Annotated in this window: 51 protein-coding genes, 2 pseudogenes, 1 CRISPR repeat array and 1 riboswitch; of the genes and pseudogenes, 24 read left to right on the top strand and 29 right to left on the bottom strand. The window is 70.6% G+C overall.

The genetic code is table 11. The features are described 5' to 3' along the window. Positions 1–85 precede the first annotated feature (85 nt). Positions 86–1,129: a LacI family DNA-binding transcriptional regulator gene (locus tag ACGF2Y_RS17560; protein ID WP_392947887.1), complete on the top strand. Its 1,044-nt coding sequence runs from the start codon at positions 86–88 to the stop codon at positions 1,127–1,129. A gap of 169 nt (positions 1,130–1,298) precedes the next feature. Here ACGF2Y_RS17560 and ACGF2Y_RS17555 read toward each other — a convergent pair whose 3' ends face one another. Further along, a complete protein-coding gene (locus tag ACGF2Y_RS17555) occupies positions 1,299–4,106 on the bottom strand; it encodes a glycosyl hydrolase (protein WP_392947885.1) in 2,808 nt (935 codons plus the stop codon). 235 nt (positions 4,107–4,341) lie between these two features. On the opposite strand from ACGF2Y_RS17555, the gene ACGF2Y_RS17550 reads away from it, so the two are divergent. The 4 genes from ACGF2Y_RS17550 to ACGF2Y_RS17535 all read left to right on the top strand — a co-directional run bounded on the left by ACGF2Y_RS17550 (position 4,342) and on the right by ACGF2Y_RS17535 (position 9,291). Next, on the top strand, positions 4,342–5,646 hold the full coding sequence (locus ACGF2Y_RS17550; RefSeq protein WP_392947882.1) for an ABC transporter substrate-binding protein: 1,305 nt from the start codon (positions 4,342–4,344) through the stop codon (positions 5,644–5,646). A gap of 235 nt (positions 5,647–5,881) precedes the next feature. Further along, positions 5,882–6,862, top strand: coding sequence for a carbohydrate ABC transporter permease (locus ACGF2Y_RS17545; protein WP_392947880.1), 981 nt, complete (start codon positions 5,882–5,884; stop codon positions 6,860–6,862). Further along, entirely contained in the window at positions 6,859–7,776 is a 918-nt protein-coding gene (locus ACGF2Y_RS17540; protein WP_392947877.1) for a carbohydrate ABC transporter permease, read from the top strand. Before ACGF2Y_RS17545 ends, ACGF2Y_RS17540 begins: the two co-directional genes overlap by 4 nt. 90 nt (positions 7,777–7,866) lie before the next feature. Next, positions 7,867–9,291, top strand: coding sequence for a GH1 family beta-glucosidase (locus ACGF2Y_RS17535; protein WP_392947874.1), 1,425 nt, complete (start codon positions 7,867–7,869; stop codon positions 9,289–9,291). 286 nt (positions 9,292–9,577) lie between these two features. Beyond that, positions 9,578–10,827: direct repeats of the CRISPR family, unit length 29 nt; unit sequence GTCTTCCCCGCGCGTGCGGGGGTGGTCCC. A 48-nt stretch (positions 10,828–10,875) separates the two neighbouring features. Here the strand turns inward: ACGF2Y_RS17535 and ACGF2Y_RS17530 are convergent. The 5 genes from ACGF2Y_RS17530 to ACGF2Y_RS17510 are packed head-to-tail and all read right to left on the bottom strand — an operon-like array spanning position 10,876 to position 12,718. Further along, on the bottom strand, positions 10,876–11,286 hold the full coding sequence (locus ACGF2Y_RS17530) for a hypothetical protein (RefSeq protein WP_392947873.1): 411 nt from the start codon (positions 11,284–11,286) through the stop codon (positions 10,876–10,878). A gap of 14 nt (positions 11,287–11,300) precedes the next feature. Continuing rightward, positions 11,301–11,699 carry a hypothetical protein gene (locus ACGF2Y_RS17525; protein ID WP_392947870.1) on the bottom strand — a complete coding sequence of 133 codons (399 nt, stop codon included), beginning with the start codon at positions 11,697–11,699 and terminating at the stop codon, positions 11,301–11,303. A gap of 43 nt (positions 11,700–11,742) precedes the next feature. Then, a complete protein-coding gene (locus ACGF2Y_RS17520; protein ID WP_392947868.1) occupies positions 11,743–12,120 on the bottom strand; it encodes a hypothetical protein in 378 nt (125 codons plus the stop codon). After that, a complete protein-coding gene (locus tag ACGF2Y_RS17515) occupies positions 12,117–12,452 on the bottom strand; it encodes a hypothetical protein (protein ID WP_392947865.1) in 336 nt (111 codons plus the stop codon). Before ACGF2Y_RS17515 ends, ACGF2Y_RS17520 begins: the two co-directional genes overlap by 4 nt. Next, positions 12,449–12,718 carry a hypothetical protein gene (locus ACGF2Y_RS17510; RefSeq protein ID WP_392947862.1) on the bottom strand — a complete coding sequence of 90 codons (270 nt, stop codon included), beginning with the start codon at positions 12,716–12,718 and terminating at the stop codon, positions 12,449–12,451. Before ACGF2Y_RS17510 ends, ACGF2Y_RS17515 begins: the two co-directional genes overlap by 4 nt. A 105-nt stretch (positions 12,719–12,823) precedes the next feature. Between ACGF2Y_RS17510 and ACGF2Y_RS17505 the strand changes: the two genes are divergently transcribed. The 7 genes from ACGF2Y_RS17505 to ACGF2Y_RS17475 all read left to right on the top strand — a co-directional run bounded on the left by ACGF2Y_RS17505 (position 12,824) and on the right by ACGF2Y_RS17475 (position 17,696). Beyond that, complete coding sequence (locus ACGF2Y_RS17505; protein ID WP_392947860.1) at positions 12,824–13,663, top strand: Scr1 family TA system antitoxin-like transcriptional regulator; 840 nt, start codon at positions 12,824–12,826, stop codon at positions 13,661–13,663. After that, the gene (locus ACGF2Y_RS17500) at positions 13,660–13,869 is read left to right on the top strand and encodes a DUF397 domain-containing protein (RefSeq protein ID WP_392947857.1); all 210 of its coding nucleotides are present in this window, start codon (positions 13,660–13,662) and stop codon (positions 13,867–13,869) included. The genes ACGF2Y_RS17505 and ACGF2Y_RS17500 overlap by 4 nt, the downstream gene beginning before the upstream one ends. Positions 13,870–14,148: 279 nt before the next feature. Next, entirely contained in the window at positions 14,149–14,538 is a 390-nt protein-coding gene (locus ACGF2Y_RS17495; protein ID WP_392947854.1) for a hypothetical protein, read from the top strand. Positions 14,539–14,727: 189 nt separating this feature from the next. After that, the gene (locus ACGF2Y_RS17490) at positions 14,728–15,849 is read left to right on the top strand and encodes an adenosylhomocysteinase (RefSeq protein ID WP_392947851.1); all 1,122 of its coding nucleotides are present in this window, start codon (positions 14,728–14,730) and stop codon (positions 15,847–15,849) included. 4 nt (positions 15,850–15,853) lie between these two features. After that, complete coding sequence (locus ACGF2Y_RS17485) at positions 15,854–16,396, top strand: NUDIX hydrolase (protein ID WP_392947848.1); 543 nt, start codon at positions 15,854–15,856, stop codon at positions 16,394–16,396. Between the two features lie 355 nt (positions 16,397–16,751). Beyond that, complete coding sequence (locus ACGF2Y_RS17480) at positions 16,752–17,099, top strand: VOC family protein (RefSeq protein ID WP_392947846.1); 348 nt, start codon at positions 16,752–16,754, stop codon at positions 17,097–17,099. Positions 17,100–17,258: 159 nt separating this feature from the next. Beyond that, positions 17,259–17,696: a hypothetical protein gene (locus tag ACGF2Y_RS17475; protein ID WP_392947844.1), complete on the top strand. Its 438-nt coding sequence runs from the start codon at positions 17,259–17,261 to the stop codon at positions 17,694–17,696. A gap of 208 nt (positions 17,697–17,904) precedes the next feature. Here the strand turns inward: ACGF2Y_RS17475 and ACGF2Y_RS17470 are convergent, their stop codons facing one another. Beyond that, the gene (locus tag ACGF2Y_RS17470) at positions 17,905–19,164 is read right to left on the bottom strand and encodes a mannosyltransferase family protein (protein ID WP_392947841.1); all 1,260 of its coding nucleotides are present in this window, start codon (positions 19,162–19,164) and stop codon (positions 17,905–17,907) included. A 148-nt stretch (positions 19,165–19,312) separates the two neighbouring features. Here ACGF2Y_RS17470 and ACGF2Y_RS17465 point away from each other — a divergent pair, with 148 nt between their 5' ends. After that, entirely contained in the window at positions 19,313–19,603 is a 291-nt protein-coding gene (locus ACGF2Y_RS17465; RefSeq protein ID WP_392947839.1) for a hypothetical protein, read from the top strand. Between the two features lie 324 nt (positions 19,604–19,927). Here ACGF2Y_RS17465 and ACGF2Y_RS17460 read toward each other — a convergent pair whose 3' ends face one another. Together ACGF2Y_RS17460 and ACGF2Y_RS17455 are read right to left on the bottom strand one after the other, a co-directional pair. Continuing rightward, positions 19,928–20,428 (bottom strand): SigE family RNA polymerase sigma factor, encoded by a 501-nt coding sequence (locus ACGF2Y_RS17460; RefSeq protein ID WP_392947836.1) that lies wholly within the window; start codon positions 20,426–20,428, stop codon positions 19,928–19,930. Between the two features lie 100 nt (positions 20,429–20,528). Beyond that, positions 20,529–21,338, bottom strand: coding sequence for a hypothetical protein (locus ACGF2Y_RS17455; protein WP_392947833.1), 810 nt, complete (start codon positions 21,336–21,338; stop codon positions 20,529–20,531). A 335-nt stretch (positions 21,339–21,673) separates the two neighbouring features. Between ACGF2Y_RS17455 and ACGF2Y_RS17450 the strand changes: the two genes are divergently transcribed. Together ACGF2Y_RS17450 and ACGF2Y_RS17445 are read left to right on the top strand one after the other, a co-directional pair. Continuing rightward, positions 21,674–22,492, top strand: coding sequence for a hypothetical protein (locus ACGF2Y_RS17450; RefSeq protein WP_392948204.1), 819 nt, complete (start codon positions 21,674–21,676; stop codon positions 22,490–22,492). Further along, on the top strand, positions 22,489–23,022 hold the full coding sequence (locus ACGF2Y_RS17445) for a Uma2 family endonuclease (RefSeq protein WP_392947830.1): 534 nt from the start codon (positions 22,489–22,491) through the stop codon (positions 23,020–23,022). The genes ACGF2Y_RS17450 and ACGF2Y_RS17445 overlap by 4 nt, the downstream gene beginning before the upstream one ends. A gap of 4 nt (positions 23,023–23,026) precedes the next feature. Here ACGF2Y_RS17445 and ACGF2Y_RS17440 read toward each other — a convergent pair whose 3' ends face one another. From ACGF2Y_RS17440 to thrC, 9 genes and pseudogenes are all read right to left on the bottom strand, one after another. After that, positions 23,027–24,955 carry an ABC transporter ATP-binding protein gene (locus ACGF2Y_RS17440; protein ID WP_392947827.1) on the bottom strand — a complete coding sequence of 643 codons (1,929 nt, stop codon included), beginning with the start codon at positions 24,953–24,955 and terminating at the stop codon, positions 23,027–23,029. Positions 24,956–24,998: 43 nt separating this feature from the next. Further along, positions 24,999–25,493, bottom strand: a complete 495-nt coding sequence (locus tag ACGF2Y_RS17435; RefSeq protein ID WP_392947825.1) for a lasso peptide biosynthesis B2 protein — start codon at positions 25,491–25,493, stop codon at positions 24,999–25,001. Continuing rightward, positions 25,490–25,741: a lasso peptide biosynthesis PqqD family chaperone gene (locus ACGF2Y_RS17430; protein WP_392947823.1), complete on the bottom strand. Its 252-nt coding sequence runs from the start codon at positions 25,739–25,741 to the stop codon at positions 25,490–25,492. The genes ACGF2Y_RS17435 and ACGF2Y_RS17430 overlap by 4 nt, the downstream gene beginning before the upstream one ends. Beyond that, positions 25,738–27,676 (bottom strand): annotated as a pseudogene (locus ACGF2Y_RS17425) (asparagine synthase-related protein). Before ACGF2Y_RS17425 ends, ACGF2Y_RS17430 begins: the two are co-directional and overlap by 4 nt. 98 nt (positions 27,677–27,774) lie before the next feature. Continuing rightward, positions 27,775–27,897, bottom strand: a complete 123-nt coding sequence (locus ACGF2Y_RS17420; protein WP_392947820.1) for a keywimysin-related RiPP — start codon at positions 27,895–27,897, stop codon at positions 27,775–27,777. A gap of 516 nt (positions 27,898–28,413) precedes the next feature. Further along, a complete protein-coding gene (gene groL, locus ACGF2Y_RS17415) occupies positions 28,414–30,036 on the bottom strand; it encodes a chaperonin GroEL (RefSeq protein WP_392947817.1) in 1,623 nt (540 codons plus the stop codon). A 368-nt stretch (positions 30,037–30,404) separates the two neighbouring features. Continuing rightward, positions 30,405–30,611, bottom strand: a complete 207-nt coding sequence (locus ACGF2Y_RS17410; RefSeq protein WP_003967346.1) for a cold-shock protein — start codon at positions 30,609–30,611, stop codon at positions 30,405–30,407. A 445-nt stretch (positions 30,612–31,056) separates the two neighbouring features. Continuing rightward, the gene (locus ACGF2Y_RS17405; protein WP_392947814.1) at positions 31,057–31,335 is read right to left on the bottom strand and encodes a MoaD/ThiS family protein; all 279 of its coding nucleotides are present in this window, start codon (positions 31,333–31,335) and stop codon (positions 31,057–31,059) included. 33 nt (positions 31,336–31,368) lie between these two features. After that, positions 31,369–32,733, bottom strand: coding sequence for a threonine synthase (gene thrC / locus ACGF2Y_RS17400; protein WP_392947811.1), 1,365 nt, complete (start codon positions 32,731–32,733; stop codon positions 31,369–31,371). An 18-nt stretch (positions 32,734–32,751) separates the two neighbouring features. Next, a riboswitch (SAM riboswitch) is annotated at positions 32,752–32,879 on the bottom strand. Positions 32,880–33,032: 153 nt separating this feature from the next. Here thrC and ACGF2Y_RS17395 point away from each other — a divergent pair. Both ACGF2Y_RS17395 and ACGF2Y_RS17390 read left to right on the top strand, forming a co-directional pair. Continuing rightward, positions 33,033–33,983: a glucosyl-3-phosphoglycerate synthase gene (locus tag ACGF2Y_RS17395; protein WP_392948201.1), complete on the top strand. Its 951-nt coding sequence runs from the start codon at positions 33,033–33,035 to the stop codon at positions 33,981–33,983. Positions 33,984–34,048: 65 nt separating this feature from the next. Then, positions 34,049–35,452 (top strand): trehalose-6-phosphate synthase, encoded by a 1,404-nt coding sequence (locus tag ACGF2Y_RS17390; protein ID WP_392947808.1) that lies wholly within the window; start codon positions 34,049–34,051, stop codon positions 35,450–35,452. 124 nt (positions 35,453–35,576) lie between these two features. On the opposite strand, the gene otsB is transcribed toward ACGF2Y_RS17390, so the two are convergent. Further along, positions 35,577–36,428: a trehalose-phosphatase gene (gene otsB / locus ACGF2Y_RS17385; protein WP_392947806.1), complete on the bottom strand. Its 852-nt coding sequence runs from the start codon at positions 36,426–36,428 to the stop codon at positions 35,577–35,579. A 642-nt stretch (positions 36,429–37,070) separates the two neighbouring features. On the opposite strand from otsB, the gene ACGF2Y_RS17380 reads away from it, so the two are divergent. From ACGF2Y_RS17380 to ACGF2Y_RS17370, 3 genes are all read left to right on the top strand, one after another. Further along, complete coding sequence (locus ACGF2Y_RS17380; protein ID WP_392947803.1) at positions 37,071–38,015, top strand: ABC transporter ATP-binding protein; 945 nt, start codon at positions 37,071–37,073, stop codon at positions 38,013–38,015. Further along, positions 38,012–38,998, top strand: coding sequence for an ABC transporter permease (locus tag ACGF2Y_RS17375; protein ID WP_392947800.1), 987 nt, complete (start codon positions 38,012–38,014; stop codon positions 38,996–38,998). The genes ACGF2Y_RS17380 and ACGF2Y_RS17375 overlap by 4 nt, the downstream gene beginning before the upstream one ends. 62 nt (positions 38,999–39,060) lie before the next feature. Further along, the gene (locus ACGF2Y_RS17370; protein WP_392948198.1) at positions 39,061–39,465 is read left to right on the top strand and encodes a GntR family transcriptional regulator; all 405 of its coding nucleotides are present in this window, start codon (positions 39,061–39,063) and stop codon (positions 39,463–39,465) included. A gap of 138 nt (positions 39,466–39,603) precedes the next feature. On the opposite strand, the gene ACGF2Y_RS17365 is transcribed toward ACGF2Y_RS17370, so the two are convergent. Together ACGF2Y_RS17365 and ACGF2Y_RS17360 are read right to left on the bottom strand one after the other, a co-directional pair. Beyond that, complete coding sequence (locus tag ACGF2Y_RS17365; protein WP_392947797.1) at positions 39,604–41,778, bottom strand: serine/threonine-protein kinase; 2,175 nt, start codon at positions 41,776–41,778, stop codon at positions 39,604–39,606. A gap of 124 nt (positions 41,779–41,902) precedes the next feature. Then, positions 41,903–42,703: a thioesterase II family protein gene (locus tag ACGF2Y_RS17360; protein WP_392947794.1), complete on the bottom strand. Its 801-nt coding sequence runs from the start codon at positions 42,701–42,703 to the stop codon at positions 41,903–41,905. Between the two features lie 454 nt (positions 42,704–43,157). Between ACGF2Y_RS17360 and ACGF2Y_RS17355 the strand changes: the two genes are divergently transcribed. Next, on the top strand, positions 43,158–43,808 hold the full coding sequence (locus ACGF2Y_RS17355; RefSeq protein WP_392947791.1) for a response regulator: 651 nt from the start codon (positions 43,158–43,160) through the stop codon (positions 43,806–43,808). 889 nt (positions 43,809–44,697) lie between these two features. Here the strand turns inward: ACGF2Y_RS17355 and ACGF2Y_RS17350 are convergent. After that, positions 44,698–45,747, bottom strand: coding sequence for a hypothetical protein (locus ACGF2Y_RS17350; protein WP_392947789.1), 1,050 nt, complete (start codon positions 45,745–45,747; stop codon positions 44,698–44,700). Between the two features lie 1,145 nt (positions 45,748–46,892). After that, positions 46,893–47,074, bottom strand: a pseudogene (locus ACGF2Y_RS17345) (PRC-barrel domain containing protein); the annotation flags it as partial. A 1,483-nt stretch (positions 47,075–48,557) separates the two neighbouring features. Here ACGF2Y_RS17345 and ACGF2Y_RS17340 point away from each other — a divergent pair. Continuing rightward, positions 48,558–48,917 carry a hypothetical protein gene (locus ACGF2Y_RS17340; RefSeq protein WP_392947787.1) on the top strand — a complete coding sequence of 120 codons (360 nt, stop codon included), beginning with the start codon at positions 48,558–48,560 and terminating at the stop codon, positions 48,915–48,917. Positions 48,918–49,024: 107 nt separating this feature from the next. Here the strand turns inward: ACGF2Y_RS17340 and ACGF2Y_RS17335 are convergent, their stop codons facing one another. The 6 genes from ACGF2Y_RS17335 to ACGF2Y_RS17310 all read right to left on the bottom strand — a co-directional run bounded on the left by ACGF2Y_RS17335 (position 49,025) and on the right by ACGF2Y_RS17310 (position 54,622). Then, positions 49,025–49,336, bottom strand: coding sequence for an SCO5918 family protein (locus ACGF2Y_RS17335; RefSeq protein WP_392947784.1), 312 nt, complete (start codon positions 49,334–49,336; stop codon positions 49,025–49,027). A 56-nt stretch (positions 49,337–49,392) separates the two neighbouring features. Beyond that, positions 49,393–49,797, bottom strand: coding sequence for a CBS domain-containing protein (locus ACGF2Y_RS17330; protein WP_392947781.1), 405 nt, complete (start codon positions 49,795–49,797; stop codon positions 49,393–49,395). 46 nt (positions 49,798–49,843) lie between these two features. Then, positions 49,844–51,361, bottom strand: a complete 1,518-nt coding sequence (locus tag ACGF2Y_RS17325) for a DEAD/DEAH box helicase (protein ID WP_392947778.1) — start codon at positions 51,359–51,361, stop codon at positions 49,844–49,846. A 322-nt stretch (positions 51,362–51,683) separates the two neighbouring features. Then, positions 51,684–51,887, bottom strand: coding sequence for a cold-shock protein (locus ACGF2Y_RS17320; protein ID WP_392947775.1), 204 nt, complete (start codon positions 51,885–51,887; stop codon positions 51,684–51,686). 654 nt (positions 51,888–52,541) lie between these two features. Then, the gene (locus ACGF2Y_RS17315; RefSeq protein ID WP_392947772.1) at positions 52,542–52,880 is read right to left on the bottom strand and encodes a MerR family transcriptional regulator; all 339 of its coding nucleotides are present in this window, start codon (positions 52,878–52,880) and stop codon (positions 52,542–52,544) included. 1,061 nt (positions 52,881–53,941) lie between these two features. Then, a complete protein-coding gene (locus ACGF2Y_RS17310) occupies positions 53,942–54,622 on the bottom strand; it encodes a hemolysin III family protein (RefSeq protein ID WP_392948195.1) in 681 nt (226 codons plus the stop codon). Here ACGF2Y_RS17310 and ACGF2Y_RS17305 point away from each other — a divergent pair. Further along, complete coding sequence (locus ACGF2Y_RS17305) at positions 54,584–54,733, top strand: hypothetical protein (protein WP_392948216.1); 150 nt, start codon at positions 54,584–54,586, stop codon at positions 54,731–54,733. The two genes, ACGF2Y_RS17310 and ACGF2Y_RS17305, sit on opposite strands and share 39 nt — an antisense overlap. A 294-nt stretch (positions 54,734–55,027) precedes the next feature. Next, entirely contained in the window at positions 55,028–55,582 is a 555-nt protein-coding gene (locus ACGF2Y_RS17300) for a hypothetical protein (RefSeq protein WP_392947770.1), read from the top strand. The last annotated feature ends 247 nt before the right edge of the window (positions 55,583–55,829 follow it).

Here is a 55,829-nt window from a genome sequence, read left to right as displayed (position 1 = left end):
ACGCACACAGCACCACACGCACTCCCTGCGCATCCCCACGCACCGGCCCGCGTATCGCCGCCCCCGTCGACGAGGAGCGACCGCCTTGCCCGAGCAGTCCCCCGGGTCCCGGCCCACCCTGGAAGCCGTCGCGGCACGCGCGGGGGTGTCCCGGGCCACCGCCTCGCGGGTCGTCAACGGGGGCGAAGGCGTCCGCAAGCCGCTGGTGGACAAGGTGCTCCGGGCGGTCGATGAGCTGGGCTACATCCCGAACCACGCGGCCAGGACGCTGGTGACCCGGCGGACGGGAGCGGTGGCCGTCGTCATCGCCGAGCCGGAGATACGGTTCTTCTCCGACCCCTTCTTCTCCCAGCAGATCCGGGGCATCAGCAAGGAACTGACCGCCCACGACACCCAGCTCGTCCTGCTCCTGGTGGAGGGGCCCGGCGACTTCGACCGGATCGCGCGGTATCTGTCCGGCGGACACGTCGACGGGGCGCTCGCCTTCTCTCTGCACACCGACGACCCGCTGCCCGCGATCACCCGGCGGGCGGGGATTCCCACGGTGTACGGGGGCCGGCCCGGCTGGACCGCCGACCCGGGCGACCAGGCCGTTCCCTATGTGGACGCGGACAACCGGGGCGGGGCGCGGCTGGCCGTGCGGTATCTGAAGGATCTCGGGCGGAAGCGGATCGCGCACATCGGCGGACCGCCCGACCAGACCTCGGCGGTGGACCGGCTGGACGGCTACCGGGACGTCCTGCTGGACGTGGACCCCGCCCTGGTCGCCGAGGGCGCGTTCACCGTGGAGAGCGGGGCGCGGGCGATGGCGGAGCTGCTGGAGCGGCGGCCCGACCTGGACGCGGTGTTCGTCGCGAACGACCTGATGGCGTCGGGTGCGTTGCGCGTCCTGCGGGAGCGCGGGGTGGCCGTGCCGGAGCAGGTGGCGATCGTCGGGTTCGACGACATGGACTCGGTGGCCGGGACGACCGATCCGCCGCTGACCACGGTGAAACAGGACATCGAGGGCCAGGGCCGGCTGATGGCCCGGCTGCTGCTGCGCCGCCTGGACCGGGACCGTACGGGCAGCGGCCCGGCACCCGACTCGGTGATCACCCCGACCACGCTGGTACGGCGGGCCTCCGCCTGAGGACCAGAGGACCAGAGAACCTGATGGCCTGATGGCCTGATGGCCTGATGGCCTGATGGCCTGATGGCCTGATGGCCTGATGGTCCCAGGAGCCGGAGACCCGCCGCGTCATCGTGCTGCCGAGCCGGGGAACGTACCGCGCCGGTTCAGACCCACCGGCGACGGGGTCCTACTCGTACGGGATCCTCAGCACCGCCGCATCCGTCCCCGTCTGCACCTGGGACGTGCCGTCGCCGAGCGCGTTCCAGATCTCCAGGCGGACCGTGCCGCCCCTGAGATCGCCCAGGCTGCCCGTGACCGCCTGTGCGCCGACCGCCTGCGTGTACTCCTCCCACCCGTTGACCGGGTCGGTCGCGAAGTAGCGGAAGGTCTCGCTGCGGTCGAACGTGCCGTCGCCGGTCAGGTCGTAGCTGACCCGGACCTGCGGGGCGAGCCCGACCTTGGCGCCCGCGTCCACCCGGAGGCGGAACGTCGTGGCGGCGCCGGCGGCGACCTTGCCGTTGACCTGCTTCGCCTCGTAGACGACCGGGCGGTACGGGGTGCCGTCCCGGTTGACGCCGTCGGCGGAGGCGAGGGTGTCCGCGCCCGCCGGGTCGGTGGTGGCGGTGGTGAGAACGCCGCCGGTCTTGAGGCGGAAGGTGTTACCGGTGGGCGGGTCCGGGTCGGGGTCCGGGTCTCCGCCGCCGGCTCCGGTGCCGGTGGCCGTCGAACGGGCCGGCACCGACAGGGTCCTGCCGTCGGAGAAGGTGACCGTACGGGCGGTCGAGCCGTGGTTGTGGGCGGTGTAGGTACGGGTGCCGTCCTTGACGAAGACGGCCGAGGTGGGCAGGTCGCCGCTGACGGTCATGTCGGGCGCGCCGAGCGTGTTCAGGGTGTTGATCCAGTGGTAGGTGTGGGCCTTGGACTCTCCCTGCTCGGGCACGTAGTTCCCGTTCGCACCGTCCCACTTGGCCTTCGCCGCCGCCGGGTCCGCCAGCGACTCGAACTCCCAGAGCAGGTCGCGCCACTCCTGGGCGGGCCCGCCGTTCTCACGCTCCATCTCGGCGATGTTCCGCTTGACGGCCGCCTTCTCGCGGGCCAGGTGGAGTGAACCACCGGTCACCGGGAGGACGTTGATGCCGTGGATCTCCTCCGGGTTGGCGGTCCACCAGGTGGCGTACGCGCCGCCGCTGCCCCAGACCATGCCGACCGTGTCGTGGCCGAAGGAGGCGGGGAAGACCTGCTGCGAGGCGTCGAACCAGTACTGCGTGATGGCTTCCGACTCCGTCGTCAGCAGGAAGCTGCCGAGGTCGCGGAGGGCGGTGTCGCCGGTGGCCGCGCCCCAGAGGACGAGTCCCGCGCTGAGGTTGACGGACTCCGAGGAGGACTCCTGGTTGTTGCCCGCCGCGAAGCCCTGGTGGCCGGAGGCCCAGCTGTGGCCCGCGTACACGTCGAAGCCGCGCAGGAAGGGGTAGGCGGAGTCGGTGCGGCTGGGGTTGGCGGTGTCGCGGATCAGGTGCTCGACCATCGTGCCCCAGGCGGAGTCGGCGGCCCAGGCCCGGTCGTACTGGGCGATGATGGCCGCCGCGTAGACGTAGTAGCTGTAGTGGAAGTGGTGGTCGTTCAGCTCGCTGTCGCTGCCGTACGAGGCCGGGTAGCCGGTGAGGGTCTTCCAGTCCTTGTCGTAGCTGAACTCACTGGCCCCGCCCGCCGTGAACCACTCCTGGAGCCGGCCCTTCATCAGGCCGAGGAGTCTGTCGCGGGTGGCGGTCTCGCCGATCTGGTCGGCGACGGGCACCAGCTGGGCGAGGCGGCCGAGCGCCTTGCCGGTCCAGTAGGTGTCCGAGGCCCCCGAGAACGGGTCGGAGGCGTTCACGACCTCGTTGAGATAGCCGATGAGCCGGGCCTTGTCGACGCCGCTGGAGGCGGGCAGCGCGGGCACGACGCCGTTGTTCCGCTGGCTGGTGGAGAAGGAGGCGGACTCGCGCACCTTCATCGTGCCGCGCGGCGACACGTAGGTGTACGGGGTCAGCGCGTCGGTGGTGTGCAGCCACTGGTGGCGGTAGAGGGCCTGGAGCGTGCCGCGTTCGGTGCCCTCCTTGGCCTCGGTTCTCAGGCTGTAGGTCGCCTTCACCGTGCCGCCGGTGGACTGCCAGGCCACCTCGGAGCCGGTGACGAAGCTGAAGGCGTACTTCCGGTAGGTCGCGAGCGCGTCCGTGGAGGGCAGCACGGCGAGCGAGAAGTAGTCCTTGGAGCCGAGGCCCGCGGTGATCGTCGAGCCGGAGACGTTCCAGTCGCTGCCGGTGGGCGCGAAGAGGGCGTAGTGGTGCCCGGCGACGGTGATGCCGAGGACGTTGCCGTCGTCCGAGAAGACCGTGGGCGCGGAGGCGGTCGTGACGCGGGCGTCGCCGCCGGAGCCCTTGGCGTACACGAAGGGCATGCCGTGGCCGATGGTGGCCCGGAAGGTGCGGGAGCCGTCCGCCCAGTAGGGCGTCACGGTCCAGTCGGACCAGGCGTCGGCCTTGGTGTCGGGTGAGTTCAGGCCGCTGAGTCCGACGGTCAGGTCGGCCTGGTGGGCGTACTCGTACTGCCGGCCGTCGCCGACGATCGCGGGCGTGGTCGGATAGCCGACCTCCAGCCCGGAGGCCTTGGCCCGGTACGTCAGCGGGTGGCCGTACATGGGGGTGCTGTACGGGTTGTCGCCGTACCGCTGGAAGGCGAGCGAGGACCACCAGTCGTTGGTCGGGACCGGCTTGTTCCGCGCGGCGGCGGTGACCTTCGGGGTGACGGGCGCGCCGGTGTTGGTGGTCGGGCCCGAGGTACCGGCGGGGCGGGCGTCGGTATAGCTGCCGGCGCCGGCGGGCACGGTGGCGGCGGCAGCGGGTGTGGCGGCGGGGCCCAGGCCCACGGCGGCCACGGCGATGGCGAGGAGCGTCGCCGCAGCGGGTCTGGAGGCGAATCTGGGGAGGGAGGTTCGCACGAGCAGCACCTCGATCATGGGGGGCGAGGAGCGCTTTCGAGAGCGCTCTCAGATGCCAAGGAACGTAAAACTCCTGAAACGTAAGTGTCAAGAGAACGCACACGTACGACAGTTGGGCGGGTGCTGCGGGTAACCCCAAGCTGTTATGCGTTCGAGTCTTGACGGGGCGGGGGAGGTGGGAGACGCTCCAGACGCAGGTTCTGAGAGCGCTCTCAGAGTGCTCGGTTCATCCCGAAGCCAAGGGAGGCTTCCCATGCCCATCGCCCGAGCCGCCAAGAGAGCCACCGCCCGCCTCGGCGCGGTCGTCCTCGCCGGGGCCCTCCTCGCCGCCTGTGGGGCCGGCGACTCGTCGGACTCCTCCGACAGCGCGGGCGGGAAGGTCACACTCACCGTCGACCTCTTCGGGTCCTTCGGCTTCAAGGAGGCCGGGCTGTACGAGGAGTACCAGAAGCTCAACCCGGACGTGACGATCAAGCAGAGCGACACCCAGGACGAGGCGGACTACTGGAAGTCGCTCCAGACCCGGCTCGCGGGTGGCGGCGGTCTCGCGGACGTGCAGGGGGTCGAGGTGGGACGCATCGCGTCGGTCACCCAGCAGCAGTCCGACAAGTTCCAGGACCTGAAGGAGTTCGGGGCCGACAAGCTCAAGGACGAGTTCGCCGAGGCCAAGTGGTCGGCGGCGACCACCGAGGACGGCAGGATCCTCGGCCTCGGCACGGACGTCGGCCCCGAGGCGATGTGCTACCGCACCGACCTCTTCGAGGAGGCCGGGCTGCCCACGGACCGCGAGGAGCTCGCGAAGAAGTGGGCCACCTGGGACGGCTACCTGGAGCTGGGCAAGCAGTACAAGAAGAAGGCCCCCGCCAAGAGCGCCTGGCTGGACAGCGTCGGCTCGCTCTACGGGATCATGATCGGCCAGGAGGAGGAGCGGTACTACGACGCCTCCGGCGAGCTGATCTACGAGAAGAACCCGGCGGTCAAGGAGGCCTGGGACGCCTCCGTGACGGCTGCTGAGGCGGGCCTGAGCGCCAAGCTCGACCAGTGGTCCCCGCAGTGGAACCAGGCGTTCGCGGCCGGTTCGTTCGCGACGATCCCGTGCCCGGCCTGGATGCTCGGCTACGTCAAGGGCCAGGCCGGCGAAGCGGGCAAGGGCAAGTGGGACATCGCCGAGCTGCCCGGCGGCGCGGGCAACTGGGGCGGCTCGTACCTTTCCATCCCGCGCGCGGCCAAGCACAAGAAGGAGGCGTACGCGCTCATCGAGTGGCTGACCGCCCCCGAGCAGCAGGCGAAGGTCTTCCAGAAGCAGGGCAACTTCCCGTCCTCGACCGGTGCCATCGAGACGATCGCGGACGCGAAGGACGAGTACTTCTCGGGCGCCCCCATCGGCCGGATCTTCGGTGACGCGGCCAAGGAGTCCCCGGTCCAGGTGCTGGGTGTGCACGACCAGAACGTGATGCAGCAGATCACGAACGCGCTGAGCGAGGTCGAGCGCAAGGGGACGTCGTCGGACGAGGCATGGCAGACGGCGAAGAAGGGCGTGGACAACGTGATCGGCTGACGCCGCTCACCGCCCGCACCCGCCCTTTCCTTCCTCGCTCCCAGGGGCCGGTCCGCCCGCGCACGGCGGATGGACCGGCCCCGGCCTCGTAACCCCTCCTGCCGGCCGGTCCGCGTAACCCTCCTGCCGGCCGGTCCGCGTAACCCTCCTACTGGCCGGTCCGCTCCCGCTCCCGCTCCCGCTCGCACTCGCACTCGCACTCGCGCTCCCGCTCCCGATCCCGAAGGGCCGCACCGTGTCCCTCACCGCCACCGCGAAGGCCGGGCCCCGCAGCCCCGCCGGACCCGGGCCCGGCCCCGACGACGGCCGGTCCGCCGCCCTCCGGCGCACCTGGCGCAAGGCCTCCCCGTACGCCTATATCGCCCCCTTCTTCACGCTCTTCCTGGCCTTCGGGCTCTTCCCGCTCCTCTACACGGCGTTCGTCTCCCTCTACCGGGTCGAGCTCCAGACGAGCGGCGAGATGGAGTGGCGGGGCATCGCCAACTACACGGCGCTGTTCACCGACGAGTACTTCTGGATCTCGCTGCGCAACACGTTCACCATCGGCGTGCTGTCGACGGTCCCGCAGCTGGCGATGGCGCTGGGGCTCGCCCACCTGCTCAACTACAAGCTCCGCGGCCGGACGTTCATCAGGACCGCGATCCTGCTCCCGTACGCCACGTCCGTCGCCGCGGCCACGCTCGTCTTCGCGCAGCTCTTCGGCCGGGACTTCGGGCTGATCAACTACGTGATCGGGCTGGCCGGCTTCGACCCGGTGGACTGGCAGACCGGCACGGTCGCCTCGCAGATCGCGGTCTCCAGCATCGTGGTCTGGCGGTGGACCGGGTACAACGCGCTGATCTACCTGGCGGGGATGCAGTCGATCCCGCACGAGCTGTACGAGGCAGCGGAGATGGACGGGGCGTCGCGCTGGAGCCAGTTCATCCATGTGACCCTGCCCGGTCTCCGCCCCACGATCGTCTTCACGGTGATCATCTCGACGATCGGCGCGACGCAGCTCTTCGGTGAGCCGCTGCTGTTCGAGGGGTCGATCTCCGGCGGCATCTCGCACCAGTACCAGACCCTCGGCCTGTACATGTACGAACAGGGCTGGGGCTTCTTCCACCTGGGCCGGGCCGCGGCCATCGCCTGGGTGATGTTCGTCCTGATCGTGGTGCTCGTCGGGGCCAACGCCCTGCTCGTACGCCGCCGCGCACGCAAGGAGGCCGGCCGATGACCGCGCTCGCCGCACCGCCGACCGCGCCCGGGAAGGGCCGCCCGCCGCAGGACCCGCCCCGCCGGCGGATACGAAAGGGGGGCGGCGGCGCGGGCCGGACGATGAAGGGCGGCTGGCTCTCCTATCTCATCCTCGGCCTCGCGCTGCTGATCTCGGCGTTCCCCTTCTACTGGACGATCGTCGCGGCCAGCCGGTCCAACGCGGACATGGCGAAGGTGCCGCCCAGCCTGCTGCCGGGCCCGAACCTGATCAAGAACTTCGACGCGGTCCTCGAAGAGGCGGACATCGGCAAGGCGCTGCTGAACTCGCTGATCGTGTCCGGCTCGATCACGCTCGGCACGGTCCTGTGCTGCACGCTGGCCGGATTCGCCTTCGCCAAGCTGAAGTTCCGTGGCCGGGGCGCGCTGCTGACGCTGACGATCGGGACGATGATGATCCCGCCGCAGCTGGGCGTGATCCCGCTGTTCATGCTGATCGCCGAACTCCAGTGGGTGAACCAGCTCCAGGCGGTGATCCTGCCGGGCCTGGTCTCGGCGTTCGGGGTGTTCTTCATGCGCCAGTACCTGGTGCAGTCGCTGCCGGACGAACTGATCGAGGCGGCCCGGGTGGACGGGGCGTCGACGGCCCGGATCTTCTGGTCGATCGTGATCCCGGTCGCACGGCCGGGGATGGCGGTACTGGGGATGCTCACGTTCATGACGGCGTGGAACGACTTCTTCTGGCCGATCATCGCGCTGTCCTCGCAGGAGCCGACCGTGCAGGTCGCGCTGCGGCAGCTCGGCGGCGGTTACGTCAACGACCAGTCGGTGGTCATGGCCGGCACGCTGCTCGGCACGCTGCCGGTGCTGCTGGTCTTCGGCCTGCTGGGCCGGCAGATCGTCGGCGGCATCATGCAGGGGGCGGTCAAGGGCTGAGGCAGCACCCTCCCCTTCTACCCCTCCCGCTTCCTTACCCCTCCTGCTCCCCTGCTCACCCCCTCCTCCCTCACTCTGGAGTTCCGTCTCATGACCGCTGTCGATGCCCGTCCGGCGACCTCCGCGGGTCCCCGCCCCGAGACCGTGGGTGGGCTCCGCTTCCCCACCGCATTCCGCTGGGGGACGGCCACGGCCGCCTACCAGATCGAGGGCGGGGCGACCGAGGGCGGCCGTACGCCGTCCATCTGGGACACCTTCAGCCGGACGCCCGGCAAGGTGCGCAACGGCGATACGGGTGACATCGCCGCCGACCACCTGCACCGGATGCCGGACGACGTACGCCTGATGAAGGAACTCGGCGTCACCGACTACCGGTTCTCCGTCTCCTGGCCCCGGGTCCAGCCGACCGGCCGGGGCCCGGCCGTGGAGCGCGGCCTGGACTTCTACCGCCGCCTGGTGGACGAGCTGCTGGCGGCCGGGATCAGGCCGGTCGCCACGCTCTACCACTGGGACCTCCCGCAGGAGCTGGAGGACGCGGGCGGCTGGCCGGAGCGGGACACCGCGCACCGGTTCGCGGAGTACGCGGACCTGGTGGCGGGGGCACTGGGCGACCGGGTGCCGACCTGGACGACGCTCAACGAGCCCTGGTGCGCGGCGTTTCTCGGGTACGGGAACGGGGTCCACGCCCCTGGCCGGACCAGCGACCTCGCGGCCCTGCGCGCCGCCCACCACCTGAACCTCGCGCACGGCGCGGGCGCGAGGGTCCTGCGCGAGCGCCTGCCGTCGACGGCTGAGATCTCGTTGACCCTGAACCTCCACGCGCTGCGCCCGCTGACGGACACGGATGCGGACCGGGACGCGGTGCGCCGGATCGACGCGGTGGCGAACCGGATCTTCCTGGACCCGGTTTTCCACGGCCGGCTGCCGCAGGACCTGGTGGAGGACACGGCGGCGGTGACGGACTGGTCGTTCGTGAGGGAAGGCGACCTGGAAGTCACGTCGACCCCGATCGACTCGCTGGGCATCAACTACTACTCCCCCAGCGTGGTTTCGGCGGGGAGGTCCGAGTCCCCCTCTCCGTGGGCGGGTGCGGAGGAACATGTGGCGTTCACCCCGGCGGAGGGCCCGCGCACGGCGATGGACTGGCCGGTGGACGCCAACGGCCTGTACGAACTCCTGACCCGCCTCCGCGACGAACTCCCCTCCCTGCCCCTGCTGGTGACGGAGAACGGGGCCGCGTACGACGACTACGCCGACCCGGAGGGGAAGGTCCACGACCCGGAGCGGGTGGCGTACCTGGACGCCCACCTGGCGGCCGTGCACCGGGCGATCACGGACGGGGTGGACGTACGGGGGTACTTCCTGTGGTCGCTGCTGGACAACTTCGAGTGGGCGTACGGCTACGGCAAGCGGTTCGGCATCGTCCACGTCGACTTCGCGTCGCAGCGCCGCACGGCGAAGGACAGCGCGCGGTGGTACGCGGAGGTGATCGCGCGGGGCGGCCTGGAGCGCTGAAGCGGGGCGGGGCGGCTGATTGCTGATCACCGGTCGCCCGTCATCGGCTAACGGACGACGGAGAGACGCAGGTCCGGCGCGGGGGCGTTCGTGCGGGCAGGGTGGTGGCCGGACCACTGCGCGCCCGAAACGGCCCAATACGGCGGAGCGGTGCGCCTGGAGTCGGCACAATGGAGCTGTGCGGCTTGCGTCGGGGCCGCCAGGGGAGAGGAGGGGCGATATGCCCGTTTCTCGGGAAGTGAAGGAAAACAGCCTTACGGCTGCATAAAACTGCAGGTCACGAACTGTCTTCCCCGCGCGTGCGGGGGTGGTCCCTACGCACAGGTCAGCGCCCAGGACCAGTCGCAGTCTTCCCCGCGCGTGCGGGGGTGGTCCCGCCGATGGCCTCCCGCACGGTCTGCCGGGCCAGTCTTCCCCGCGCGTGCGGGGGTGGTCCCAGCCCGGCCAGGGGCTTGCGGGCGAGCGGGTCGTCTTCCCCGCGCGTGCGGGGGTGGTCCCGCACCCTGAGTCGCCCGTCCCTGACGCGTCCCGTCTTCCCCGCGCGTGCGGGGGTGGTCCCCGCATCACCGTGAAGCCCGCGTACGTCCGCACGTCTTCCCCGCGCGTGCGGGGGTGGTCCCGGGCCCCGGCCGCACCAGGGGCACTTACCCGCGTCTTCCCCGCGCGTGCGGGGGTGGTCCCAGCTCCTTCGCCTTGGGGCTGAGGTAGATGAAGTCTTCCCCGCGCGTGCGGGGGTGGTCCCGTCGTCAGCATCGGTCGCCCTGTCTGCCCCCCGTCTTCCCCGCGCGTGCGGGGGTGGTCCCGGCGCGGACGTCCTGGCCACCGACCCCCTCGGGTCTTCCCCGCGCGTGCGGGGGTGGTCCCCACCCTGCCGCCCTGTACGCCGGGGTGCTGGAGTCTTCCCCGCGCGTGCGGGGGTGGTCCCGGGTCGGAGAGGTCGAGATCCACTTTGCCGACGTCTTCCCCGCGCGTGCGGGGGTGGTCCCGACCGGCCGACCTACCGCACCTGCTACCTCACGTCTTCCCCGCGCGTGCGGGGGTGGTCCCCGTTCCACGATGGTCAGGCCGCTGCCGTCCGGGTCTTCCCCGCGCGTGCGGGGGTGGTCCCTCCTTGACCGCATCGCCCAGCTTGTCGATCTGGTCTTCCCCGCGCGTGCGGGGGTGGTCCCCGCTTGGCGATACCGGCGCGGTGCATGAGGAAGTCTTCCCCGCGCGTGCGGGGGTGGTCCCTTGCCGTACAACTTGCCCTACAACTTGCCCCCGTCTTCCCCGCGTGTGCGGGGTGGTCCCGTGGTGCTGGGCATGGGGCCGGTGGGCGCCGGTGTCTTCTCCGCGCGTGCGGGGGTGGTCCCGCGAAGTACGTCGTCAACGACCTTCGCGCGGCGTTTTCCCCGCGAGTGCGGGGGTGGTTCCAGGGCCGTGTAGTCGTTCGTCTGGAACTTGGTGGTCTTCCTCGCGCGTGCGGGGTTGGTCCCGCTTCCGGTCTGACGTACTACGGCCGAGCCCGGTCTTCCCCGCATATGCGGGGCTGCCCCCGCCCGCCGGAGACGCCTCCCCACAGCCGCCCGGCGCGCGTCGCCCGGATCAGAGGTCGGGCCGCCCCTCCCCGTCCCGGTACTCGGGGAAGAGTTGAGGATGCAGCGCCGCGAGGGTCTGCGTGATGGCCTCGTCGGTGGGGTCCGTGACGGACCAACTGTGCGCGGACCGATGTCCGGCGAACAGCTCGCACGCCTCTCTCCGCGCGTCCCGCGCGGAGCACCACGAGTACGACACCAGGCGGCGGGCGGAACATTCCGTGTTCCACCGGACCCATACGGCGCTGCCGGGACGCCCTCCCTCGTCCCACAGCATCGTCGCGTGATCGTCGACGTGGTCCTCTCCCAGTTCGCAAAGCACGTGGCCGGCTTCCGGACAGCTCCCGGGGACCGACACGGCCGACACGGCGAACAGGAAATCCGGGGGCTTCAGCAGGGCAACAGCGGTGCACTGAAGCATGACTGTGGTCGACCTCACGAATCGTCGGGGCCCTCTCCGGACGTGATGCGCTCGGCGATCAAGTCCCCGAGCGGGTCCGTCACGCTCCAGGAGTGGGGCGCGACGTGGTGGTCGTAGAACGCGCACAGCCGCACGACGCCGGTACCCAGGTGGCGGAGGACTGCGGGACACCACGGCACGATGTCCACCCGGTGGACACGGTCCGGGCCATCGCCGGCCCAGAAGAACCACAGAGCGGCAGCGCTCGGGGGCTCGATCGCCCGGAGGAAGGCGGCGTGCTCGGTGCGGGTGTCGTGTTCACCGAGTTCGCAGAGGAGGAAGGGGTTCTGGGTGCCGCCGCTCGGCGGGCTGTCGGAGTCGCCGTCCTCGGCGGCGAAGGCGCTCAGGACATCACCGGGAGGTTCCCGGGTCACAGCGGTGCATTGCAGCACGTCGGTCATTTCTGTCGGCCGGGACCTACGAGTCGGGCAGCGAGCCGCGCCACCCCGCGAGCGTCAGGCTCAGCCCGATCACGGGGTCAACTACGGTGAACAGCACGGGAAATCCCGATTCCAGAGCCCGTATCGCGAGGTCCTGCCGCTCGCCGTCCGTCGCCCAGGCCCGTAGCCGCTGCGGGGCGTCGGAGCCGTGGAAGCGGACCGGCCGCACGTCAGCGGCAGACAGTCGCGTTGGGGTGACCGGGGCGGCGTGCCCATGCCCGTCGGCCAGGCGGAGCGCCTGCCCTCGCAGCCACAGGAGTGCCAGCCGCCGGTTCCGTACGGTGACGCCGCCGAGCGAGGAGAACCGCTGCCCGTTCGTCACGGTGACCTCGGCTGCGTAGCCTGCGCGCATCATGCGGCACGCTCGTCGGCGTCGGGGAGGCGGACGATGCTCCGCAGCCGGTCTGCCGCAGCCTCGACATCATCCACAACTGCTACGCCCGCCGCGTACCGGCTCTCGATCGCCGAGTTCAACTCGGCGCAGAACAACGCTCGGTAGACAGGATCGGACTCGATGCGTACGAGTTCGGCGAAGGGGACTTCGGGTGCGGGCGGACGCCCGGTGAGCGCCGCCAGCAAGCCGCGCGGGCGAAGCCGCAGAAGGACGGAGAGGCCGAGCCGCAGGTGGACCTCCGCAGCTCCGAGGGCGAGGAGGAGCCTTACGCGTAACCGGGTCGGCGAACTCACAACACCTCACCCCGGCTCCGGGCGTTGGCCCGCGCGGTACGGGCGCGAAGCTGCTCCACGGGAAACGCCGGGCGTACGTGGCGGGGCTCGGCCTCCCACTCGATACCGCCGCCGACAGGGCGGAGGGACCAGTAGAGGCCGGCGACTCCACGGAACTCGCCGACACGGTCTCCACGGCTGGTGTCCACCATGAGGGCTCCGAGAGCCGGGGGAACAGTGAGGCCAGGAGGCCCCGGGGTATTCGGACGCGCGTTCTCGTCGTACACCTATCGCTCCTCTCCGTAGCTGTTTGACTACCGGGGGGCCTCAGCGTGGCCTAGCGTGAAGAACCCTTCAACTAACCGAAATTGAAGGAAGGGGAGGGTTTCAGCATGGTCAACCGCAAGGATCTGAACCCGGGCAGCAGCCCGCACGCGGCCTATGGCGCCCGTGTCCGGCGGTTCCGGGAGACGCGGGGGTGGAGCCAGGAGGATCTGGCCCCGCGCATCGGGTACTCCAGTCAGCATGTTTCGGCCGTGGAAACTGTCCGCAAACCGCCAACCCTGCGGTTTTCGCGTAAGTCTGACCAGGCATTTGGTACGACCGGCACGGCCGACTCGTTCGAGCGCGAGTGGGCCGAGATGCGGAACGGCTCGATGCTGGAGGGCTTCCCCGAGTACGTCGGGTACGAGGGCCGGGCGGTGGAGATCAGGCTGTTCGAGGTCGGCCTCATTCCGGGGCTGCTACAGACGCCGGAGTACGCTCGGGCCGTGGCCTACGGGGATGTGGAGCGCGGATCCATCACCGTCGAACAGGCCGATGAGCGCGTCTCGTTCCTGGCACAGCGACAAGCGGCCTTGGTGCGGTCCCGGCCGCCCATGGTCTTCGTCGTCATGGACGAGAGCTGTCTATACCAAGCTGTCGGAGGTCCGGAGGTCATGGACGCACAGCTGCAACGACTGGAGGAGATGGCCGCGCTGCCCAACTGGATCATCCAGGTAGCACCGTTCAGCCTTGGCGCGCGACGGGCGTTCGACCTGCCGGTCTACCTGCTCACCCTTGCGGACCGCTCCATCGTCGCGTATGCCGAATCACAGGCGCAGGGGCATGTCGAGCGCGAAACTTCGTTCGTGGTCCCCATGCTCACGGCCTACCATCAACTCCAGGGCGAGGCGCTGTCGAAGGCAGCGTCTGTGGCCAAGATCAGCCAGTTGCGAAAGGGCACTCCGTGACGACCGAATCCCCTCGTTGGTTCAAGTCCTCGTACAGCTCGAACGGCGGTGCCTGCGTCGAGGTCGCCGCCAACCTCGCCGCCCCGTGCGGCATCGTCCCGGTCCGCGACTCGAAGAACATCAGCGGCCCCGTACTGAGCTTCCCCGCCGACGCGTTCTCCACCTTCGTCGCCGGCGTACAGGCCGGAAAGCTCGACGCAGCCTGACCGTCGGGCGCAGCGGGTCCCACCGCCGTCTCCCGGCCGAGGCCAGCCCGTTGTGAGACCGCAGGACACGAGCTGCCGTCCCCACGCGCGCGCGGGGGCGGCCTCTTCGTCGGTCGACCAGCAGAACAACGTCCACGAGAGTCGTCCCCACGCGCCGGACAGTCCGCGACCAACCCGAAGCTCCAGCCTCCGGGCCCATCGTCCTATCCCGTGCGTGCGGTTCGGCCCACTCATCGCTCGTACGGTCCCCATATCAACCAAGCGGACCGAGGGGCCGACGTGACGTACAGAACTGCGGGTGACCGGAGGCGGCGGCAGGGTCTTGCCGACGCGACGGCAGGCCTACCGCCCCGGTTACTCCCATGGGCCAGGGACGGCAAGTCGTGCTATCTGAGCACGGACGGCGGACCGAACAGTGCCCTGTCCCGCCTCGCCGACGAGATGGAAGCCGTTCAGCTCGGGATGGGTGCGAACGTCCTGGAGTCGGCAGACAGGGTCCTGTCCGACCCCAAGTCGCCCCACTCCGAGGTGAGGTACACGGCCCTTCGCCTGTCCGAGTGCCTGCGAGACGCGCTCAGGGTCGCGGAGAGCAGTGGGGACCGCATCCCGGAGTCGGAATATGAAGAGCCCGAGGACGGTCCCACGCTGCCCGCCGAGGCGTTCGAGTGATCACGCCCTCGGTGATGCCCTGTCCTCAGTAGTCCCGTCCGGCCGGGGGCGGGCATGGCTCCCCGCCCCTTCGATGCTGCCGCTGATGCCGTGCGGACGGGACGTGAACCGCCCGGTTTCTCACAGGTCAGGGGACAGCCGGCAACCGGGCTGGGCCCGCAGCTACTACAGACCGAAGAGGGAGCGCCAATGGAAACCATCGAGCGCGCGAGACTTGACGCGTTCTTCGGCAAGATCACCGCGACGTTCGCCCCGAGCGAGCGTCCGTCCTCGCTGCTGATCACCCACCTCCTGCCCGATCGCCCCTCGTTCGTCGAGGCCGTGGACAACGTGACGCAGCTCCGCGCGGTCCTGCCCAAGCCCAAGTCCATCCACGCGAGCGCCCGTCGCGAGATCGAAAGGGCGCACCCGTGCGACGAGCTGTCCCGAGAACTGTTCAGCGACCCCGACACGGCCGTGAGCTACCTGGAGAACAGAGCGGCCGGTGAACAGCTCGTCTTACTCGATGTGGGCGGCTACTTCGCTCCCGCGCTGAACGCGATCTGTGAGCGGTTTTCGGGAACGATCCTCGGTGTGGTCGAGGACACCGAGAACGGCCACCGCCGCTACGCCGAACGGGACAAGCTGCCGTGTCCCGTGATCAGCGTGGCTCGCTCGCCACTCAAGGAGCCGGAAGACTTCCTGGTCGGACAGTCCGTCGTGTTCTCCACGGAAGCGCTGCTGCGGCAGCGGAACGACATCCTGCACGGGCGTCCCGCCCTGGTGATCGGCTTCGGCAAGCTGGGAAGCTCGATTGCCCGCCTGCTGCACGTCAAGGGTGTTCGCGTCATCGTCTACGACGTGAACCCCGTGCGGCGGGCACAAGCCATGTCGCAGGGGTTCGAGGTGGCCCGAGACCGCGACCAGGCCATAGCGACGGCGGGTCTCGTGCTGTGCGCGACAGGCCAACTGTCCCTGCGAGGCGAGGACTTCTCGCAGCTCAAGAACGGCGCCTACGTCGCTACCGTGACCAGCTCGGAAGACGAGCTGGAGTTGAGTGGGCTGCCCTCGGGCTACGCCCGCGACAGCGCCGGCGAGCACGTCACCTGCTACAGCACGCGGGGGCACTACTTCTATCTGCTGAACGGCGGCGAGGCGGTCAACTTCATCCATGGCGCGAGCGTTGGACCGTTCATCGCGCTCGTTCAGGGCGAACTCTTGGCGGGCGCCGCCAGACTCGCCCGTGGGGACCTGGACAGCGCTATGCATGAGGTGCCCACCACCGACCGGGAAGCCATCGCGGCTGCCTGGCTCCACTACTACAACAGGTGATCGAATGCCCATCACGGCAGACCACATCCGTACAAGCGTCGCCGAGTACGCCGACGCGCACCCCGAGGACAAACGCGCGCTTGCCCCGCTCGGTGAGCTGCTGGACCAGGGCGCCGACGTGACGAGCCGGAAGGAGTTCCGTGGGCACGTGACCGCCGGAGCGGTGCTCGTCAACAACCAGGGGGAAGCGCTGTTCATCCATCACGTGGCGCTCGACAAGTGGCTGACCCTCGGCGGGCACCTGGAACCCGAGGACGTGAACCTCATGGGCGCGGCAATGCGTGAGCTGATCGAGGAAACGGGAATTACGCTCAGCATCTCCCCCATGCAGGCGACGCCCGTCCACATCGACGTGCACCCCATCCCCGCCAACGAAAGCAAGGGCGAGGGCGCCCACTGGCACGCGGACTTCCGTTACCTCTTCCGCGCGAGCGGCGACCAGGCCGTGAAGCTGCAAGAGGAGGAGGTGAGCGGGTACGCGTGGCGCAGCGTGGACACGATCGCTGACGAAGTTCTGCGCTCACGGGTCGCCGCCGCGCTCCGCTAGGTAATCCACAGTCGGCCTCGCCTGCCCGTGTCTCCCCCCCCCGTCGCCGGACAGGCAGGGCCGCGTGCCCTCCAGTCCTCGCCCATACTGCGATCCCGGACGTACGTGCCCCGCTGCGGCACTGTGAAGACGTGCCACTCTTCACTCCACCTTTGTCGCCGGCGTGCGGGCCGGAAAGCTCGACACTGCCTGACCGTCGGGCGCAGCGGGTCCCACCGCCACCGGCCCTTCACCGGATCACCGGAAGCTCTTACGCAAGTGCGTGCCGCTGCGGCGGTGGCGGCAACAGCAGCGTGTGTGCCGTAGTACTTGTGGAGAGTCTCGAAGGCATGTCTGTTCTCACCTGGAGTCGTCGATGTCTGTTCGCCGTGTCGTCCCCAACATCCGGTCAGAGGCTGTGCACGAGAGCCGGGATTTCTATGGCCTGCTGGGCTTCGAGGAGGTCATGAACCACGGCTGGATCATGACGCTCGCCTCCGCGTCCAGTCCGACGGCACAGGTGAGTTTGATGACCGGCGACAAGACCGCGCCGGTCACCCCGGACATGAGTGTCGAAGTGGACGACGTCGATGCGGTCCATGCAGCCATGCAGGGCAGCGGTGCGGAGATCGTCCACCCTCTGCAGGATGAAGAGTGGGGCGTGCGGCGGTTCTTCGTCCGTGACCCCAACGGCCGCGTGATCAACGTGCTGGGCCACCTCTGACGCCGCCTCTGACGCCGCCTCCGCACGGTCACCACCACTCGTGGCTGTGTCCGACCAGCACCGTCGAGTGCCTCGCTCGGAACCCGATCCCCGGCGGCGATCCGGGTTAACCTATCGGCCAAGTCGGGGGGTTGGCCTCCGGCCAACGGAGGGAAGATCGTGGAACAGAACAGGCGGAACGGGCTCTCACGTCGCGGGCTGATCCGAGGCGGGCTGCTGGCAGTGGCGGCGTCCGGGGCGGCGGTGGTCGGCTTCGCAGGACCGGCGCACGCGGCCGTCGTCAACCTCGGCCTTGACCGGCAGGGTGCCAAGAGGGTCCAGCGGTGGACCCTCACCATGTACGGCTACAAGGGCGCGATCGACGGGCTGCTCGGGACCAACAGCTGGAAGGCGATGCAGCGCTGGCTGCGTAGCTGGCCCGGCCAGCCCTCTCCCTACAGGGGAGCCATAGACGGGATCGTGGGGCCCAAGACGATCGCGTCGCTCCAGGCCAACCTGAAGAAGTTCGAGGGCTACAAGGGTGCCATCGACGGCATCGCCGGACCGGGGACCAAGGCGGCGTTCTGGCGCAAGGCCTACTCCAACCCGCCCGTCTGACCGGCTGAGCATCGCTGAAGGCCCGACCCCTGGAATGGCGGTTTGGCGGTTTCTAGGGATCGGGCCTTGCGCGCTCGGGAGCGGGCGGTCGTGCGGGCGCCCGGACCGGTCGACGCCCCGGGCGGCCCGGTACCGGCGGGATCCGGGCCCGTGGGATCCGGGCCGGCGGGATCCGGGCCGGCGGGATCCGGGCCCGTGGGCGGTCTCCTCAGCCCGCCCATCTCCCCGTCAGGAACGTCAGCGCGACGAGCGTCGTCACCGGGGCGGCCACGCTCAGGTACGCCGCCCTGAACCACGGCCGCCGCAGACTCAGCGCCGCCAGCCCGATCCACAGCGGCCACCACAGCAGCGTCGCGCGCGGGATGGACGTGTACCAGTACGAGGTCCCCAGCGCCCACAGGCTCAGCGCGACGTACACCGCCTCCGGCCAGCGGCGGTACCGTACGAGCAGCGCGACCAGGGCCAGACCCACCAGCATCGCCGCCAGCTCCGCCTGGAACATGGCCGCGTAACCGGTCGTCTGTACGCCGTCGAACGCCGCGTTCCACGTGTTCGCCCACGCCTCCCACGGGGCGTGGAACGTGCGGTGCCAACCGCGTTCCTGTGCGTGCTTCCAGGCCATCCAGTCGCCGGTGTGCGCGTGCAGATACCAGCTGTACGCGGCCGGGGGCAGCGCCGGAAGCAGCGTCCAGCCCGCCGCCCGCCAGTCCCGGCGGGTCCGCGCGGACAGCACGAAGAGCAGGGCGACGGCGGCGGCGAGGAACAGGCCGCTGACGCGCACGGTCGTCGCCAGCGCCACCAGAACGGCGGCGAGCGCCCAGCGGTGCCGTACGGCGGCGAGCCAGGCGGGCAGGGCGAACGCGAGGAACAGCGCCTCCGTGTAGCCGAGGGCCAGGAACACCGCGCAGGGAGAGAGCAGGAAGAGGACGGCCGTACGGTGGCCCGCCCCGTCCTCCGGCAGATACGTCCGCGCGATACGGGCCAGGGCCACCACCGCCACCGCCCCCGCGACGAACGAGATCAGCAGCCCGGCCGCCGTCCAGTCCGGGACGACCGTGTGCACGGCACGGAGGAGGAAGGGGTAGCCCGGGAAGAACGCCTCCCGGTTGTCCCAGCCGCTCGTCCACGGACCCGTACCGGCGGGGAAGTAGCCCTCGCGCGCTATGTGGAGGTAGTGGTTCGCGTCCCAGTGCTGGAAGGGCGCGAGGACGGGCGCCGCCTCCCGCGTACCGGACTGGGCCGGGAACAGCCAGCGGGCGAAGTGGGCCGTGATCCACAGGGATATTCGGGTCAGGAGGTAGAGCCACAGCACGGACCGGTCGGCGGGGGTCAGACGGTCGGTCACCCGGCGGAACCGCCCCGCCCGGGGCTCGGGGCCGGGCTCGGGGCGCGTGGAGGACCGGGGCTCGGGCGGTGCGGGGCGGGAGTGGGGGTGGGAAGGCCGCAGCCCGGGGGACATCGTGGACAAGTTCAGGCACCTTTCGGGCACGCCTCGCGGACTCGACGAGGCATACGGGCCGCCCGGTGAAGCCGCCGGGACGCGGAAGGGGAAGGGTAGAGGAAGGGGAGCAGAGGAAGGGGAACGGGGAACCGCCGGTCCGTGTCAGGGCATCGACGTGGTCCCATCGGTCGCCGTCGCCGTCGCCGTCGTCGACGACGTCGCGGACGCGGACCACGACGGCGGCGGCCGCGTCGCGCTCGTACTCGTACTCGTACTCACGCTCGTGCTCGTGCTCGTGCTCGTGCTCGTGCTCGTGCTCGTGGGCGCTCCGCCCGGCGCGGTGGACCGGTCCACCGACCCCTGGGTCCCCAGGGTCTCCGCACCCCCCGGCAGCGTGTTGCCCGGCGTCGGAGGCAGTGACGGCGACTCCTTCGGCGGCCGGTCCGACGGTACAGGCGACGGGTAGCTGGGCGACGGACTCGTGGCCGGGGCGACCGGCCCCGGCCGCACCGGCAGCAGGCCGACCGCGACCGCGCCGCCCCCGCCGACGACCAGGCACACGCCCACGGCGGCCACGGCCATCCGCCGGCGCTGCGCCCGCATCCCGCGTTCGGTGATCCTCGACGCGGGCTCCGCGTCGGACCGGACCTGCCCGAACTCACCGGCCTCCCGGAACAGGGACCGCAACGGATCCCTCGAGCCCTGCTGTCCCGGCGAGCCCGGCTGGCCCTGCTGTCCCTGCGAGCCCTGCGAGCCCTGCCGACCCTGCGAATCCCGTGGGTCCCGCGGTTCAGACATCAGGAGCCTCCTCGATGCGGGGGTCCCGCAGACGGTGCGCGAGCGCCACCCGTCCACGGACCAGATGCGTCTTGATCGTGCTGGCGGAAAGCCCGGTCTCACCGGCGATCTGCTCGACCGTGAGGTCGCACAGGTAGTGCAGGGTCAGCGTCCGCCGCTGTTGCGGGGGCAGTTCCCGGAGCGCGTCGACCAGGACCACATGACCCGGGTCCGGCGGCTCCACGTAACCGGGTACACCGCTCCCCCGGCCCCAGGCGTCCGCCGACCGACGCCACACGCGCCAACGGCTCACCGCCAGCCGCCAGGCGACCGTACGGATCCACGCCTCGGGCTGCCCGTCGCGCTCCAGCCGGCCGCGCCGGACCCACGCCTTGACGAATGCTTCCTGCACGACGTCCTGCGCCTCCTGGAGGTCGCCGGTCATCACGTACAGCTGCCCCGTGAGACGCGCGACCGCCTGGGCGTAGAACTCTTCGAACTCCTCGACGGTCAAAAGTCGCTCCCGGATCTTTCGCTTCACCGGGTATACGCCCGCCGCAGGTCATCCGGTCGACACTACCCAGGAGGAACCGGGGGTGACGGTCGTCACAACGTCACAGCGGTTGAAGGGCGCGGCGCAGCGCGACGATCGCGGCCGGCCGGACATCGTGCCCGTGCTGTTCCATCCAGGCGAGCCACGCCTCGATGTCGTCGTCCATGTCGGGCTCCTCGCCCTTCCCGGTGTCGGTCGTCCGCTGCCGCAACCACGAGACGGCGCCCTCGCGCCGCTCCACTGCGTGAGGGGCCAGCTCGCCCACAGCCAGCACGAGTTGCTCCGCCGCCGACAGGGCGGGCTCGTCCTCGAACCGGGCCAGGAAGCAGCCGATGAGGTCGTCCGCCCGGTAGGTGGCCCGTGCGAGTACGGCGGCCACGCCGGCCCGGACGTCCTCGTCGCCTTCCACGTCGTCGGCGAGGAGCGGCAGCAGCGCGTCGACAGCCCGCTCCCAGGCGGCGGGCCAGGCGGCGGGTGCGGTGCGCCACCATCCGCCGGGCCCTGGCCCGGGTGCCGCGGCGCGGGCTTCGTTCCCGGCGCGGGCGAGAGCGGCGAGCGTCTCCAGGATCTGCGGACGCACCTTCACGGCCGGGTCCCGGACGGCCTCGACGAGGAACGGAAGCACCTCGGGCGCTGCGGGACGCACCGAACCGCCGTCGCCGCAGCACGAGAAGTGAAGGGCGATGTGGGCGTCATCGGCCGTTCGCAGATCGGGGGACCAGAGCCGCTCCAGCAGGTCCGGCCCGTACTGCCCCTCCGGCTTGGGGATGGCGGGGTCGACCACCTTCGTCCAGTCGACCTCCGCGGCGAACCGGGCCGTCAGCTCCGCACCCGAACTCGCACCCGCACTCGCGTCCTCTGGGTTCTTCATACCGCCCCCCGTTCCGCTTCGACCTCCCGAAGCTCAAGCCGTGAGATCCGAGCGCTCTTAACAAGGATGGGGTGGATGGGTCAGTTGTCCCACCCACCCACCCTGGCTGCGAAGTTGACAGTTTGTGATCGAGTTGCGACGCATGGTCGCCAGGCTCTAGCGTGCGGAGGACCTGGACATAAGAAGAAAGTCGACCCCCGCCGGTGCTCCAACACCGACAGGGGTCTGACCACCGAAGATCGCCGAAACTGAAAGAAACGATCCCCATGGCTGCCAGCCAGTTTAGTGATGCCCATCGCGCCCCGCGCGAGACCCCGCCCGTGAGCCCCCACCCCATGGCCAACCCCGGCTACGGCAAGCGCTCCGCCCTCGGCGAACGCCCCCGCACCGACCGGGACTTCGCCCACCTCCTCCCCCGCGACGCCGCCGTCGCCGCCTACATCGACCGGCTGCCCGACGGCTCCGACATCTCCGTGAAGACGCTCGCCAAGCACCTTCCGTACGGGCAGTGCGCCCTGCGCACCACCCTCAACCGGCTCCAGGACGCCGGGCACCTGCGGCGCGGCAGCGAGTGCGTGATCACCGACGAGGTCATGCTCTGGGTGACCCGGACCTTCTTCTCCCGCACCGCACGCGAGGACGACTGGTGGAACGCCTTCACCCGGGGTGACGCCCCGCCGGACGAGCCCCGGCGGCCGACCCGTTCGCGGGCGTTCATCCTGCTGGCAGCGCTCGGCCGGACCGCCCCCGCGCTGACGCTGTCCGCCGCCGACTGCGTACATCTGGAACCGCAGGTCAGCGAGTGGTTCGCGCGGGGTGCCACGGAGGCGGAGCTGCTGCACGCGCTCACCGGTGGGCTGCCGTCGCCCGTCCACTGCGCCGCCCGCCTCGTCGAACGGCGCCTGCGCGACAAGCTGCCGCCCGAGCGGATCCTGCCGGGGCCCCGGACCGTCCTGCGCACCCTGGAGTGCGGCGAGTGCGGGGCCCCCGGCAGCCCGGAAGCCCTGCGCGGGGGCCTCTGCCGACCGTGCCGGGGGCCGTCCCCCGAGCCGCCGGCGGGGCCGCCGGGGGCCGTGCAGCCGCCCGGCGTACGGGACCGGATGAACGCGGTCCGGGCGGGGCTCGTTCCGCGATCCGAGAGGACATACCGATGATGTCCGTCGAGGACTTCGAGGCGCTTGCCCGCACCTGCCCGGAGACCGTGACGCTTGAGCTCATCAACGGAAGACTGGAGGTCAAGCCCGTGCCGGACGGGGATCACGACGAGATCATCATGTGGGTTGCGATGCAGTGCACGCAGCAGCAGCCGGAACTGCGGCTGTACCGCGAACGCGGACTGCGGATCGGCGGAGACCGCAACGGCCGCGCCCGGCCGGACGGAACACTGGCCCGCGTGGGCCGCTTCTCCGGTGACGGCGAGTGGTCAAGCCCAGACCGCCTCCTCATGACCGTGGACGTGGCCTCCTGCGATGACAGCCACGAGAAGGCGTGCGGATACGCTGCGGCAGGCATCCCGTTGTGCCTCCTCATCGACCGCCGGTCCGGCGCTTTCGCCGTACGCAGCGAACCTGACACGGTCCGCTACCGGCGTCAGCGCCTGTACGACCTCGGCGAAGCCGTCCCGCTCCCCCACCCCGTCGGCATCACCCTGGACACCGAGGAGCTCAAGAACTACGCCCGCTGAAGCCTCACCGCGCGTCCGCCGCCAGCTGCGTCGTCGCCAGCTCCCGGTACAGGTCGTCCCCGGCGATCAGCTCCTCGTGCGTGCCCGCCGTGCGGACCCGGCCGTCCTCCAGGACCACGATGCGGTCCGCGTGGCGGACGGTGGACAGGCGGTGCGCGATGACCAGCACCGTGCTCCGCTCGGCGAGTTCGACGATCACGTCGCGCAGCGCCTGCTCGTTGACCGCGTCCAGCTGCGAGGTCACCTCGTCGAGGAGGAGCAGGCGGGGGCGGCGCAGCAGGGCGCGGGCGATGGCGATGCGCTGGCGTTCGCCGCCGGAGAGGGTGACGCCGCGGTGGCCCACCGCCGTGTCCAGACCGTCCGGCAGCCGGTCGACCAGGGTGTCCAGCCGGGTACGGGCCACCGCCTCCCGCAGCGCCTCGTCCCCGGCGTCCGGGGCGGCGAAGAGGAGGTTCTCGCGGAGCGTCCCGGCCAGGACCGGCGCGTCCTGTTCCACATACGCGAGCGATGCCCGCAGCTCGGCCAGCGGCCAGTCGCGGATGTCCCGGCCGGCGACGGTGATCGTGCCGCCGTCGTGGTCGTAGAACCGTTCCAGCAGGCTGAACACCGTCGACTTGCCCGCCCCGGACGGGCCCACCAGCGCGACGAGTCCGCCGGTCGGAACGTCGAACGTCACCCCCTTGTGGGCGGGGGCGCGCTCGTCCCCGTACCCGAACGTCACGTCCTGGAAGCTGACGCCGAACGGGGCGTCCTGGAAGGTGACGCCGAGCGGGGCGCCGTCCCTCGGTACGCCCCCGGAGCCCGTCGCCGGTTCGCCGGGCAGCGACTCGACCTCGTCGATCCTGCGCACCGCCGCGAGCCCGCTCTGGAGACCCGTCCAGCCCTCGACGAGGCCGCCGATCGGGCCCATCAGATAGAAGAGGTAGAGCAGGAACGCGATCAGCGACGAGATCTCCAGCGAGCCGGACGCGACCCGCGCGCCGCCCACGCCCAGCACCGCCAGGAACGCCAGCTGGATCGACATCATCATCGTGACGTCGGAGACCGACGACCACCGCGCCACCGAGACCCCCCGGTCGTGCGCGTGCCGGGCCGCCGCCGCGACGGCCGCTGTCTCCCGCTCCTCCGCCCCGCTCGCCTTGACCGTACGGAACGCCTGGAGCACCCGGTCCAGGGCCGCGCCCATCGCGCCCACGGACTCCTGGGCGCGGAGCTGGGCCCGCTGGATGCGCGGCATCAGCACGGACGTCACGGCTCCGATGCCGACGATCACCACCAGTGTCACGCCGAGCAGCGTCAGGTCCATGTACGCCATGAAGCCGATCGTTCCCAGCAGCATCAGCACGCTGTTGAACGACTCGACCAGGCCGCTGGAGAGGACCGTCCGCAGGAGGGTCGTGTCGCTGGTGACGCGCGACTGGAGGTCGCCGGGGGTGAGCCGGTCCACCTCCGGGACCTTCAACCTCATGATGCGGCCCACCAGTTGGTCGCGTGCGCGGAGGACGACGCCTTCTCCCGTACGGGACATGAGATAGCGCCCGTACGCGGAGAGACAGGCTCCGGCCAGCACGAGCGCGGTCAGCGCGACGAGCGGGCCCGCGGGTGAGCGGTCGGCGGCGAACGCGTCGACCGCGTGCTTCGCCATCAGCGGCATCGCGAGCCCGGCCGCGGACCCGGCGAGCGAGAGGAAGCCCGCGCGGACGAGGACGCCCCGGTGCGGACGGACCCGGGAGAGGAGGAGACGGAGGGGGGAGGGGCCCGGCCCGGTTTCCGCTACGGGCTTCCCGGAGGGGCCCGGCTCGGTGTCCTCGGCGGGCTCGGCGCTGTCGGCGGGCTTCCCCGCGGACCTCCCGGAGGGGCCCGGCCCGGTTTCCGCTACGGGCTTCCGTGCGGGCTTCCCGTGGGGCGCCCCCTCAGACGCCCCCTCAGACACCCCCTCGTGCGCGGCTTCCTCCGTCCCGGACGCGGGCGCCTCATCAGCCCCTCTGCCCGCCCCGGCCCCCGCCCCCGTCGCCGTCCCCGACACCGCGCTCATCCCGAACCCCTCCGCCTGCCGCCGCCGTCACCGTCACCACCATCAAGGGACGCAGATCCGCCGGTTCCGCCTGTTCCCCGACCGTACGGTCCCCCGCCTGCACCCAGGCATGCGGCGAGAACGGCGGGGCCGCCCGCACCCCCGCGCACCAGTCGGGCCAGGTCCCGGACATCCGGCAGGCCAGGGCGACGGCGACCGAGCGGGGCAGGCAGCCGTAACGGCCCGCGCAGCGGCGGCTGGTGGCGACGACCGCCTCGAACACCTCCAGCGTCTCCGCGTACGAGGCCGGGCGCGCGCCCCGGGAGCACCGGGCCAGCACCCGGCGCAGGCGTCCGGGCTTGAGGCGGGCCAGGACGAACGCGGCGGCGATCGCGGTGCGCAGCCGCAGACCGCCCGCTCCCGCGCCCCGGCGGGGCATCGCCATCTCGGTGGTCACGGGCGCAGGATCTTCGCCTCGACGAGCTGCCGGGTCAGCTCCGCCACGTCCGACTCCGCCTCGGCGCGTTCGACGTCGAACGCGGCGAGGATCCGCTCCACGGCGACCTCGGGGGTGTGTCCTGCGGCGAGGGTGTCGACGACGATGACGCTGGTGTCGTTCAACTGCCAGTAGCTGCCGTCCTTCTCGTCGAGGAGGACACCGCCGTACTCGGTGGTCGTGACGGCGATGCCTTTTCTGAGCTTCACAGGGATGCCTCGCTGGTCGTGGAGGTGCGGTGGGGTGATGCCGGCCAGGCGTTCCCGGCCGTGCGGAGCCAGGTCTCTCCGGCCACGGTCGGAGAGATGGAATGTTCGGCCAGGACCGGGGAGAAGGGCTCGGCGGCGAGCCGGAGCAGGCTGCGGGAGTCGACCAGGCCACGCTCGGCGAGGCGGGAACCCGTCCACAACTCAGCCAGTTCCGGGGCGTGTTCGCTCAGGCCCTGGTGTTCGTCGGAGGACATGTGGTCCTTCGTCGTCCGGGCCGGCAGCGCGTCCGGCACCACCCCGCGCATCGCCTCGGCGAGCAGCGGTTTGTAGCGCCAGGGGCTGATCCGCTCCGGCAGCCGTACGGCGAGGGTCGCTTCCAGGATCCGGTCGTCGTAGAACGGCGCGGCGACCGGCAGCCCGATCGTCATGCCGACGTCCTCCATCGCCTGGAAGTGCCGGGCCCCCATCCGTACGGCGTCGATGTCCACATGCCGCCCGCGCCAGGGGTCGATCGGCTCCGCGTGCTCGGCGGCGGCCCGGAACTCCTCGGTGATCAGGGCGCATCCGTGCTCGGTGAACCAGGGCCGCAGGGACTGCCGTACGCCCCAGGAGAGCAGCGGGGTCCGGGCGACGGGCTGGGGCCGGGTGCTGACCGCGCCCGCGATCCAGCGGGGGAACGCGGAGCGGTCCAGCAGGGCCTTCACCGTGGGCAGGAGAGGCCAGCCGAGCTGGTGGCGCAGGCCGCTGAGGTGGTTCCAGGCGGTGAGGGGGTTGCCGTGGAAGAGGTCCTGGTAGGCGTGGGGCAGACCGAGGAAGAGTTCGTCGCCGCCGTAGCCGGTGAGGTGGTAGCGGGAGCCGGTGGCGTGGGCGCGGCTCAGGAGCAGGTGCGCGCGGGCGCGGCCGGGGGCCACGGGGAGCGGTTCGTCGTTCAGCTCCGCCGCGCAGGAGGCGAGGTCGGCGTAGAAGTAGGGGGCTTCGGCGGCGGGGACGACGTGGTGGTCCAGGGCGGTGGTTCCCGGAGTGCTCCGGTTCGCCGCCTCGACCGCCCGCCGCGCCCACGTCTCGTCCTCGCTGTAGCGGTCCCGGGCGGCCACCGTCAGCAGGGACAGCGCCGCCGGGCCGGTCTCCCGGGCGGCGAAGGTGAGGGCCGTGGAGTCCATGCCGCCGGAGAGCTCGCAGCTGATCCGGTCCACGCCGCCGACATGGGCCCGTACGGAGGCGGCGACGGCCGCGCCAACTCTTCGGGCCCCCTCGGACAGGGAGAGTTCGCCGGGCGGCGGCTCCCACCAGCGGTACTCCGTGGGGCCGGGGACGGCGGCCGTGCCCGGTGCTGCGACGGGCAGGGCCAGGCCGTACCCGGCACCGGTCTCGTACACGCCGCGCCACACGACGCGGCGGCTCAGGGGATGCGGCACGAAGTCGAGCAGGCGCAGGGCGAGCGCGCCGTCGTCCAAGGGCGCGTCGATCAGTCGGGCCAGGGCCGCGGGGCGGTCGGAGGCGATGGTTCCGGCCTCCGGGTGCCGGGCGTGGTAGATCCGGCGCAGCCCGGAGGCGGTGCCCCGGATCCACGTCTCCCCGGAGAGCCGGGCGACGACGTGGTACAGACCGGGCAGCCGGGCCAGGCGGCGTTCCAGCCCGGCCCGGTCCCGGGCGCCCTCCAGGAGCCCGGGACCGGGCCGGGCTCCTGGAGGGCGCCCGGGACCGGGCCGGGCCGATGAGGACGAGGGCGTCCGCGCCCCGGGCGAGATGGCTGACCTCGCGGAACAGCGGGCGGGCGACCACCCAGGGCCGGCCCGACGGATGGGCGACGGTCAGGGCGCCACCCGCCCGCGGGTCCGGCCCGGTCGCTCCCCGTGCGGGAAGCCGCCCGGCCACCGCCGCTCCCGCCACGCTGTCCGGCAGGACGACGAAGTAGTCACGCGGCTGGCCGGGCATCTTCACCTTTCGGAAGTTCTCACACAGTGCACAGTGCACAGGGGGCTGGGGGCTGAGGGCAGGGGCAAGGGGACAGGGGCAGGGGACAGACCGGCGGATCAGATGATGCGCCGGGTCCAGTACTCCTTGTACGAGCCGACGAAGTAGCCGGCGGTCTTCTTCGAAAAGTCGCCCTGCTTGAACAGCGACGGCTTCACATAAGCCTTCTTCTGCTGCTTCATGACACCTTCCCTTCTGTGCGGTTGACGACCGTTGTGCCCAACTGGCTTCTGCACAACTGACGTTATTCATGCGACTGGTGTTCATGATGTGAACACCAGAACCATCATGTCCCGCTGTCGATCCGGTACGCATGATTCCGACTTACCGTGCGAAGTTGGCTGGATAGCGCGAGCGGCGAGGCCAGCGGCGGGCCGTTCCGGGGTGCCTCCACCGGGGGCCCGGGGCACCGGCCGGTCGCCCTGCGCAGTCGCACACCGCTGAGGTACCGGCGAGCGGCGGACTGGACTCATGGCCGAATACGGTCACCCCCGCATCGCACGGTTCCAGTGAAAGGTGACGGGGTATCGGGAGACCGCTGGTGACAGGTAACAGGTCACACCGGAAACGCCACAGGGGCGGCACCCCCCGTGAAGGAGATACCGCCCCTGTGGGACGCACTGTGACGTACGGGAACGTACGCCGGACTTTCGATCAGCCGGAGGGCACCCGGGAGAACCCGGGGCCTCCGTGGCGGATCAGAAGTCCATGTCACCGCCCGGCATGCCGCCCGGGGCGGCCGCGCCGGCCTTCTCGGGCTTGTCGGCGATGACGGCCTCGGTGGTGAGGAAGAGCGCGGCGATGGACGCGGCGTTCTGCAGAGCGGAGCGCGTGACCTTCGCCGGGTCGATAATGCCCTCGGCGATCATGTCGACGTACTCGCCGGTCGCGGCGTTGAGGCCGTGACCGATCGGCAGGTTGCGGACCTTCTCCACGACGACGCCACCCTCAAGACCACCGTTGACGGCGATCTGCTTGAGCGGGGCCTCCAGCGCGAGCTTCACGGCGTTGGCGCCGGTCGCCTCGTCGCCCGTGAGGTCGAGCTTCTCGAAGACGGCCGAGGCCTGGAGCAGAGCCACGCCACCACCGGCGACGATGCCCTCCTCGACGGCGGCCTTGGCGTTGCGCACCGCGTCCTCGATGCGGTGCTTGCGCTCCTTGAGCTCCACCTCGGTGGCGGCGCCGGCCTTGATGACGGCCACGCCGCCGGCCAGCTTCGCCAGACGCTCCTGGAGCTTCTCGCGGTCGTAGTCCGAGTCGGAGTTCTCGATCTCGGCACGGATCTGGTTGACGCGACCCTGAACCTGGTCGCTGTCACCGGCACCGTCGACGATCGTGGTCTCGTCCTTGGTGATGACGACCTTGCGGGCACGGCCGAGCAGGTCCAGGCCGGCGTTCTCCAGCTTGAGACCGACCTCCTCGGAGATCACGGTGCCACCGGTGAGGATGGCGATGTCCGCGAGCATGGCCTTGCGGCGGTCGCCGAAGCCCGGAGCCTTGACGGCGACGGACTTGAACGTGCCCTTGATCTTGTTGACGACCAGGGTGGAGAGCGCCTCGCCCTCGACGTCCTCGGCGATGATCAGCAGCGGCTTGCCCGACTGCATGACCTTCTCCAGCAGCGGGATGAGGTCCTTGACGCTGGCGATCTTCGAGTTGACGATCAGGATGTACGGGTCGTCGAGCGACGCCTCCATACGCTCCATGTCGGTCGCGAAGTACGCCGAGATGTAGCCCTTGTCGAAGCGCATACCCTCGGTGAGCTCAAGCTCCAGACCGAAGGTCTGGGACTCCTCGACGGTGATGACGCCTTCCTTGCCGACCTTGTCCATCGCCTCGGCGATCTTGGCGCCGATCTCGGTGTCGGCGGCGGAGATGGAGGCGGTCGAAGCGATCTGCTCCTTGGTCTCCACGTCCTTGGCCTGCTCCAGCAGAGCGGCGGAGACGGCCTCGACGGCCTTCTCGATGCCCCGCTTGAGGGCCATCGGGTTGGCGCCTGCGGCGACGTTGCGCAGACCCTCGCGGACGAGAGCCTGAGCCAGAACGGTGGCGGTGGTCGTACCGTCGCCGGCGACGTCGTCCGTCTTCTTGGCGACCTCCTTGACCAGCTCCGCACCGATCTTCTCGTACGGGTCCTCGAGCTCGATCTCCTTGGCGATGGAAACACCATCGTTGGTGATCGTGGGCGCGCCCCACTTCTTCTCGAGGACGACGTTACGGCCCTTGGGGCCGAGGGTGACCTTGACGGCGTCGGCGAGCTGGTTCATCCCGCGCTCGAGACCGCGCCGTGCCTCCTCGTCGAACGCGATGATCTTGGCCATGTGAAGTGGTCCTCCCGGACAGGGGTGGATTTCTCCGGACCGAGAGGCGCCCGCGACGGACGGCCTGCCTGCGTGGTGGTTCCTTGCCCCACCACACCTGCGGGCCTCACCGGCCCGGTCCAAGTTTCTGTCACTCTCACCTGGAGAGTGCTAACGCCAATGATTAGCACTCGACCCCTGCGAGTGCAAGCGTCCCCGGTCGGATGTGGACAGCGGCGCGCCCCGGATGCGGACAGCGGCGCGCCTCGGACGTGGACAGCGGCGCGCTCCCCGGCCGGGGTCGCCCGGACGCACGCAGGGCCCGATCCCCTGATCCGGGGGCCGGGCCCTGCGTGCGTGCGTAGTGCCGTCGGACGACCGCGCCGAGCTCAGCCGACGGCGAGCTTGACCATGTCGGCCTGGGGCCCCTTCTGGCCCTGCGAGATCTCGAATTCAACTCGCTGACCCTCTTCGAGGGTGCGGTACCCGTCCATCTGGATCGCGCTGTAGTGGACGAAAACATCCGCACCACCGTCGACCGCGATGAAGCCGTACCCCTTCTCCGCGTTGAACCACTTGACGGTGCCCTGAGCCATGCCTAACTCCCCTATTACTGGCCCTTGCACGGGACCGCACTTCGCGGCCCCGGGTCGGAACTCACCCCCCGACAGGAGAGGGGTGCGCGGCGCCGCAGCGCGTCGACCGCGGCCGAATGTATCCGCCCAACTGCCCTCTGCAACAGGTCAATCGGACGAGAATTCTCGACGCAGAAGAACACGCGAATATGCGGGTTTGCTGAGATTACGGGCAAGTCGGGCCAGGCAAAGGGCACTTATGCCACAAGAGGTTCGCGCACTTTGGCTGCTTCTTATCGGAACCGGGCGCATTCTCATATGCGGGCGGCACGGGCAGCGGGTGGGGCTTCCCCAACTGTACCGTGCTCAACCATGCAGAATTGCCCCCTCCGCTTCTCTCGCGGAGGGGGCAACTGTGGTCACACAGAGGTGCGGTGGGGGCCGCCGCGGAGCGGCCCCGGGCGGTTCAGCAGCCGCCGGCGACCGCGGGGATGATCGAGACGCCCGCGCCGTCCGGCGTGGCCGCGTCCAGGCCGCCCTCGAAGCGCACGTCGTCGTCGTTGACGTACACGTTGACGAAGCGGCGCAGCTTGCCCTGGTCGTCCAGGACGCGGGCCGCGATGCCCGGGTGGTCCTTCTCCAGGGACTCGATGACCTCGGAGAGCCTGGCGCCCTCCGCCGGGACCTCGGCCTGGCCGCCCGTGTACGTACGGAGGATGGTGGGGATGCGGACCTTGACGCTCATGGTGGTGCCCTTCTTCCTTCGTTCTTGGGGTGGTCAGGCGGAGGCGAGGCCCGCGGTGCGGAACGCGTCCAGGCTCGGCTTGATGGTGGCCGTGGCCTGCGAGGTCGCGGCGACCGCGTCGAGCGTCTTGAGCCCGTCGCCGGTGTTCAGGACGACCGTGGTGAGCGTCGGGTCGATGACACCCGCCTCGATCAGCTTCTTCGTCACGCCGAGCGTCACACCGCCCGCCGTCTCGCCGAAGATGCCCTCGGTACGGGCCAGCAGCTTGATCGCGTCGACGACCTGCTCGTCGTTCACGTCCTCCACCGCGCCGCCGGTGCGGCGGGCGATGTCCAGGACGTACGGGCCGTCCGCCGGGTTGCCGATGGCCAGCGACTTGGCGATGGTGTTCGGCTTCTGGGGCCGTACGACGTCGTGACCGGCCTTGAAGGCGGCGGAGACCGGGGAGCAGCCCTCGGCCTGGGCGCCGAAGATCCTGTACGGCCTGTCCTCGACGAGTCCGAGCTTGATCAGCTCCTGGAAGCCCTTGTCGATCTTCGTGAGCTGGGAGCCGGACGCGATCGGGATGACGATCTGGTCGGGCAGCCGCCAGCCGAGCTGCTCGCAGATCTCGTACGCCAGCGTCTTGGAGCCCTCGCCGTAGTACGGGCGGAGGTTGACGTTGACGAAGCCCCAGCCCTCGCCGAGCGGGTCGCCGATGAGCTCGGAGCAGAAGCGGTTGACGTCGTCGTAGTTGCCCTCGATGCCGACCAGCTCACCGCCGTACACCGCGGCCATGACGACCTTGCCCTGCTCCAGGTCGTGCGGGATGAACACGCAGGAGCGCAGCCCGGCGCGGGCGGCGGCGGCGCCGACGGCTCCGGCCAGATTGCCCGTGGAGGAGCAGGAGAGGGTGGTGAAACCGAAGGCGCGGGCGGCCTCGACGGCGATCGCGACGACGCGGTCCTTGAAGGAGTGCGTCGGGTTGCCGGAGTCGTCCTTCACGTACAGGCCGCCGGTGACGCCCAGCTCACGGGCCAGGTTGTCGGCCTTGACGAGCTTGGTGAAGCCGGGGTTGATGTTGGGCTTCTCCGCGACGTCGGCGGGCACCGGCAGCAGCGGGGCGTAACGCCAGATGTTGTCCGGGCCGGCCTCGATGCGCTTCCTCAGCTCCTCCGGGGAGCCGGTGGGCAGGTCGTAGGCCACTTCCAGCGGCCCGAAACAGGACGCACAGGCGAAAAGGGGACCGAGCTCGAAACGCTCGCCGCACTCGCGGCAGGAAAGCGCTGCGGCGGGACCGAGATCAACGGCCGAGGCGGAAACCGGGGCGGAAGCCGAGGCAGAAGCCCGGGCGGAGGAAGAAGCGGTGTTACCCGCGTCCGAAGAAGCGGTGTTACCTGCAACGGTCGGAACAGCCATGATGGCGGAGGCCCTTTCTCCTCATCTTCCTTGCGACGCATTTCGCCACAAGACGGAATTGGCACCTTCCCCACCGTGACCTCGCGGTCGGCGGGAGGGTTGCCGGGACTTCAACGGGCCGTTCCCTCAGTCCCTCTGGATGAGCTCTATGGCACTGGATCTTCGATCCAGGCGTTTATGCGCGATCCGACCCCGACATGCGACGGCCATACGCGTTGTTCAAGACTGTAACCGAAGCATCGGACCGTTGAGATAGTCGTCCGAACCGCGAGATGGATCACATACAGGGAGTGCCGACCGTGCTCGAAGAGGTGGAACGCTGGCTGACCAGGCGTTCCTGGTCGTCCGGCGACCGCCCGCTGAACCGGCTCACCGACGCCCGGGACGCCGATCCGCGCGGCACGTCCGTGAGCGTGGTGCTGCCCGCGCTGAACGAGGAGGCCACGGTCGGGGCGATCGTGTCGACGATCCGCCGGGAGCTGATGGAGAAGGTCCGGCTCGTCGACGAACTCGTGGTGATCGACTCCGGCTCGACCGACGCCACCGCCGCCGTGGCACGGGCGGCGGGCGCCCGGGTGGTGCACCGGGACGCGATCCTGCCCCGGATCCCGGCCCTGCCCGGCAAGGGCGAGGTGCTGTGGCGGTCGCTCCTGGTGACCAGCGGCGAGATCGTCTGCTTCGTGGACGCCGACCTCAAGGACTTCTCGGCGGACTTCGTCTCGGGGACGGTCGGGCCGCTGCTCACCGACCCGGCCGTCCAGTTCGTCAAGGCGATGTACGACCGCCCGTTCGGCGACACCGCAGGCCAGGGCGGCCGGGTCACCGAACTGGTGGCACGCCCGCTGCTCAATCTGCACTGGCCGCAGCTGGCCGGATTCGTGCAGCCGCTGGGCGGCGAGTACGCGGTGCGGCGGTCCCTGCTGGAGCGGCTGCCGTTCCCGGTCGGTTACGGAGTGGAGCTGGGCCTGCTGGTGGACGCGCTGCACACGGTGGGCCTGGACGCGCTGGGCCAGGTCGACGTCGGTGTGCGCAAGCACCGTCACCAGGACGGGCAGGCGCTGGGCCGGATGGCGGCGGCGATCTACCGCACGGCGCAGCTGCGGCTCTCCCGGGGCCATCTGGTGCGGCCCGCGCTGACCCAGTTCGAACGCGGCGAGGACGGCTTCGTGCCCCGCACCCATGCGGTGGACACCGAGGAACGGCCGCCGATGCGGGAGATCGCGGAGTACGCGGAGCGCCACGCGGCGTAGGAGCGGCGGAGCGCGGGGACCCCGGAGGCGTTTGACGGCTTCCCGAACGGGCTAGGTTCCGCTACATGGTCTCCGAGCACGCCGAAACCGCCGCCACCACCGCCACCGCCCAGGTCCTCGTCGCGTCCAACCGGGGCCCCGTCTCGTACACGCTCGGCGAGGACGGGACGCTCGACGCCAAGCGCGGCGGGGGCGGTCTCGTCTCCGGGCTGAGCGCCGTCGAGGACAAGCTGTGGGTCTGCGCGGCCCTCGGCGACGGCGACCGCGAGGCGGTCCGGCGCGGGGTCGGCGAGGCGGGTGTGCGGATGCTCGACATCGACGCCGGGATCCACGCCGACGCGTACAACGGCATCGCGAACTCGGTGCTGTGGTTCGTCCACCACCTGCTCTACCAGACGCCCGTCGAGCCGGTCTTCGACGCCGAGTTCCGCCGCCGGTGGGCCTCCTACGAGACGTACAACCGTGCCTTCTCGCGGGCGCTCGCCGAGGAGGCGGGCCCCGGGGCAGCGGTCCTCGTCCAGGACTACCACCTGGCCCTGGTCCCCGGGATGCTCCGAGAGCTGCGCCCGGATCTCAGGATCGGCCACTTCTCGCACACCCCGTGGGCGCCCGTCGACTACTTCCGGCTGCTGCCCGACGACATCGCGGAGCAGTTGCTGCGCGGCATCCTCGGCGCGGACCGGGCCGCGTTCCTGACCCGGCGCTGGGCGGACGCGTTCATCGGCTGCTGTACGGAGATCCTCGGCGGGACGGGCCACACCCGGATCGGGGTGCACGGGCTCGGGGCCGACGCGGACTTCCTGCGCCGGCGCTCGCAGGAGCCGGACGTCCTGGAGCGGATGGCGGCGCTGCGGGAGCAGGTGGGCGAGGGCCGCAAGACCATCGTGCGGGTGGACCGCACGGAGCTGTCCAAGAACATCGTGCGCGGCCTGCACGCCTACCGGGCCCTGCTGGACGCCCACCCGGAATGGCGCGAGCGCGTCGTGCACGTCGCCTTCGCCTACCCCTCCCGGCAGGATCTCGCCGTCTACCGGGACTACACGGCGGCGGTGCAGTCCCTGGCCACGGAGATCAACGGGGCGTACGGCACGGAGAGCTGGACGCCGGTCGTCCTCCACGTCAAGGACGACTTCGCCCGCTCACTGGCCGCGTACCGGCTGGCGGACGTGGCGCTGGTGAACCCGATCCGCGACGGGATGAACCTGGTCGCCAAGGAGGTCCCCGTCGTCTCCGACCACGGCTGCGCGCTGGTGCTGTCGCGGGAAGCGGGGGCGTACGAGGAGCTGGGCGAGGATGCGATCGTGGTGAACCCGTACGACGTGACGGGCACGGCGGAGGCCCTGCACGAGGCGCTGACGATGAGCGGTGACGAACGCTCCGGCCGTACGAAGCGGCTGGCCGAGGCGGCGACGGCGCTGCCGCCCCAGCAGTGGTTCCTGGACCAGCTGGAGGCGCTGCGGCGGGAGTGAGGCCGCACGCGCTGGGCGGCTGAGGCATCGCGGGGGGGCGGGCGTCCTGCCGGGCGCCCTCCGCCTACAGTCGCTCGGCCAGGGCCGTCAGGAACTACAGCCGCTCGGCCAACGCCCTCAGGAACTACAGCCGCTCGGCCAGGGCCGCCAGGAAGTCCACCACCGCGGCCGGGCCCGGCACCGACAGGTCCGCGCGTTCGGACAGTTCGGGCACCTCGGCGCTGCCGCTGCACACCAGGAGTCCGGGGACGCCGTCCGGGCCCTCGGTCCGCAGCTTCTCCACGGCGGCGAACGCGGCGAGGTCCCCGAGGTCGTCGCCCGCGTAGATCACGGACTCGGCGTCCCGATCGGCGACGAACGTGGCGAGCGCGACGCCCTTGTCCATGCCGGGTGGGCGCAACTCCAGGACCAGGCGGCCCGGTTCGACGATCAGCCCGTGCTTGGCGGCCAGCTCACCGAGGGGTCCGCGCAGCGTCTCGAAGGCCGCCTGTGGATCCTCCGCGCGCCGGGTGTGGACGGCGACGGCCTGGCCCTTCTCCTCGATCCAGGTGCCGTGCCGGGCATCGAACTCGCCCAGTACGCCGGGGAGTTCCGCACGCACCGCGGTCACCCCCGGGTGCGGGGCGGGAGCGTGGACGGTACCGGTCGCGGCGTCCCAGCGCTCGGCGCCGTAGTGCCCGAGCACCACGAGGTGCTCCAGCCCGGGAACGCCCGCGAAGCCTCCGTAACGCACCGCGACGCCCGCCGGCCGGCCGGTGATCACCGCGATGGCGGCGACCTTCGGCGCGAGCGCGGCGAGCGCGGTCACGGTGCCGGGGTGGGCGCGGGCCTGCTCCGGGTCCGGGACGATGTCGGCGAGCGTGCCGTCGAAGTCGAGGGCGACGACCGCGCGGTCGGGCCGGGCGAGAACGGCGGCGAGCCCCTCGCGGCCGGCCGGGGTGGTCGGGGTCGGCAGGTGTGCGGAGTGGCTGCCCATGGGGGCGAGCCTAAGCCCTGGACGGGCTGATCACGAGCGTTCCCGGGCCGGCGACGACTGCGCAGGGACGCCGGCACCGGTCCGACGACGACTACTCACGGGCGCCCGCGAGTTCGACCGGCCGGGTCCGCAGGGCGAGCGGGGCGGAGCACCACGAGGTCGCGGACCTGGCCGGAGGCGGCCATGACCAGCGCGTCGGCCAGGGCGGTCCCCGTACAGGATGGAGTGGAGCGATGCCGAGGATCACCCGTAGCCGGTCCCTGTGGTCGCCCGTCCCCGGGCTGTTCGCGGCCAACCATGCGGGCCGGGTCGCCACCCGCGTACCGGTGGCGGATCCGGCGGTACACGGTGCGGGCGCGGCGGTGCTCGCGGTCCGGCGGCACGCGGTGCGGCGATGCTCGCGGTCCGGCGGTGCTCGCGGTCAGGCGGTGCGCGGTCCGGCGGTGCGCGCGGTGCACCGGGCGCGGTCCGGCGGTGCGCGGCAATGCGCGCGGTCAGGCGGTGCTCGCGGTGCGGCGGCGACGGCCCTGCGGTGACCGCCCGTCCCATCCCTCCTCTCCCTCCCCGCCCGGCTCGCTTGACAGCCATTCCCCCACAAGACCATGATTCCATTAATTGACTCATGGAATCGAGGTGAGGCGCGTGGCAGACACGAGCACCCCGAACGCGACGTCCGGCAGCTGGGCACTGGAAGCCCGCGGCCTCGGCAAGCGCTACCGGCGCGGCTGGGCGCTGCGCGACTGCTCCTTCCGGATCCCGGCCGGCCGCATCTGCGGTCTGGTCGGCCCGAACGGGGCCGGCAAGAGCACCCTGCTCCGGCTGGCGACCCGGCAGGTGCAGCCGACGACCGGCGAACTGCGGGTCTTCGGCGTACCCGTCGACGACCCCGCCGTGATGCCCGGATTCGCGTTCCTCGGGCAGGACAAGCCACTGTTCAAGCGGTTCACCGTGGCCGAGACCCTGCGCCTGGGCGCCGAGCTGAATCCCGGCTGGGACACGGTGGCGGCGGAGCGGATCGTCCGCTCCGGCAACGTCCCCCTGCATGCCCGGGTCGGCACGCTCTCCGGCGGCCAGCGCACCCGCGTGGCCTTCGCGCTCGCCTTCGGCAAGCGGCCCGACCTGCTGCTCCTCGACGAGCCGATGTCGGACCTCGACCCGCTGGCCCGCGACGAGATGAGCACGCTGCTGATGGCCGAGGCCGTCGAGCGCGGCACCACGGTGGTGATGTCCTCGCACATGCTGACCGAGCTGGAGGACATGTGCGACTACCTGCTCGTCGTCGCCGAGGGCCGGATCCGGATGGCCGGTGACGCGGACGCGCTGGTTCCGGCCCACTCCCTGGTCACCGGGGTGACCCGCGACGGCGCGCTGCCGCCCGCGCTCGCCGAGCACACGGTCATCGAAACCCGCCTCCAGGGACGGCAGTTCCAGGCGATGATCCGGCCGAAGGAACCGCTCCCGGCCGACTGGGAGAGCGTCGACCCCTCCCTGGAGGAAGTCCTCCTCGCCCATCTCCGCTCCCCGGACGCGCCCTCCCTCTACACCCAGGGCGCCCGCGTCGAGGCCGAAGGGACCCAGGCCGCATGAGCACCACCCTCACCGAGAAGCCCACCACGCCCGAACCCGAACCCGGCCCCCGCCGACGCCTGTTGCACGGCCTGCCCTGGCTGGTCGTACGCCAGCACCGCACCGCGCTGGTCTGCGTCCTCGGCCTCACCCTGCTGTGCGCGGCCCTGATCGTGTACGAGCGCCACGAGATGGTCCAGCTGCTCGACGCGAAGGGCTGGCCGGAGAAGAGCGCCGGTGACCCGCTCCAGAACGACCGGGGTTACGGCTACATCACCTCCGTCCTCGGCGGCCTCCCCCTGATCCTCGCCGTCTTCATCGGCGCCCCGCTGATCGCGGGCGACCAGGAGAACGGCACCGCGCAGCTCGTCACCACCCAGTCCGTCACCCGCCGCCAGTGGCTGATCGCCAAGCTGGGCCTGGCCTACACCCTCGCGCTGGTCTCCGGCCTGGTGCTCTCGGCCCTGTTCACCTGGTGGTGGAAGCCGTACCGCTCCGTCTTCCTCAGCGACTGGATCGACGGCGTGATCTTCGACAACACCGGGCCCGTCCTGCCCGCGTCGCTCCTCTTCCTCACCGCGGCGGGCGTCACCATCGGTGTCCTGGTCCGCCGGGTGCTCCCGGCGATGGTGGTCACGTTCCTCTTCACCGCCATGACCACCATGTACGTCTGGACCGAGCTGCGCGTACACCTCGGCTCCACGCGGATGTTCACATACCCGATGGACACCGAACTCCCCGCCCGCTTCGACGAGGCGTACGAGGTGGAACGCTGGGTCGGCAGTGCCGACGGGACGCTGTACGGCTGGGGTACCTGCGCCGAGGCGACCGAGAAGGCGCAGAACGCGTGCATCGAGGAGCACGGCATCGTCAACGACGTCATCGAGTACCTCGACTACAGCCAGATGGCCACGATGCAGTGGACCGCGGCAGGCCTCCTGCTCGCCGCAACGGCCCTGCTCACGGCGCTCACCCTGTGGCGGGTCTCGCGCCGCCCGCTGTAGGTAGCCCCTCTCCCCCTCCGTACCCTCTCCCCCTACGTAAAGTGTCGGCAATCGAGCGGAAGGTGAAGTCCGTGGTCGTGTTCCGCATCGACCGGCGCAGTGGAGTGGCGACCTATCTCCAGATAGTCCGGCAGGTCGAGCAGGCGCTGCGCATGGGCGCACTGGAGGAGGGCGACCGGCTGCCCACCGCGGCCCAGGTCGCCGCGACCACCAAGGTCAACCCGAACACCACCCTCAAGGCCTACCGCGAACTGGAACGGATGGGCCTCGCCGAGGTACGCCAGGGAGCGGGCACGTTCATCACCCGCTCCCTCGCCCAGCCCCAGTCCGGCCCCGGCTCCCCGCTGCGCGCCGCCCTCGACGACTGGCTGGACCGGGCCCGCGCCGAAGGCCTCACCGGGCAGGACGTCACGGCCCTGTTCCACGCGGCGTTCGAGAACGCGTATCCGGGCGAGACGCCGGACTGACGGGTCCTGCCTGACGGGCCCTGGCTGACGGGCCCTGGCTGACGCGCCTGGCTGACGCGCCTGGCTGACGAGTCGTGGACTGATGGACCCCGGGCTGACGGACCCCGGGCTGACGGACGGGCCGGGGATTCCCTTCGGTCAGGCGCGGTTGTAGCGGTAGCCGCTGCCGTGGGCGGGGCCGACATCGTGCAGGATGCCGGATCCGGAGACGGTGAAGAACGAGGGGTCGGTATCGCGGCACATACCGGTGGAACGGACCTTGTCCACGACGGCCGTACCGACGTTGATCCGCTTGCCGCCGTCCGCCACGGACGTCAGCTTCGCCGTGTACTCACAGTGCCCCGGACCCTGTACGTCGGAGACGAGGGTGACCGCGCTCTGCCCCGGCGACACCCGCCGGATGACCACGGTGTGGGGCTGGAGGGCGTCGTACTGCGAGGCGATGGACCAGGTCCCGACGAAGTGCTGCGGCACCCGGTTGTCCGGACGGGTGGGTTCCGGGTCCGGGGCGGGCGGCTTCGCGGCACCCCCGGAGCCGTCCGACCCGGACGAACCGGACCCGCTCTGCGCGCCGCCTCCGCCGGGAGCGGCAGCCCCCTCCTCGTCGGACGACCCCCCGCCGGAAGCGGAGCCGTCACCGCCGCCGGCGCCCTGGCCGCCGCCCGTGTCGCCCCCGCTCCCTCCGCCGCCGCCCTGGTCCTCCTTCCCCTCCTCCTTCTCCTTCTCCCCCTCCTTGTCCTTGTCCTTGTCCTTGTCCTTCTCGCTGTCCTTGTCGTCCTTGTCGTCCTTGTCGTCGCCCTCTCCGGAAGGCGAGGCCGTGGGGCCGGAGGGGGCGTCACTGGCGGCGGGCGGCGCGGCGGCCCCTCCGTCCCGGGCGTCGGCGGCACCACCGGAGTCGCGCTTGAGGAAGGCCGTGGTGCCCCCGGCGGCCAGAACGGCGACGACTACGGCCGCGACGATCCAGACCCGCCGACGGCGATGGCGGCGCCGGGCTCCGGCAGGCGCGGGGGTGGGAGCGGGCGCGGGGGTGAGAGCAGGCGCCGGCTCGGGCGTCGGGTCCGGCTTGTCGCCCTGCACCGATGCCGACCGCAGGTCGACCGTGCCGAGGTCACGAGGCGCGGGAACGGGAACGGCGGGAGGGGCAGGAGCGGCGGGAACGGCCACGGGCTCCGCACCCTCCGGTACGTCCTCGGCCTTCGGTACGTCCTTGTCCTTCGGCGCACCGCCAGCCTCTGGTACGTCCTTGGCCTTCGGTACGCCGCCAGCCCCCGGTACGTCCAGGCCGCCCGGCCCCTCCGCGCTCTCCCCGCTCTCCCCGGCCTCCGCGCTCTCCGGGCTCTCCGCGCCCTCCGGCACCTCCGCGTCGAGCAGCAGCGCCGACTGCTGCGCCAGCCGGGCCAGGAGCACCGGTGGCAGCCAGGCTCCGCGCGGAGCGGCCAAGGACGGCGAGGACGTCAGGCTCTCCAACAGGGCGTCCACACCCGGACGTTCGGTGGCGCTCTTGGTCAGGCAGCGTTCGATCAGCTCGCGCAAAGGGGCGTCCGTCACCGCGTCGAGGTCCGGCGGGGACTGGACGATCCGGAACATCACCGCGTGCTGGTTGCTCACACCGGCCCCGAACGGCAGACGCCCGGTGGCCGCGTACATCAGCACACAGCCGAGGGAGAAGACGTCCGCCCCGGCCCCGGTCTCCTCGCCGAGGATCTGCTCGGGCGCCATGAAACCGGGCGATCCGATGACCATGCCCGTACTGGTCAGCAAGGACTCCACGGAGACCTGGAGCGCACGGGCGATGCCGAAGTCGATGACGCGGGGGCCGTCGACGGTGAGCAGTACGTTGGACGGCTTCAGGTCCCGGTGGACGATCCCGGCGGCATGGATACCGCGCAGCGCTCTCAACAGCCCTTCGGCCAGGGCGTTCACCGACTCGGCCGGCAGCGGACCATGCTCCCGGACGGCCTGTTCGAGTGAGGGGCCGGGCACATAACCGGTGGCCACCCACGGCTGCGCGGCGTCCGCGTCGGCGTCCAGCACCGGGGCGGTGTAACGCCCGCCGACCCGGCGGGCCGACTCGATCTCCCGGCGGAAGCGGGCCCGGAACTCCCCGTTCGCGATGTGCTCCTCGTGCACCACCTTCACGGCCACCGTGCGCCCGCCCGCCGAGCGGGCCAGATACACCCGGCCCATCCCGCCCGCGCCGAGCCGGCCGAGCAGCGGATAGGGCCCGATCCGAGCCGGGTCACCGGCCGCGAGCGGCCGTATGCCCTCCATCGCCGTATACCGCCCGCTGTCCTTGCCCGTGCCCTCGCCCATGCCGCCCCGATCCCCCGATGGCCGTTTCCCCTACGGTCGTTCGCGTCGGCCGGAGCCGGTCGCGCCCGCCCAGGATAGGAGTTCCGCACACCCGCGCATCATGCGGATCCCGGCCGGAGTGCGGTCAGGGACGGCGCGAACCGTCGTCGGCGGAGTGCAGCCGGGCGAGGACGGACCGGACCAGGGGCTCGTGCTGGTCGACCAGGTAGAAGTGGCCTCCGGGCAGGACGTCCAGCTGGAAGCCGCCGGAGGCGACATCGGACCACGCCGACATGTCCTCCACCGAGGCGCCCGGGTCCTCGTCCCCGATGTACGCGTACACGGGGCAGCCGACCGGATCGGCGGCGCGCGGGCCGTAGGTCCCGACGATCGTGAAGTCGGCGCGGATAGCGGGCAGGACGATCTCCCGGAGGTCCGGGTCCCGGAGGACCGCTTCGTCGGTGCCGCCGAGCCGGCGCATCTCCGCGATCAGCGCTTCGTCACCCTGTTCGTGCAGGGCCCGCGGTGTCAGCCGGTGCGGCGGCCTGCGGCTCGATACGTGCAGGGCCGCCGGATGCCTTCCGTGCCGGTGCCCGAGGCGCAGCGCCACCTCGTGGGCGAGCGAGGCTCCCATGCTGTGCCCGAAGAGCGACAACGGCACGTCGTGGAACGGGAGGATCGCCTCGGTCACCCGGTCGGCCAGCTCCTCCATCGTCGTGATGCAGGGGTCGCCCAGCCGGTCGTGGCGACCGGGGTAGCGCGCGACGAGGACCTCCGTACCGCTGTCGAACGCGGTGCCCCAGGCGTGGAAGAAGCTGGCCGATCCGCCCGCGTGCGGCAGGACCAGCAGCCTGCGGCGGACGCCGGCCGTCGCGGGGTAGCGACGCAGCCAGCCGTCCGGGCTGACGTTCGCCGACGGTGCGATGCGGTGGGCGCCGACGTTCATCCGGTGATCCTTCGGGCTGTGAGAGACGCTGGGCGACGGGGCGTCGAGCGACGGCGAGTTGGACGACTGCGAGTTGAGAGACGGGGAGTTGAGAGACGGGGAGTCGGGCGGCGGGGAGTCGGGCGGCGGGGCACGCGTGGCGGAACGCGCCCTGCGGCAGGGCCATCACCGGCTTCGCCGCGCCATGTTGAAGAATAGCCCGTCGCGGACCGGTAGTTCAGGGCGCATCACACTTTTCCACCTCATAACCACCGGCCCCGGAAGCCAATTCCGGCTGCGTCACGTGGCCGGAATCCGGCCGGCGTTCAGCTGCTCCGGAGGGCGTACCACCGTAAACTCCAACTTCCCGACGGCCCACGCGCCCAGAACCAAGGCCCGGCCGGGGGAGGCCGCGGAAACCAGCGCGTCGCGTTCCGCTGGCTGGACAGGGCGAACGCGAACTACGGTGCCGATCGTGACCACTCGCATACTCCTCGCCGACGACCAGGAATCCGTACGCATCGGATTCCGCCTCATCCTGGATTCCCAGCCCGACATGGAAGTGGTCGGTGAGGCCTCCGACGGTCTGCGGGCCGTCGAACTCGCCGCGGAACTGCGCCCGGACGTCGTACTCGCCGACATCCGCATGCCGCGCATGGACGGCCTGGAGGTCACCCGGCGACTCGCCGGGCCCGACGCCGAGAACCCGATGCGCGTGGTGGTGGTGACGACCTTCGGACTCGACGAGTACGTCCACACCGCGCTGCGCAACGGCGCCTGCGGCTTCCTGCTGAAGCGCTCGGGCCCGACGCTGCTGGTGGAGGCGGTGCGCTCCGCGATGGCGGGCGACACCCTGATCAGCCCCTCGCTCACGGTCAGCCTGCTGCGGCACCACCGGGACACCGGCAGACCCCGGGCCGCGAAGCCGCTGGACGCGCTGACGGACCGGGAGAGAGAGATCGCCCGGCTGGTCGCGAAGGGGATGACCAACGCGGAGATCGGAGCCGCGCTCTTCATCTCGGCGGGTACAGCCAAGACGCATGTCGCCAACGTCCAGCGCAAACTGGACGTGCGCAACAGGGTCGGCATCGCCGCCTGGGTCTGGGGCAACGGCCTGGAGGAATGAACTCGCCCGTCACCCGCCACCCGCCACCCGCCACCCGTCGCCGGTACGGCTTCGGCTCAGCGGGCGAGCAGGCCCCGCCCGATGCGCGGCATATCTCGCAGTCAGCATTCCGGGGCTGTCGGGAGCGACCGGAATGGCTACCGCGTCCCCCTTCCGTACGCCGCTGTCGCGCAGCGCAGCGAATATCCGAGCGACAGAGCGGATCACTTCACGACCGGAGAGCACCCCGGTCGCACCAGTGAAGGACCGGACGGTCCGCGTCCAGCCGGCCGGCTCGCGCGGGCGGCATCCGGGTCGTACGCCTCGGCCGGCGCCGCCGGCATGGCGACCGCCGACGCCCGGACCAGTGGGCCTCTCCCCGTTCGACGGCGCGGTGCCCGGCGAGTTGGCCGCCATCCTCGCCGTGGCCATCACCGGCACGTTCCTGGGCAACCACGTCCGCGCCTACGTCCGCGCCCACGTCGGCGCCCACGTCCGCGCCTACGTCCGCGCGCGCCTCGGCGGCCACCGGACCCACGGACCCGGTACTCAGCCGTACCCTGCGGACGAAGGCAGACGACGCCTCCCTGACCATGGTCGCGGCTCCCCGCACGGCCGAGGACGCGCTCGGGGTCTCCGCGAAGGCCGCGCCCCTGGGAGCGCACCGCTCCCGGGGACGAAGGGGGCCCCGCTTCGGGCCCCTTCACCGCCGGCCCTACGAGCCCGGCTCCCGGTTCCGCCCGTCGGCGGGCAGGTCACACGCCGGGCCGGAACCGGGCCGGCGGATTGGAGAGTTCACCGACCAGGTGCAAGGCGGCGGACGAGTCGGCGAGCCTGCACAACTACCACCTACAGGCCGTGGCCGGAAGCCGCACCTGGACGAGCCCGGTCGCTGACCGGTCCCCGCCGGTCAGTCGCTCTTCGCGTACGCGACCGTGAGGACGCCGTGCCCGCTGCCGGAGGCAAAGCGGAGCCGCAGCGACGCCCCGTCCCCCGGGGCGGCCTCCTCCGCGACCGCCTGCCGGGCGGTTCGCGCTCCGGGCTCCACTCCGTCACCGGTCTCCGAGGGGCCGCTCTCCCAACGGGTGGAGGCCCGGATCACGGCTTCACCACCGCCTGTCGCGAGGAGACCGTCCACTGCGGCCCGCCACGCCGGCGCCACCACCCCGGCCCCGGGCGCCGCCCTGTCCCGCTCGATCAGGTCCATCTGAGGGCTGTCGGGAAAGGTGGCCGCGAGACAGTCCGCGCAATCCCCCGGCAGCACGTCCGCGGCGTCGACCACCCTCCCGGCTTCCCCGGAAGGCGCTACCGCCCGCGGAAAAGCCTCCGTCACGCGGGCCCGCACCCGCTCGTCCATGGCGCGCGACCAGGCGCGGGCATCGGCGCCGGAGCGCAGCCGTACGACCTCGACCCCCTGCGCTTCAAGCTCCGCGAGTCTGCCCGGCAGTTCCTCGACATGTCTCCGGTTGGACCGTACGGCCCACCGCAGGACCGAGTTACGGCTGAAGAGCGCACCCCAGCCCTCGCGATTTCCACCCCACAACTCGGTACGCAGAACGATCCGCTTCAGGCTGCGGACGAACAACCGCCGCAGGATCACCGGCAACGGCGGGTTGAGCCAGACGATCAGGTCGGCACGCGGCCACAGATCGGCGGCGACACGGTCGATGTAGTTGCCGTCGAACAGCCAGCGCGGACTCTCTGCCTCCGCCAGGGCCCTCTTCCGGAACTCCTCGGGCGTCGCCTGCGTCCAGTTGGGCCCGTGCTGGAACCGGTCGAGTTCGCTGTGGGCGGCACCGATCAGGGCTGCGAGGGGCGCGCCGAGAGTGGACTTTCCCGCCCCGCTCGTCCCGAGCACCACCACGCGCCCGGGAACCCGGCCCGCTGGACCGTCCCCGGTCACGGCTCCGTCCGCCACCGGCACCTCGCCGGGAACACCCTCCCGGTCACGCCCACCCATCGCCCGACTCTGTCCTTCGTCGCCATTCATCACACGCATTCGCGCCACGCTAGCCCGTCCACCGACCCGACGATTCGCCACCACCCCACACTCCGTCGCACCCCGCCGGCCTTCCGGATGTCGTATTCGGTGTGCGACAGCAGCCGGAAGAACATCGCGCGGCGGAAGTTCCGACTCGAAGTGCCGACCGCGGCATTCCATTACCTGTCGGCCAACCGGCTCATGAAGCCCCGAACAGAGTCCATCACCGCCACGGATCGACCCTGGACACACAGGCCCAGGACAGATGCTTTCCGTCCTGGGCCTTTACTGAGCCGCCTTCGGGATACGAACCCGAGACCTACGCATTACGAGACCGCGAGCGCCCGTCCACCGCCCGTCCACCGGCGAGGCTGCCCGGCCGCGCATCCCCGTGGGGCCGCGTGGCTCTCCACGAGGACCGGGCGCGTCGGGCGGGGGCGCGAGGGCGACTGTCGCTTTCCTGCAACGCGCGGCCGCCCGGCACCGCCGCAAGGCCCACTCCGCGAAACACAGTCGGGCCCCGGCGCCATTGGCACCAGGGCCCGACTGCACTGCTACACCACCCACCGGCCCTGATACCGCGCCGGAAAGGCGTACTGCTGATACCGCGAACCGCTGGTGACCTCTCACAGCGCCACTTCGGCAGTCAGCCCCGTCGCCCGTCCTGCGTCTGCCCTGGCTCAGAACCCCACTGCCGAACTTCCCGGTACGCGCGCCGCAGCCTGACGCCATTTACCGAGGAACCACTGGTACTGCTGACTGCGGTACTGCTTGTGGCGGCCCCTGATCCACTGCGGGCCACCCGGTCCGGGGCCAGTCCCGTCGCCGTCCTTCAACAATCCTGGCTTCGCAACTCCACCACCGCACCGTCCTGCATTCTGCAACTGCATCAGTGCTTCACGGCAGTTCATGCCTGCCGACCCTGCTCGATCTCTTGGCTACGGACAGGACACTAGCCCAGCGGAACTCGCATGTCTACTTCCATCGCGACAGATTTTCTATGGAAGCTGCCATTGAAGTCCTACGCCCCGCAGCGCCGGCCTGGCGCTCCGGGGCCGGGCCTCAAGGTGTGAGCGCTGCCGGCAACGGGCAGGCGGGCAGGCACGGCACAAGCGCCACGCAATGACGGCACCGGCCGGGATCAGCACGCTTCTGCCGAACTTCCACACACCGGTGTCGACGACCAAGTGCTGCATGCCGGGCTGGTCCTGCCGGCGGTCCACATGACCAATGCCCCGTCCGCGGCCTCCACGGTGAAGCCCACCAGCGACTGGCCGTACGTGTGACCGCTGTCCTGCGCGTACATCCACATACTGCTCACAGACCCAGCCCTTCGTCCCGGCCGGCCGGGACGGTGGCCCGGTCTCCTACAACGGTCCCTCCCTTCCCTGCCACGTGCCGGGCAATCAGGCATTCGATGCGGCCGACGGCGCGTAGGCAAACCAAGCCGGCCGCTGTCGAAGTGGGTTGCGTGGTGGCACCCTCGACCGCCAAGGCCCTGTGGCGGAGGCGGCCGTTGCGCGAAAGGTGGGCCGGGGCCGGCCGGAGGAAGTACAGCAGCAGTATCCGGAGATGCGGGGAATCGTTCTGGCACACGTGACGAATGATCATGGGGCCGAATCGAACCGCAGCGCACCGGCCGGCAGTGGCAAGCGCAGAGCCGGCCCTCGTCTTCCCGAGCAAGCGCGCGGTAAACACTCATGCAGCCCGGCTCACGCCCGAGGGCAGGCCTCTGACGAAGCGATGAACGGGAGCACACCTCTGTACAGTCGGCTCGCCGAAGAATGGTCAGCCGAAGGTGCCACCGTCCCCTGCCGTCCTGACCCGCTGTGGCAGCGTCTGGTGTCCTTCGAACACTTCAGGCGTGAGACCGAAAGCACGCTGCGCAGACTCCATCTGGGAGCAGAAGCCCCTTGGGAGGCCCAACGGGGTCGGTTCGACTGAAGGCTCCCGAGGTGGTCCGCGCCTCACCCGTGACTCAGGGCGGTCTCGGCACCTCGCCACCTCCGCTTCCGGTCTCATGAGCTCAAGGCCGATACCCGCTGGTGCCCCCGCCCAGGGTGTCGGCAGACGCACCGCAGCGGCTGCGCATCCTTGCGGTCGGCTCGCGGTGCATCGCCAGAACACGACACCCGCGGCGAGTGCGGACCAGACGTGTCGGCGGCACGTCGCCCGACCGAGTAGGCAAGCCGTGCCCTGCGGTGGGTGGCTTGCCTGTCGTGCTCGGCCGGAAAGTCGTGTCGCCAGGCACGTACACGCGGGCACGCCGCCGGGAGGTCGCTTCCATGCGGGACGGTGAGAAGGACGGCCTGGGTGAGGCGCCGGCCGCGGCGGAGGCCGCGCCGCCGGTGGAGTCCGTCGACGTCATAGCCGCTTCTTCGCGAAGACAGCTCGGGGCCCGGTCGGTGTCGTTCCTGATCACCGACTTCACGGGCGCCTCCGTCGTCCGCCTGGGCACCGCAGATGACATCGACCTGGAGCGTTCCGATCGCCGTCAGCCGGAGTGCCCACGCCCTGGCCTGCATCATCATCGCGAACCAGCCCTTCACCGACCTGTATCAGTGGGGTCGGCGTACCTTCCCGCTGCGCCGAGCGCAAGGATCCACTCGACGCGGAGGTAAGGCGACTCGTCTCCCTCTCGGAGCAGGCGTCCGCGGGCAGGAGAAGTGTTGGCTGCGGTGCCGCTCACAGGCGGTTCGGCGCCTCCAGCAGCAGGGGCCTCAGCGCTGTCCTGCCCGAAGCGGCAGCGCGGGAAAGCCTGCCGATGTTCGACGAATACAATCGGCCCCATGTCGAAGCCTGACGCGCTGCTTGTTGACGTTGCCGCCCTGGTGGAGTCCGGGCGCAGCACTCAGATGTCCCTGACCGTGGTCGCCGGTGGTGCTGTCATCACGGGCCGGCTGGCACCGGAAGCCGTCTGGAGGCAGCGGGTATCGGAGGTCCTTGCGGACTCGGCCCGCCTGGGCGACTTTTCCGCCATGTTCACCACTGCCGCACCCGAGGAAGGGCCGCCCACGCATCTGCACTTCCACGTGGCGCGGATTCTGCAGGGCACCGTGGGGATCCCGGAGACAGGCGGGATGTACCGGGTCGCGATCGAGGACGTCAGTGCCTGGACGATGGGCGACTTCAGCTACTCCGACCGCTGACCCGCTGCCTCGCCAGGGGGCCTCGATACGCGGTGAGGGGGCCGGCCGGAGTTGCTCCGGCCGGCCCCCTCATCCATGCTTGCCGACGGCTCGCGCCTGCCCGTCCGTCAGGCGGCCACAGGGGTGCCGAGCATCGCGGATGCCTGCTGCACCGGGTTGGGAACGCGGGTGGGTGTGGAGGCCGGGGCCAGGTCGCGGCAGGTGAAGCCGAGCTGGGTCATGGCCCGCAGGACTTCGCCCGCGCTGAAGTCGCGGCGGTCCTGGCGTGTGATGACCTGCCCGACCTGCTTGACGGGGTAGGTGCGTCGGCCGATGATCACCGATTCACCGGAGGCGTGCTCGGGCTTGATGCCCTTCATCGATTCCAGGACGCCGCTCCTGGTCAGGTCGAACGGGAAGCGGGCGATGACACAGCGCATGATGCCTCACAGGGAGAGAAACGCAGATGGAGTGGTCCTGCCGCGGATGGCACGGCTCAGCGGGCGAGGGCGAGTACGCCCAGGGCACTGCCGTGTTCGTCGACCACAGGCAGGGCATCGACGTCGCTGTGGCGCATCATGTGCCCGGCTTCGGCCATGGTGGTCACCGGTGAGGTGAACGGTCCCAGGTGGCCGAGGATGTCCCGCAGCCGGACCCTGTCCGAGTACGCCGGGCTCTCACGGACTGCTGCGAGCCGGGCGTGGGTGACCAGTCCGATGCAAAGACCGCTGTCGTCGCAGACCAGCAGATGTCCGGTACGAGCACTGGCCATGACGGACAGGGCCACCTCGACGGTCATGTCGTCACAGACCTGCGGTCCGGCGGTGTCCATGGCGTCGGCCACCGTCCTGCCTACGGCAGGGGCTTTTGCCGTGCGGGGCTGCATCTGGACCAGCGTCAAAAGGTGCCTCCTGCAGTGGTGGGTAAGTTTCCGGATCACGGAGTTCTCAGGCGGCGGCGTCGAAGGAGGACTGATGTGCGGTCACGCGCCGGGCCGCGGAGGCGGGGCTGCGCCGGCCGCGGGAGGATGTGCTGCGGCTGCGCTCGCGCCGCGCGGCCACCGGCGCGGTGATCGTCACGGGAATGCCGGAGGGGGTCTGGGCACCGGTGATGCGGCCGAGTGCCTCTTCGCCGGAGCGGACCTGGGTGGTCTGGGCCACGATGCCGGCGGCGGTCATGAGGCGGGTCATGTCGCGGCGCTGGTTGGGGGTGACCAGGGTGACGACGCTGCCGGACTCCCCTGCCCGGGCGGTTCGTCCGCCGCGGTGGAGGTAGTCCTTGTGGTCGGTCGGCGGGTCGACGTTGACGACGAGGTCGAGGTTGTCGACGTGGATGCCGCGGGCGGCGACGTTCGTGGCCACGAGTACGGTGACGTGCCCGGTCTTGAACTGGGTCAGGGTCCGGGTGCGCTGCGACTGCGCCTTCCCGCCATGCAGAGCCGCGGCCCTCACACCGCTGGCCAGCAGGTGCTCGGTGAGCTTGTCCACGGCCCGCTTGGTGTCCAGGAACATGATCACCCGGCCGTCGCGGGCTGCGATCTCGGTGGTCGTACGGCTCTTGTCCGCGCCATGCACGTGGAGCACGTGGTGCTCCATGGTGGTGACCGCACCGGCGGAGGGGTCGACGGAGTGGACGACCGGGTCGGTGAGGTAGCGGCGGACCAAGCGGTCGACGTTACGGTCCAGGGTGGCGGAGAACAGCATCCGCTGGCCCTCGGGGCGGACCTGGTCCAGAAGCTCGGTGACCTGGGGCATGAAGCCCATGTCGGCCATCTGGTCAGCCTCGTCCAGCACGGTGATCGCGACCTGGTCGAGTCGGCAGTCACCGCGGTCGATGAGGTCCTTGAGCCGGCCCGGCGTCGCCACGACGACCTCGGCACCACCGCGCAGCGCGATGGTCTGCCTCCCGATCGACATCCCGCCGACGACGGTGGCCATGCGCAGCCTCACCGAGCGGGCGTAGGGGGTCAGAGCATCGGTCACCTGCTGGGCCAGCTCACGCGTCGGCACGAGGACCAGGGCCAGCGGCTGTCGGGGCTCGGCACGCTGACCGGCGGTACGAGCCAGCAGGGCAAGGCCGAAGGCGAGGGTTTTGCCGGAGCCGGTACGCCCGCGTCCCAGGGCGTCGCGGCCCGCGAGGGTGTTGGGCAGGGTCGCCCCCTGGATCGGGAACGGAACGCTCACTCCCTGCGCGGTGAGCGCCGCCAGTAGCGCCCCCGGCATGTCGAGGTCGGCGAACGCCTCGACGGCGGGCAGCGCGGGAGTGACCGTGACCGGCAGGGCGAACTCGCCCTGGACCGCGGCGGGCCGCCGCCCCTGGCCACCCGAGCGGCCCGAACCGCCGGAACGGGCCGGGGCAGCGGAACGGGTCGGGACGGTCGAGTTGAAGCGGCTACCGCTCCGGCCGGAGTCGGCGGTACGGCTGCGGGCGCGGGAAGAGCGATTGTTCGTACGTGTGGGGTTCATTCAGAACCTTCCTTGATACGGCGCGTATCAAGGAATTCCCGCAGCGGAAGAACAGCGCGGGGAATCACAAGAACGGGCCGAGCAGAATGGGAATCAAATAAGACCTGCGGTTGATCCCGGATTGGGAGGCAGGGCATGGAACGGGCGACGCCATGGGGGCGAGGAATCCAGTTCCACCGGCAGGTAGCTCGGAAGGAGTGGGCAGCGAGAAGACTCTGCGGGCGAAGGTTTCACCGCAGGTGGCACCACTCCCGGAGAATGCCCGGAGCTGGGGCCCGCACCCCGAAGGATGCGGGCCCCAGCTCCGAAGTGCGCGTCAGCGTCAGGCGGGAACGATGTTCTCGGCCGTCGGACCCTTCTGGCCCGGTGCGATGTCGAAGGTGACCTTCTGGCCTTCGAGCAGCTCGCGGAAGCCCTGGGAGGCTATGTTCGAGAAGTGGGCGAACACGTCAGCGCCGCCACCGTCCTGCTCGATGAAGCCGAAACCTTTGGCTGCGTTGAACCATTTCACAGTGCCTGACGCCATGTCATATCTCCTTCGGGGCAGGTACGTCGGGATCCGCCATGCACGGATTCCGCGTCGCCGCGATGATGCCCCGCCCGGAGAAAACCGGAAATACAATGAAGCTTCCACTGGTCGGAAATACCCACGCGGAAGCTTGAAGTTTTGGGAACCACAACTGCAACCGAGATCGACAGTAGCACGCCGTAATGGTCCGCGTACGGTGAAAAATTCCAGTCTCTTCGCTGCGGTAAAAACACTCCCGGCGCGGCGTATTGAACCCTCACGCCGTGGCCATAGATATCGGCCTGCCCCGGGCACAGCGTTGCCGGAAGGGTCCTCACCCTGCACAGCACGGGGATGCCGACCGTTTGCCGGCGGCGACTGACTGGCGTTCACGGTAGCCCGAAGGACACCTCACGAACGGGGCGGTACACGTCCGGGGAGCTGCCTCTGACGCCGCAGCCGAAGCCCCGTCACCGTGTTGAAGCCGCCTGCAGGCGCCGCCCCGACCAGCCGATGGGCATCTTGCGCGAAGAAGCAGCGGCACTGCAGAGCACCCGCGCCGAGGACGAGAGCATCCTTTCGAGCATGACAACCGCAGGGGAGAAGGCCCTCGAGCGCCCTTCCGGCAGGTGCGTCCGGCACCTGCCGGTCTTCCACCGGACGCGCGGCGCTTCAGGCCGAGGTCGGCATGCCGGGCGGATTGGTGCCTCGGTGGTGCTCGGCGTTGATCCGCTGGGCTTCCTCGAGTTGGTCCTCAAGGATGACGATGCGGCAGGCGGCCTCGATCGGGGTACCGCCGTCGACGAGTTCGCGGGCGCGGGCGGCGATGCGGAGCTGGTAACGGGAGTACCGGCGATGGCCACCCGCGGAGCGCAGGGGCGTGATGAGGCGGGCTTCGCCGATGGCGCGGAGGAACCCTTGTGTGGTGTTGAGCATCTCGGCTGCCCGGCCCATGGTGTAGGCGGGGTAGTCGTCGTCGTCGAGACGGCCGAACGAGTCGTCTGCTGTCATCTGTACCTTCCTGTGGAACACGCGTTGGAGGGGCCCGGGTGCCATTTGGCACCCGGGCCCCGAAGGAACTGCTACACCATCAGCCGGCCTTGATCGGCTACGCCGGCTCTGTGTTTCCGCACACCTGCCGGACAGAGGTCCGGGGTTGCGGGGATCGCGGTTGCTTGACCGGAGACCACCTCACTCACGATGTCCTGCGGTACCCGGGCCCAACACTTCCGCCCGGGCGATCCTGATGGCGCTCAACCCCTCCGTTCTTTCCCTCTGGACAAACCACTTCTGTACTCCTGGTGGCCTCTCACAGCGCCACTCCGGCAGCCAGCCCCGTCGCCCATCCTGCATCTGCTCTGGCTTAGAACCCCACTGCCGAACTTCCCGGTACGCGCGCCGCAGCCTGACGCCATTTACCGAGGGACCACTGGTACTGCGGACTGCACTTGCTTCCTGCGGTTCTGCTCACGGCAGCCCCTGAAAACTGCGGGCCACCCGGTCCGGTCGCCAGCCCCGTCGCCATCCTGCAAGAACCCTGGCTTCGGAACTCCACCACCGCACCGACCTGCGCACTGCAACTGCTGAGTACTGCTGCCCGGCAGTTCATCTCTGCCAGGCCCTGCCGTCCTTCTTGCTTACGAGAGAAACCATAACCACCCGGCACCTCAATGTCTACCTCAGCCAGCACAGATTTTCAGGCGCTGGCGAGAAAGGCTCTCTGCCTGAGTCACCGGCGGAGCGCAGATGGTTCAGGCCGGCCAAGGCCCTTGCCCTCGACCAGGGCCGTTACCCGCAGCCGGGCACATCCGGTCGAAGCGCGGCCGGACAAGACACAGGTCCCGGTCGGAGAGGACTCCAGCACGGACGGCGGAGACCAGGGCGGCCTGGTGGACACGGTGAGCATCGATGTCTCACCTGCCCGCTCGGCGACGGCACCTGCCCTTGGACCTGCTCACCTGTCCACCTGCGCGGACAGCATCACGGTGGCCGTCCACGCCGGCAGCCTGCGGGCACTGCGCATGCGCACCCCCGACCTGAACGGCGACACCGGAGGCTTCGACCGCCCGTGGTCAGCCGCCTCGCCCGCGCCACCGCGGTGGCTCACCGGGCATCCGGTGGCAGACGTCAGCGCCGACCTCGCCCGGTGACACCACGGCCCTGGAACACGCCGGTAGGAGCATCGTGGTCGGCAGCACGGCGGATCGCCCTTCGAGAGCGGCGCCTGGCCAGTAAGCGGCCAGGAGGACGGCGATGCAGTGCACGGTGAACGCTGCCACAGTGAGCGCGTGGAACACCTCGTGGAACCCGAACCACCGAGGTGAGAGGTCGGGGCGCTGGAGTGCGCAGACGACCGCGCCCGCGCTGTGGAGGAGACCGCCGACGACGATCAGAGTAGGGAACGCGATGCCGGCCAACGCGCCCGCCCACACGGTCCACAGCAGCACGGACCTGCCGTTGGGCGGCAGAAGCAGCGCGGCCTGGGGGGTGCAGGTACCGGCGATGGTCAGGAAGATGCCGGCGTGGTCGAGGCGTCGCAGGGAGAGCCTCCCCCGGTGGCCCCCAGGTACTGCGGTGGTGGATGGCGCTTGTCCCGAACAGCAACCGGGCAGTGACCGCGTAGACGGTGCAGGCCCAGGCCGCCTGCGGCGTGCGAGCCGAATGAGCGCGATACCCGCGATACCCGCGATCAATGATGCGGGTACCGTCCCCGCATGCAGCCAGCCGCGCAGCCTCGGCTTGACCGGCTCCACCAGGTCGACCGCCTGCTCCACCAGAGCAGCGACCGGATGACCACTCTTCGCTCCATCGTCACCCTGTGCTTCGCAGGGCTGAGCGACTTCGCCGCGCTCTCCACGCCCTGAGCCGACGTGGACACCTCCAGCGCCAGCTGCATCGCGGGACACGGCTTCCGGACCTTCACCGGACTCATGAGCGCCCCTGGCAGTCCTGCGCTCACGCCAGAAAAGCCCACGCGAAAGCCTTCGAGAGGTCCGGGCGAAAGGGCTTGTCGCCCATGAGGGCCCGACGCCGTCGTGCAAACCCCGCGACCCCGGCCTCGGTTCGGCCTGCCGGAGCCGAGTAGACGGACCGGCCGTGGGGGAACGATCAGAGCTTCCGAGGCGGCATCTCCGCTCGCCCACCCGCAAGGAGCGCCCGTGCTTCCTGAAGTACACCCCCACCTGTCCGCCCTTCTGGCCGATCAGTTGGAACATCAGCTGGGCCCCGCTTCGGAAGCCGGCCAGGTCGAAGTGGAGCGCGTCGCAGGCATCGCAGTCGTCGCAGCTGCCCACTCCGGTGGCTACGCGGCAATCGGCCATCTTCTCGGACTGCTTGCCGCGCTCCCTGCCCCCACCGAGGCGGGAGAACGCTTCTGGTCGGACCTGTGGAGGTCTTCGGGCACGGCCTACCTGCTGCCCGCCACTATCAAGGCCGGCGTACTCGAATCACTGACCGGCGAGGGAACCACCCTGGCCGGACAGATTCTCTCTGCCGTGGACGAGATGACCCCGCCCCAACGCCTCGCAGCCGGAGAGGTGATCGGCCAAGCCCTCATCGAGTCCGACCACCTCCACAACCTCAAGACACAAGTCATCGGCGAACTATGGATCCGCGATCTCGAACTCACCGCCTGGCACGTCCTGCACGCCGACCGCAGGTCGGACGATCGCGTTGGGCGGAAAGCCTTCCTCAAAGCTTGGTCGAACGCCTGAAAGCAGGCTCTCGCGCTGGGCTCGGCAACGGCGCGTCTGCTGCGGATGGCCGCCGCCGGCTCGGGTTCGCACACCTGGGTCGTGAGTGAGGTGCCGTACCCCTGCGGCACACCACGAGGCGCTTCCCCTTTAAAGCACTCGTCCCAGACCACTACTGAGGTTGAACTCGGGATGTCGTGCTGCTGATCAGGCAGGTCGGATGGTCAGGCCGGTCTCGGTGAGGCAGCCGTCTATGAGGTGGCTGCGG

This window comes from Streptomyces sp. NPDC048142 (genome assembly GCF_043202835.1).
Lineage (GTDB): Bacteria > Actinomycetota > Actinomycetes > Streptomycetales > Streptomycetaceae > Streptomyces.
The sequence above is the reverse complement of the archived record's forward strand: the minus strand, read 5'-3'. Positions and strand labels throughout refer to the sequence as shown.

Bases quoted from the DNA above. Each gene is read 5' to 3' on its own strand.
- ACGF2Y_RS17555 (WP_392947885.1), bottom strand. From the start codon at position 4,106: ATGATCGAGGTGCTGCTCGTGCGAACCTCCCTCCCCAGATTCGCCTCC.
- ACGF2Y_RS17550 (WP_392947882.1), top strand. From the start codon at position 4,342: ATGCCCATCGCCCGAGCCGCCAAGAGAGCCACCGCCCGCCTCGGCGCG.
- ACGF2Y_RS17540 (WP_392947877.1), top strand. From the start codon at position 6,859: ATGACCGCGCTCGCCGCACCGCCGACCGCGCCCGGGAAGGGCCGCCCG.
- ACGF2Y_RS17535 (WP_392947874.1), top strand. From the start codon at position 7,867: ATGACCGCTGTCGATGCCCGTCCGGCGACCTCCGCGGGTCCCCGCCCC.
- ACGF2Y_RS17530 (WP_392947873.1), bottom strand. From the start codon at position 11,286: ATGCTTCAGTGCACCGCTGTTGCCCTGCTGAAGCCCCCGGATTTCCTG.
- ACGF2Y_RS17520 (WP_392947868.1), bottom strand. From the start codon at position 12,120: ATGATGCGCGCAGGCTACGCAGCCGAGGTCACCGTGACGAACGGGCAG.
- ACGF2Y_RS17505 (WP_392947860.1), top strand. From the start codon at position 12,824: ATGGTCAACCGCAAGGATCTGAACCCGGGCAGCAGCCCGCACGCGGCC.
- ACGF2Y_RS17490 (WP_392947851.1), top strand. From the start codon at position 14,728: ATGGAAACCATCGAGCGCGCGAGACTTGACGCGTTCTTCGGCAAGATC.
- ACGF2Y_RS17485 (WP_392947848.1), top strand. From the start codon at position 15,854: ATGCCCATCACGGCAGACCACATCCGTACAAGCGTCGCCGAGTACGCC.
- ACGF2Y_RS17480 (WP_392947846.1), top strand. From the start codon at position 16,752: ATGTCTGTTCGCCGTGTCGTCCCCAACATCCGGTCAGAGGCTGTGCAC.
- ACGF2Y_RS17455 (WP_392947833.1), bottom strand. From the start codon at position 21,338: ATGAAGAACCCAGAGGACGCGAGTGCGGGTGCGAGTTCGGGTGCGGAG.
- ACGF2Y_RS17450 (WP_392948204.1), top strand. From the start codon at position 21,674: ATGGCCAACCCCGGCTACGGCAAGCGCTCCGCCCTCGGCGAACGCCCC.
- ACGF2Y_RS17445 (WP_392947830.1), top strand. From the start codon at position 22,489: ATGATGTCCGTCGAGGACTTCGAGGCGCTTGCCCGCACCTGCCCGGAG.
- ACGF2Y_RS17420 (WP_392947820.1), bottom strand. From the start codon at position 27,897: ATGAAGCAGCAGAAGAAGGCTTATGTGAAGCCGTCGCTGTTCAAGCAG.
- groL (WP_392947817.1), bottom strand. From the start codon at position 30,036: ATGGCCAAGATCATCGCGTTCGACGAGGAGGCACGGCGCGGTCTCGAG.
- ACGF2Y_RS17410 (WP_003967346.1), bottom strand. From the start codon at position 30,611: ATGGCTCAGGGCACCGTCAAGTGGTTCAACGCGGAGAAGGGGTACGGC.
- ACGF2Y_RS17405 (WP_392947814.1), bottom strand. From the start codon at position 31,335: ATGAGCGTCAAGGTCCGCATCCCCACCATCCTCCGTACGTACACGGGC.
- thrC (WP_392947811.1), bottom strand. From the start codon at position 32,733: ATGGCTGTTCCGACCGTTGCAGGTAACACCGCTTCTTCGGACGCGGGT.
- ACGF2Y_RS17390 (WP_392947808.1), top strand. From the start codon at position 34,049: ATGGTCTCCGAGCACGCCGAAACCGCCGCCACCACCGCCACCGCCCAG.
- otsB (WP_392947806.1), bottom strand. From the start codon at position 36,428: ATGGGCAGCCACTCCGCACACCTGCCGACCCCGACCACCCCGGCCGGC.
- ACGF2Y_RS17375 (WP_392947800.1), top strand. From the start codon at position 38,012: ATGAGCACCACCCTCACCGAGAAGCCCACCACGCCCGAACCCGAACCC.
- ACGF2Y_RS17365 (WP_392947797.1), bottom strand. From the start codon at position 41,778: ATGGGCGAGGGCACGGGCAAGGACAGCGGGCGGTATACGGCGATGGAG.
- ACGF2Y_RS17360 (WP_392947794.1), bottom strand. From the start codon at position 42,703: ATGAACGTCGGCGCCCACCGCATCGCACCGTCGGCGAACGTCAGCCCG.
- ACGF2Y_RS17350 (WP_392947789.1), bottom strand. From the start codon at position 45,747: ATGGGTGGGCGTGACCGGGAGGGTGTTCCCGGCGAGGTGCCGGTGGCG.
- ACGF2Y_RS17340 (WP_392947787.1), top strand. From the start codon at position 48,558: ATGTCGAAGCCTGACGCGCTGCTTGTTGACGTTGCCGCCCTGGTGGAG.
- ACGF2Y_RS17335 (WP_392947784.1), bottom strand. From the start codon at position 49,336: ATGCGCTGTGTCATCGCCCGCTTCCCGTTCGACCTGACCAGGAGCGGC.
- ACGF2Y_RS17325 (WP_392947778.1), bottom strand. From the start codon at position 51,361: ATGAACCCCACACGTACGAACAATCGCTCTTCCCGCGCCCGCAGCCGT.
- ACGF2Y_RS17320 (WP_392947775.1), bottom strand. From the start codon at position 51,887: ATGGCGTCAGGCACTGTGAAATGGTTCAACGCAGCCAAAGGTTTCGGC.
- ACGF2Y_RS17315 (WP_392947772.1), bottom strand. From the start codon at position 52,880: ATGACAGCAGACGACTCGTTCGGCCGTCTCGACGACGACGACTACCCC.
- ACGF2Y_RS17305 (WP_392948216.1), top strand. From the start codon at position 54,584: ATGCAGCCAGCCGCGCAGCCTCGGCTTGACCGGCTCCACCAGGTCGAC.